Annotated in this window: 56 protein-coding genes, 4 tRNA genes and 1 pseudogene (1 of these 61 running past the window's edge); 31 read left to right on the forward strand and 30 right to left on the reverse strand. The window is 68.2% G+C overall.

What is annotated here, in order from left to right; translation table 11 throughout:
• Positions 1-71: 71 nt before the first annotated feature.
• The 11 genes from N800_RS10680 to N800_RS10730 all read right to left on the reverse strand — a co-directional run bounded on the left by N800_RS10680 (position 72) and on the right by N800_RS10730 (position 7,595).
• A tRNA-Thr gene (locus tag N800_RS10680) sits at positions 72-147 on the reverse strand.
• Positions 148-188: 41 nt separating this feature from the next.
• Positions 189-262: transfer RNA gene (locus N800_RS10685), tRNA-Gly, on the reverse strand.
• Positions 263-353: 91 nt separating this feature from the next.
• A tRNA-Tyr gene (locus tag N800_RS10690) sits at positions 354-439 on the reverse strand.
• A 137-nt stretch (positions 440-576) separates the two neighbouring features.
• Positions 577-1,668 carry a redox-regulated ATPase YchF gene (gene ychF / locus N800_RS10695; RefSeq protein WP_036138214.1) on the reverse strand — a complete coding sequence of 364 codons (1,092 nt, stop codon included), beginning with the start codon at positions 1,666-1,668 and terminating at the stop codon, positions 577-579.
• A 142-nt stretch (positions 1,669-1,810) separates the two neighbouring features.
• Entirely contained in the window at positions 1,811-2,392 is a 582-nt protein-coding gene (pth, locus tag N800_RS10700) for an aminoacyl-tRNA hydrolase (protein WP_036138216.1), read from the reverse strand.
• A 54-nt stretch (positions 2,393-2,446) separates the two neighbouring features.
• On the reverse strand, positions 2,447-3,064 hold the full coding sequence (locus tag N800_RS10705) for a 50S ribosomal protein L25/general stress protein Ctc (protein ID WP_036138221.1): 618 nt from the start codon (positions 3,062-3,064) through the stop codon (positions 2,447-2,449).
• 126 nt (positions 3,065-3,190) lie between these two features.
• Positions 3,191-4,150: a ribose-phosphate diphosphokinase gene (locus N800_RS10710; RefSeq protein ID WP_036138223.1), complete on the reverse strand. Its 960-nt coding sequence runs from the start codon at positions 4,148-4,150 to the stop codon at positions 3,191-3,193.
• Between the two features lie 39 nt (positions 4,151-4,189).
• Positions 4,190-4,267, reverse strand: a tRNA-Gln gene (locus tag N800_RS10715).
• Between the two features lie 12 nt (positions 4,268-4,279).
• Positions 4,280-5,257, reverse strand: coding sequence for a 4-(cytidine 5'-diphospho)-2-C-methyl-D-erythritol kinase (gene ispE, locus N800_RS10720; RefSeq protein WP_232227608.1), 978 nt, complete (start codon positions 5,255-5,257; stop codon positions 4,280-4,282).
• Positions 5,254-5,916 carry a lipoprotein insertase outer membrane protein LolB gene (lolB, locus tag N800_RS10725; RefSeq protein WP_036138225.1) on the reverse strand — a complete coding sequence of 221 codons (663 nt, stop codon included), beginning with the start codon at positions 5,914-5,916 and terminating at the stop codon, positions 5,254-5,256. The genes ispE and lolB overlap by 4 nt, the downstream gene beginning before the upstream one ends.
• The gene (locus tag N800_RS10730; RefSeq protein ID WP_036138228.1) at positions 5,913-7,595 is read right to left on the reverse strand and encodes a tetratricopeptide repeat protein; all 1,683 of its coding nucleotides are present in this window, start codon (positions 7,593-7,595) and stop codon (positions 5,913-5,915) included. Before N800_RS10730 ends, lolB begins: the two co-directional genes overlap by 4 nt.
• Before the next feature lie 83 nt (positions 7,596-7,678).
• Between N800_RS10730 and hemA the strand changes: the two genes are divergently transcribed.
• From hemA to ppk2, 5 genes are all read left to right on the forward strand, one after another.
• Entirely contained in the window at positions 7,679-8,965 is a 1,287-nt protein-coding gene (gene hemA, locus N800_RS10735) for a glutamyl-tRNA reductase (protein WP_036138230.1), read from the forward strand.
• Positions 8,943-10,046, forward strand: coding sequence for a peptide chain release factor 1 (gene prfA, locus N800_RS10740; protein WP_036138233.1), 1,104 nt, complete (start codon positions 8,943-8,945; stop codon positions 10,044-10,046). The genes hemA and prfA overlap by 23 nt, the downstream gene beginning before the upstream one ends.
• The gene (locus N800_RS10745; protein ID WP_052108162.1) at positions 10,043-11,773 is read left to right on the forward strand and encodes an O-linked N-acetylglucosamine transferase, SPINDLY family protein; all 1,731 of its coding nucleotides are present in this window, start codon (positions 10,043-10,045) and stop codon (positions 11,771-11,773) included. Before prfA ends, N800_RS10745 begins: the two co-directional genes overlap by 4 nt.
• A gap of 73 nt (positions 11,774-11,846) precedes the next feature.
• The gene (locus N800_RS10750; RefSeq protein WP_232227609.1) at positions 11,847-12,275 is read left to right on the forward strand and encodes a helix-turn-helix domain-containing protein; all 429 of its coding nucleotides are present in this window, start codon (positions 11,847-11,849) and stop codon (positions 12,273-12,275) included.
• Positions 12,272-13,051 (forward strand): polyphosphate kinase 2, encoded by a 780-nt coding sequence (gene ppk2, locus N800_RS10755; protein WP_036138235.1) that lies wholly within the window; start codon positions 12,272-12,274, stop codon positions 13,049-13,051. Before N800_RS10750 ends, ppk2 begins: the two co-directional genes overlap by 4 nt.
• A 6-nt stretch (positions 13,052-13,057) precedes the next feature.
• Here the strand turns inward: ppk2 and N800_RS10760 are convergent, their stop codons facing one another.
• Together N800_RS10760 and N800_RS10765 are read right to left on the reverse strand one after the other, a co-directional pair.
• Entirely contained in the window at positions 13,058-13,690 is a 633-nt protein-coding gene (locus N800_RS10760) for a TlpA family protein disulfide reductase (RefSeq protein WP_425476511.1), read from the reverse strand.
• A gap of 3 nt (positions 13,691-13,693) precedes the next feature.
• Positions 13,694-14,962 carry a YihY family inner membrane protein gene (locus N800_RS10765; protein ID WP_036138237.1) on the reverse strand — a complete coding sequence of 423 codons (1,269 nt, stop codon included), beginning with the start codon at positions 14,960-14,962 and terminating at the stop codon, positions 13,694-13,696.
• A 52-nt stretch (positions 14,963-15,014) separates the two neighbouring features.
• Between N800_RS10765 and wrbA the strand changes: the two genes are divergently transcribed.
• From wrbA to N800_RS10780, 3 genes are all read left to right on the forward strand, one after another.
• Positions 15,015-15,638 (forward strand): NAD(P)H:quinone oxidoreductase, encoded by a 624-nt coding sequence (gene wrbA / locus N800_RS10770; RefSeq protein WP_198032526.1) that lies wholly within the window; start codon positions 15,015-15,017, stop codon positions 15,636-15,638.
• The gene (locus tag N800_RS10775; RefSeq protein ID WP_198032524.1) at positions 15,635-15,994 is read left to right on the forward strand and encodes a DUF2069 domain-containing protein; all 360 of its coding nucleotides are present in this window, start codon (positions 15,635-15,637) and stop codon (positions 15,992-15,994) included. Before wrbA ends, N800_RS10775 begins: the two co-directional genes overlap by 4 nt.
• Before the next feature lie 129 nt (positions 15,995-16,123).
• A complete protein-coding gene (locus N800_RS10780) occupies positions 16,124-16,612 on the forward strand; it encodes an asparaginase domain-containing protein (RefSeq protein WP_036138239.1) in 489 nt (162 codons plus the stop codon).
• A gap of 170 nt (positions 16,613-16,782) precedes the next feature.
• Here N800_RS10780 and N800_RS16325 read toward each other — a convergent pair whose 3' ends face one another.
• From N800_RS16325 to sufT, 3 genes and pseudogenes are all read right to left on the reverse strand, one after another.
• The gene (locus N800_RS16325; RefSeq protein ID WP_232227613.1) at positions 16,783-17,166 is read right to left on the reverse strand and encodes a proprotein convertase P-domain-containing protein; all 384 of its coding nucleotides are present in this window, start codon (positions 17,164-17,166) and stop codon (positions 16,783-16,785) included.
• Positions 17,146-18,858 (reverse strand): annotated as a pseudogene (locus N800_RS10785) (S8 family peptidase); the annotation flags it as partial. The gene N800_RS16325 and the pseudogene N800_RS10785, both read right to left, overlap by 21 nt.
• A 455-nt stretch (positions 18,859-19,313) precedes the next feature.
• Entirely contained in the window at positions 19,314-19,865 is a 552-nt protein-coding gene (gene sufT / locus N800_RS10790) for a putative Fe-S cluster assembly protein SufT (protein ID WP_036138241.1), read from the reverse strand.
• 99 nt (positions 19,866-19,964) lie between these two features.
• On the opposite strand from sufT, the gene N800_RS10795 reads away from it, so the two are divergent.
• Entirely contained in the window at positions 19,965-20,375 is a 411-nt protein-coding gene (locus tag N800_RS10795; RefSeq protein ID WP_036138244.1) for a hypothetical protein, read from the forward strand.
• A gap of 54 nt (positions 20,376-20,429) precedes the next feature.
• On the opposite strand, the gene pdxR is transcribed toward N800_RS10795, so the two are convergent.
• On the reverse strand, positions 20,430-21,869 hold the full coding sequence (pdxR, locus tag N800_RS10800; RefSeq protein WP_036138247.1) for a MocR-like pyridoxine biosynthesis transcription factor PdxR: 1,440 nt from the start codon (positions 21,867-21,869) through the stop codon (positions 20,430-20,432).
• Between the two features lie 137 nt (positions 21,870-22,006).
• Between pdxR and N800_RS10805 the strand changes: the two genes are divergently transcribed.
• Both N800_RS10805 and N800_RS10810 read left to right on the forward strand, forming a co-directional pair.
• Positions 22,007-22,528 carry a hypothetical protein gene (locus N800_RS10805; RefSeq protein WP_036138250.1) on the forward strand — a complete coding sequence of 174 codons (522 nt, stop codon included), beginning with the start codon at positions 22,007-22,009 and terminating at the stop codon, positions 22,526-22,528.
• 276 nt (positions 22,529-22,804) lie between these two features.
• Positions 22,805-23,263, forward strand: a complete 459-nt coding sequence (locus N800_RS10810) for a hypothetical protein (protein ID WP_036138252.1) — start codon at positions 22,805-22,807, stop codon at positions 23,261-23,263.
• A gap of 39 nt (positions 23,264-23,302) precedes the next feature.
• On the opposite strand, the gene N800_RS10815 is transcribed toward N800_RS10810, so the two are convergent.
• The 3 genes from N800_RS10815 to N800_RS10825 are packed head-to-tail and all read right to left on the reverse strand — an operon-like array spanning position 23,303 to position 25,499.
• Positions 23,303-24,694 carry an NAD(P)(+) transhydrogenase (Re/Si-specific) subunit beta gene (locus tag N800_RS10815; RefSeq protein ID WP_036138255.1) on the reverse strand — a complete coding sequence of 464 codons (1,392 nt, stop codon included), beginning with the start codon at positions 24,692-24,694 and terminating at the stop codon, positions 23,303-23,305.
• Positions 24,691-25,182 carry a hypothetical protein gene (locus tag N800_RS10820; RefSeq protein ID WP_156962967.1) on the reverse strand — a complete coding sequence of 164 codons (492 nt, stop codon included), beginning with the start codon at positions 25,180-25,182 and terminating at the stop codon, positions 24,691-24,693. The genes N800_RS10815 and N800_RS10820 overlap by 4 nt, the downstream gene beginning before the upstream one ends.
• 17 nt (positions 25,183-25,199) lie before the next feature.
• Entirely contained in the window at positions 25,200-25,499 is a 300-nt protein-coding gene (locus tag N800_RS10825; RefSeq protein WP_036138258.1) for an NAD(P) transhydrogenase subunit alpha part 2, read from the reverse strand.
• 201 nt (positions 25,500-25,700) lie between these two features.
• Here N800_RS10825 and N800_RS10830 point away from each other — a divergent pair, with 201 nt between their 5' ends.
• From N800_RS10830 to N800_RS10840, 3 genes are read left to right on the forward strand one after another with little or no spacing between them, the layout of a single operon-like run.
• Positions 25,701-26,297: an RNA polymerase sigma factor gene (locus tag N800_RS10830; protein WP_052108165.1), complete on the forward strand. Its 597-nt coding sequence runs from the start codon at positions 25,701-25,703 to the stop codon at positions 26,295-26,297.
• Positions 26,294-26,722 (forward strand): hypothetical protein, encoded by a 429-nt coding sequence (locus tag N800_RS10835; RefSeq protein WP_156962968.1) that lies wholly within the window; start codon positions 26,294-26,296, stop codon positions 26,720-26,722. Before N800_RS10830 ends, N800_RS10835 begins: the two co-directional genes overlap by 4 nt.
• 1 nt (position 26,723) lies before the next feature.
• A complete protein-coding gene (locus N800_RS10840; protein WP_036138260.1) occupies positions 26,724-27,179 on the forward strand; it encodes a DUF3106 domain-containing protein in 456 nt (151 codons plus the stop codon).
• 15 nt (positions 27,180-27,194) lie between these two features.
• Here N800_RS10840 and N800_RS10845 read toward each other — a convergent pair whose 3' ends face one another.
• Positions 27,195-28,307 carry an NAD(P) transhydrogenase subunit alpha gene (locus N800_RS10845; protein WP_036138262.1) on the reverse strand — a complete coding sequence of 371 codons (1,113 nt, stop codon included), beginning with the start codon at positions 28,305-28,307 and terminating at the stop codon, positions 27,195-27,197.
• Between the two features lie 75 nt (positions 28,308-28,382).
• Positions 28,383-30,533 carry a DUF1631 family protein gene (locus N800_RS10850; protein WP_036138265.1) on the reverse strand — a complete coding sequence of 717 codons (2,151 nt, stop codon included), beginning with the start codon at positions 30,531-30,533 and terminating at the stop codon, positions 28,383-28,385.
• A 109-nt stretch (positions 30,534-30,642) separates the two neighbouring features.
• On the opposite strand from N800_RS10850, the gene N800_RS10855 reads away from it, so the two are divergent.
• The 3 genes from N800_RS10855 to N800_RS10865 all read left to right on the forward strand — a co-directional run bounded on the left by N800_RS10855 (position 30,643) and on the right by N800_RS10865 (position 32,888).
• Entirely contained in the window at positions 30,643-31,230 is a 588-nt protein-coding gene (locus N800_RS10855; RefSeq protein WP_036138268.1) for a nitroreductase family protein, read from the forward strand.
• Positions 31,215-32,162, forward strand: coding sequence for a 5'-3' exonuclease (locus tag N800_RS10860; RefSeq protein WP_052108167.1), 948 nt, complete (start codon positions 31,215-31,217; stop codon positions 32,160-32,162). The genes N800_RS10855 and N800_RS10860 overlap by 16 nt, the downstream gene beginning before the upstream one ends.
• Positions 32,163-32,393: 231 nt before the next feature.
• The gene (locus N800_RS10865; protein ID WP_052108173.1) at positions 32,394-32,888 is read left to right on the forward strand and encodes an NUDIX hydrolase; all 495 of its coding nucleotides are present in this window, start codon (positions 32,394-32,396) and stop codon (positions 32,886-32,888) included.
• A gap of 226 nt (positions 32,889-33,114) precedes the next feature.
• On the opposite strand, the gene pip is transcribed toward N800_RS10865, so the two are convergent.
• Together pip and prmC are read right to left on the reverse strand one after the other, a co-directional pair.
• A complete protein-coding gene (pip, locus tag N800_RS10870; protein WP_036138271.1) occupies positions 33,115-34,056 on the reverse strand; it encodes a prolyl aminopeptidase in 942 nt (313 codons plus the stop codon).
• A 63-nt stretch (positions 34,057-34,119) separates the two neighbouring features.
• A complete protein-coding gene (gene prmC / locus N800_RS10875) occupies positions 34,120-34,950 on the reverse strand; it encodes a peptide chain release factor N(5)-glutamine methyltransferase (protein ID WP_036138272.1) in 831 nt (276 codons plus the stop codon).
• 218 nt (positions 34,951-35,168) lie between these two features.
• On the opposite strand from prmC, the gene ahpC reads away from it, so the two are divergent.
• The 4 genes from ahpC (at position 35,169) to katG (ending at position 40,928) form a co-directional block, all read left to right on the forward strand.
• A complete protein-coding gene (gene ahpC, locus N800_RS10880; protein ID WP_036138274.1) occupies positions 35,169-35,732 on the forward strand; it encodes an alkyl hydroperoxide reductase subunit C in 564 nt (187 codons plus the stop codon).
• 272 nt (positions 35,733-36,004) lie between these two features.
• Entirely contained in the window at positions 36,005-37,588 is a 1,584-nt protein-coding gene (gene ahpF / locus N800_RS10885; RefSeq protein WP_036138277.1) for an alkyl hydroperoxide reductase subunit F, read from the forward strand.
• Between the two features lie 48 nt (positions 37,589-37,636).
• Positions 37,637-38,581, forward strand: coding sequence for a DNA-binding transcriptional regulator OxyR (gene oxyR, locus N800_RS10890; RefSeq protein WP_036138280.1), 945 nt, complete (start codon positions 37,637-37,639; stop codon positions 38,579-38,581).
• Positions 38,582-38,732: 151 nt separating this feature from the next.
• Entirely contained in the window at positions 38,733-40,928 is a 2,196-nt protein-coding gene (gene katG / locus N800_RS10895; protein WP_036138282.1) for a catalase/peroxidase HPI, read from the forward strand.
• 160 nt (positions 40,929-41,088) lie between these two features.
• On the opposite strand, the gene msrA is transcribed toward katG, so the two are convergent.
• Genes msrA through N800_RS10910 form a run of 3 tightly spaced genes read right to left on the reverse strand, consistent with a single transcriptional unit; the run spans position 41,089 to position 42,611 of the window.
• Complete coding sequence (msrA, locus tag N800_RS10900) at positions 41,089-41,730, reverse strand: peptide-methionine (S)-S-oxide reductase MsrA (RefSeq protein WP_036138351.1); 642 nt, start codon at positions 41,728-41,730, stop codon at positions 41,089-41,091.
• A gap of 60 nt (positions 41,731-41,790) precedes the next feature.
• Entirely contained in the window at positions 41,791-42,324 is a 534-nt protein-coding gene (locus tag N800_RS10905) for an adenine phosphoribosyltransferase (protein ID WP_198032525.1), read from the reverse strand.
• A 20-nt stretch (positions 42,325-42,344) separates the two neighbouring features.
• On the reverse strand, positions 42,345-42,611 hold the full coding sequence (locus N800_RS10910; protein ID WP_036138284.1) for a putative signal transducing protein: 267 nt from the start codon (positions 42,609-42,611) through the stop codon (positions 42,345-42,347).
• A gap of 144 nt (positions 42,612-42,755) precedes the next feature.
• Here N800_RS10910 and N800_RS10915 point away from each other — a divergent pair, with 144 nt between their 5' ends.
• From N800_RS10915 to N800_RS16335, 5 genes are all read left to right on the forward strand, one after another.
• Positions 42,756-44,516, forward strand: coding sequence for a glutamine--tRNA ligase/YqeY domain fusion protein (locus N800_RS10915; protein ID WP_036138287.1), 1,761 nt, complete (start codon positions 42,756-42,758; stop codon positions 44,514-44,516).
• Between the two features lie 237 nt (positions 44,517-44,753).
• Entirely contained in the window at positions 44,754-45,026 is a 273-nt protein-coding gene (locus N800_RS16540) for a hypothetical protein (protein WP_052108168.1), read from the forward strand.
• Positions 45,026-45,601 (forward strand): nucleoside deaminase, encoded by a 576-nt coding sequence (locus N800_RS10925; protein ID WP_036138290.1) that lies wholly within the window; start codon positions 45,026-45,028, stop codon positions 45,599-45,601. Before N800_RS16540 ends, N800_RS10925 begins: the two co-directional genes overlap by 1 nt.
• Before the next feature lie 16 nt (positions 45,602-45,617).
• Positions 45,618-46,685: a 23S rRNA (cytidine(2498)-2'-O)-methyltransferase RlmM gene (rlmM, locus tag N800_RS10930; protein ID WP_036138293.1), complete on the forward strand. Its 1,068-nt coding sequence runs from the start codon at positions 45,618-45,620 to the stop codon at positions 46,683-46,685.
• Between the two features lie 94 nt (positions 46,686-46,779).
• Positions 46,780-47,529, forward strand: a complete 750-nt coding sequence (locus tag N800_RS16335) for an EF-hand domain-containing protein (RefSeq protein ID WP_052108169.1) — start codon at positions 46,780-46,782, stop codon at positions 47,527-47,529.
• Positions 47,530-47,608: 79 nt separating this feature from the next.
• Here N800_RS16335 and N800_RS10945 read toward each other — a convergent pair whose 3' ends face one another.
• Complete coding sequence (locus N800_RS10945; protein ID WP_036138361.1) at positions 47,609-48,808, reverse strand: FAD-dependent oxidoreductase; 1,200 nt, start codon at positions 48,806-48,808, stop codon at positions 47,609-47,611.
• A complete protein-coding gene (gene ubiH, locus N800_RS10950) occupies positions 48,805-50,082 on the reverse strand; it encodes a 2-octaprenyl-6-methoxyphenyl hydroxylase (RefSeq protein ID WP_052108170.1) in 1,278 nt (425 codons plus the stop codon). Before ubiH ends, N800_RS10945 begins: the two co-directional genes overlap by 4 nt.
• A 43-nt stretch (positions 50,083-50,125) precedes the next feature.
• Here ubiH and N800_RS10955 point away from each other — a divergent pair, with 43 nt between their 5' ends.
• Genes N800_RS10955 through N800_RS10965 form a run of 3 tightly spaced genes read left to right on the forward strand, consistent with a single transcriptional unit; the run spans position 50,126 to position 52,207 of the window.
• Positions 50,126-50,716, forward strand: a complete 591-nt coding sequence (locus N800_RS10955) for a DUF6580 family putative transport protein (RefSeq protein ID WP_052108171.1) — start codon at positions 50,126-50,128, stop codon at positions 50,714-50,716.
• A 12-nt stretch (positions 50,717-50,728) separates the two neighbouring features.
• Complete coding sequence (locus N800_RS10960) at positions 50,729-51,283, forward strand: cob(I)yrinic acid a,c-diamide adenosyltransferase (protein WP_036138298.1); 555 nt, start codon at positions 50,729-50,731, stop codon at positions 51,281-51,283.
• A gap of 3 nt (positions 51,284-51,286) precedes the next feature.
• Positions 51,287-52,207, forward strand: coding sequence for a histone deacetylase family protein (locus tag N800_RS10965; RefSeq protein WP_036138301.1), 921 nt, complete (start codon positions 51,287-51,289; stop codon positions 52,205-52,207).
• Here the strand turns inward: N800_RS10965 and msrB are convergent.
• Positions 52,188-52,601 (reverse strand): peptide-methionine (R)-S-oxide reductase MsrB, encoded by a 414-nt coding sequence (gene msrB / locus N800_RS10970; protein ID WP_036138303.1) that lies wholly within the window; start codon positions 52,599-52,601, stop codon positions 52,188-52,190. The two genes, N800_RS10965 and msrB, sit on opposite strands and share 20 nt — an antisense overlap.
• A 117-nt stretch (positions 52,602-52,718) precedes the next feature.
• On the opposite strand from msrB, the gene lptD reads away from it, so the two are divergent.
• Together lptD and N800_RS10980 are read left to right on the forward strand one after the other, a co-directional pair.
• Complete coding sequence (gene lptD, locus N800_RS10975; protein WP_425476512.1) at positions 52,719-55,112, forward strand: LPS assembly protein LptD; 2,394 nt, start codon at positions 52,719-52,721, stop codon at positions 55,110-55,112.
• Positions 55,109-55,547: the start of a peptidylprolyl isomerase gene (locus N800_RS10980; RefSeq protein ID WP_036138305.1), read on the forward strand. 884 nt of this gene lie beyond the right edge of the window; the window shows 439 of its 1,323 coding nt (coding positions 1-439); it begins with the start codon at positions 55,109-55,111; its stop codon lies beyond the right edge, outside the window. Before lptD ends, N800_RS10980 begins: the two co-directional genes overlap by 4 nt.

Genomic DNA, 55,547 nt, shown 5'->3' on the forward strand with positions numbered 1-55,547 from the left:
CGGCTTGGTGCGCTCGAACTTACCCTTGGCCATGGCTGCTTCTCAATGGTTGTGCGGATGCGTTTGAAAGATGGTGCTCACGAATGGAATCGAACCATCGACCTCCTCCTTACCAAGGAGGTGCTCTACCGACTGAGCTACGTGAGCACGTTGTACAAGCAAGCCAAAACTGTCGCGGCAATCAATGGTGGAGCGGGAGACGGGAATCGAACCCGCGCTAGTAGCTTGGAAGGCTACAGTTCTACCATTGAACTACTCCCGCGCCGGACTGACCTGCTTGGGTACTGCGCCGACGACTGGTAAGGCCATCGGTTTACTGCTTTCTCCGCCAAGCCCAATGGACCGGGTGAAGCTGGTGGAGGGAGGTGGATTCGAACCACCGAAGGCGTAAGCCAGCAGATTTACAGTCTGCCCCCGTTGGCCGCTTGGGTATCCCTCCGAAGAGCCCGCAATTCTGGCGGTGTTGATCGTGGAAGTCAACGCCTGAATGGCGAAAATTTTCGTCGTGTTCCCGGGCGGCGGGACAGGTCGTTGATTCTAGCGCGAATCCCCTGCCCCTGCCGACCCGGACGGGCCTCAGACGTTGAAACGGAAGTGCAGGACGTCGCCTTCCTGCACGCGATATTCCTTGCCTTCCAGACGCATGCGCCCGGCTTCGCGCGCGCCGGTCTCACCCTTGTACTTGAGGTAGTCGTCGTAGCCGATGGTCTCGGCGCGGATGAAGCCCTTCTCGAAGTCGGTATGGATCACGGCGGCGGCCTGCGGCGCGGTCGCGCCAGCCTTGACGGTCCACGCGCGCACTTCCTTGACGCCCGCGGTGAAGTAGGTCTGCAGGCCGAGCAGCTTGTAGGCGGCGCGGATGACGCGGTTCAGGCCCGGCTCCTCGAGGCCGAGGTCGGTGAGGAACGCGTCGCGGTCCTCATCCTCCAGCTGGCTCAGCTCTTCCTCGATGGCGGCACACACGGCCACGACCTCGGCACCTTCGGTGACGGCGCGGGCGCGCACGGCATCCAGGTGCGGGTTGTTGTCGAAGCCGTCTTCGAGCACGTTGGCGATGTACAGCACCGGCTTGAGGGTCAGCAGGAACAGGTCGCGCAGGAGCGCCTTGTCCTCGTCGGACAGGCCCAGCGAGCGGGCCGCCTTGCCGGCGTCGAGGCCAGCGCGGACGCGGCCGAGCACTTCGGCGCGGGCCTTGGCGTCCTTGTCGCCGGTCTTGGCCGAGCGCTCGGCGCGCTGCAGGGCCTTCTCCACCGAATCGAGGTCGGCCAGGGCCAGCTCGGTGTCGATGGTGTCGATGTCGGCGATCGGGTCGACCTTGTTGTTGACGTGGATGACGTCGTCGTTCTCGAAGCAGCGCACGACGTGGGTGATGGCATCCACTTCGCGGATGTGCGCCAGGAACTTGTTGCCCAGACCCTCACCGCTGGCGGCGCCGGCGACCAGTCCGGCGATGTCGACGAACTCCACGGCGGTGGGGATCACGCGCTCGGGCTTGACGATCTCGGCCAGCGCGTTGAGGCGCGGGTCCGGCACCGGTACGACGCCGACGTTGGGTTCGATGGTGCAGAACGGGAAGTTGGCCGCGGCGATGCCGGCCTTGGTCAGGGCATTGAAGAGGGTCGACTTGCCGACGTTGGGCAGACCGACGATGCCGCACTTGATACCCATGACGCGTGTTCTCGCTCTGTTGTGGGCCGGCGGAACCAGGCCCGGGAAATTACGCCTGCACGGTGGCAGGCCCGGTGTTGCAGGCGGCCGCTTCCGGCGGCCGGGTGGCGGGATGGCGCAGTGGCGCCCGGCCCCGCCGCGGTCATGTCCGGGCGGTGTGCAGCCGTTTCATGGCCTCGTTGATGTCGCCGGCCACGGCCAGCGGCATGACATCAATGGCGTCGTCGATGGCGCGCAGGATCGCGGCCTCGTCGCCCTGGCCCGGACGGCCGAGCACCCAGGGGGTGACCTTGTCCTTGTGGCCCGGATGCCCGATGCCCACGCGCAGGCGATGGAACTTGCCGTGCCCGAGCAGCCGGACGGTGTCGCGCAGGCCGTTCTGGCCGCCGTGGCCGCCGTCGAACTTGAGACGGGCTGTACCGGGCGGCAGGTCGAGCTCATCGTGCGCCAACAGCGCTTCTTCCGGCTCGATCTTCCAGTAACGCAGCGCGGCGGTGACCGACTTGCCGGACAGGTTCATGAAGGTCGCGGGCTTGAGCAGCCACACGTTCTGGCCGGCGATCTCGACCTTGGCGGTCTCGCCAAACAGCTTTGACTCCAGGCCGAAGCGCCCGCCGAATTTCTCGGCGAGGGCGTCCACAAACCAGAACCCGGCGTTGTGCCGGGTCCGGGTGTGTTCGGGTCCGGGATTGCCCAGCCCGACGATGAGGCGCAAACCGGCCATCGGTCATTCGCACGCGACCCCGACCGGACTGCCGGCCGGGGTGCGGGAGTGCGATTACTCCGCGGCTTCGCCTTCGGCGGCGCCTTCGGCCTCAACGCGGCCCGGCTTGGCGATCACGACGGCAACGTCGTGTTCCTTGCCCAGCTTCAGTTCCGGCAGCTCGACGCCCTTCGGCAGCTTGATCTGCGACAGGTGGATCACGTCGCCCGACTTCAGCGCGCCCAGGTCAACCTCAATGAACTCCGGCAGGTCCTTCGGCAGGCAGCTGACGGTGACTTCGTTGAGCTCGTGGGTGATGACCACGTCGGCGGCCTTGCCGGCCGGCGAGCTGTCCTGGTTCAGGAAGTGCAGCGGCACCGCGGCCTTCAGGGCCTGGTTGGCGTCCACGCGCTGGAAGTCCAGGTGCATGATGATCTGCTTGAACGGGTGGCGCTGCATGTCACGCAGCAGCACGCTCTCGACCTTGCCGTCGATGTCCAGGTTCAGGATCGAGGAGTAGAACCACTCGTTCTGCTGGGCGAGCCAGATCTTCTCGTGGTCCAGTTGGATGGCCTGCGGCGCGGACTTGCCGCCGTAGACGATGGCCGGGATCGAAGCAGCGTGGCGCAGGCGGCGGCTCGCACCCTTCCCCTCGACAGCGCGGCTCGTGGCCTTGATGGTGTGTTCGGACATTTCAGTGTCTCACTTTGCTTGCAATGGCCCCGCCTTGCGGCGGGAAGGAACGCTCACCCGCGACCAGGTGAGCGGTTTGCGGACCCGGCCGAAGCCGTGACCGCGGGTTCTGTTCTGCCGCCGGCGTCAGTCGACGTACAGCGAGCTGACCGATTCGCCGAAGGCGACGCGGCGGATGGTTTCGGCCAGCAGCTCGGCGACGCTGAGCTGGCGGATCTTGCCGCAGGCCTTGGCCGCGTCGGACAACTTGATGGTGTCGGTAACCACCAGCTCGTCCAGCTGTGACTTGGTGACGTTGTCCAGGGCCGCGCCCGACAGCACGGGGTGGGTGCAGTAGGCGGCGACCTTGCGCGCGCCACGCTCCTTGAGGGCGTTGGCGGCGGCGCACAGGGTGCCGGCGGTGTCGACGATGTCGTCCACCAGCACGCAGGTCTTGCCCTCGACATCACCGATGATGTTCATCACCGTGGCGACGTTGGCGCGCGGACGGCGCTTGTCGATGATGGCCAGGTCGGCGTCGTCCAGGCGCTTGGCGATGGCGCGGGCGCGGACCACGCCGCCCACGTCCGGCGAGACCACCACCATGTTGTCGGTGCCGTGCGCGCGCCAGATGTCGGCCAGCAGCAGTGGCGAGGCATAGACGTTGTCGACCGGCATGTCGAAGAAGCCCTGGATCTGGTCGGCGTGCAGGTCGACGGTCAGCACGCGGTCGGTACCAACGGCGCCGAACATCTTGGCGGCCACCTTGGCGGTGATCGGCACGCGAGAGGAGCGCGGACGACGATCCTGACGGGCATAGCCGAAGTACGGCACCACCGCGGTCACACTGGCGGCGGAGGCGCGCTTGAGCGCGTCCACCAGCACCAGCAGTTCCATGAAGTTCTCGGCAGTCGGCGCGTTGGTCGGCTGGATGACGAACACTTCCTGCCGGCGCACGTTCTCCTCGATCTCCACCTGGACTTCGCCGTCGGAGAACCGGCTGACCAGGGCCTTGCCCGGACGCACGCCCAGCTCCTTGCACACGGCGTCGGCAAGCGGGCGGTTGGCGTTGCCGCTGAACACCAGCAGGTTGCGATCGGTCTGCACGGGAAAAACTCCAGCGGTTGGGGGCGTGGAATGGCGAAATGGCAGGGGCGGTAGGATTCGAACCTACGAAATGCCGGGATCAAAACCCGGTGCCTTAGGCCTCTTGGCGACGCCCCTGCGGTAACTTGTCTAGCGGTTGGCTTCGAGCGTGGCGTGCAGCGGCGAACGCGCAGCGCCCGCGGCCACCCAGGCCTGCAGGCCCGAGGGCAGCGCCGCCAGCGCCGCCTCGGCCGATTCGCGTGAGGCGAATTCGACGAAGACCACGCTGCCGGACCCGGTCAGGCGCGGCGTGCCGACGTGCAACAGGGCCCGGAACACGGCATCGACTGCCGGTTCGCGCCCGCGCAGCACCGGCTCGAACGCATTGCCGAGCGGTACACCCGAAACGAAGTCCGATATTGTCGCGGGCGCAGCATTGCGCGTCAAATCAGGGGACTGGAAAAGTGCCGCGGTGGGCGCGTGTACGCCCGGGGCCACCAGCAGGTACCACGCTGGCGGCAGGCCGATGGGGCTGAGTTCCTCCCCCACCCCTTCGGCCCAGGCATTGTCACCCCGCACGAAGACCGGCACGTCGGCGCCCAAGGCCAGCCCCAGGGCGGCAAGTCGGCCGATGTCGAATCCCACACCCCAGAGGTGATTCAGCGCGACCAGCACCGTTGCCGCATCGGACGATCCACCGCCCAGGCCACCACCCGCCGGAATGCGCTTTTCGATGACAATGTCGACGCCTTGCTGACATTTGGCTTCGTTTTTAAGCAATTTCGCGGCACGAACCGTGAGATCGTCCGCCTCCGCCACGCCTTCGACCGAGCCACCGTGGCGCACGATCCGACCATCGTCGCGCACCCTCAGGCGCAGGGTGTCGCCCCAGTCGAGGATGCGGAACACGCTCTGCAGCAGGTGGTAGCCGTCGGCGCGGCGGCCGACGATGCGCAGGAACAGGTTGAGCTTGGCCGGGGCGGGCCAGATCGTCCAGTCCTCGTGCAGGCCACGCGCAGCCTCGTAGTCAAGCGACCGGATTTGCCCGCCCAATGGGGCGTCGGCCGGAGAGCCGGTCACGGGCTTGGCGTGGCCGCCGCCGGCAGCGTTTGGCGGCATCGAGATCACCGGCTGCCCAGGTCGCTTGTGTCCGCGCCACCCCACTGGTCGACGATCAGGCGCACGCGGGCGTCGCCGCGGCGGGCATCGATGCGGGTCGGCAGGGCGTTGGCGGACGTGTCTTCCGGCCAGGTGTAAGCGATGTCCCAGCCGGCCTGGGCGATACGGGCCGGGCGCAGGTTCGGGTCAAACTGGATCACCGCACCTCCGGACGCGGGCGCACGCAGGCCACGCACCCAGTCTCCCAGGGCGGTGACCGGGATGTCCCAACCCGTCGCCTCGCGCAACAGCAGCGCGGCGTCCGGTCCGGTGCGGGGACCACCATCGAGGCCTTCCAGCCGCGCGAAGCCACTGGCGCCGTCGACGCTGAGCTGCCAACTCTGGCGCGTGACGGGGGCGCTGAGCGCGACACGGTAGCCGGCGCGGTCCTGCAGCCAGTCGATGCGGCCGCTGCCGCCATTGCTGCCGTTGGACACGGCGATACGCCCTGCCAGTGACCAGTCGACCTGGCGACGCAGTTCCGCCTCGCGCGCCAACTGCTGGCGCTCCGCGGCGGCCTGCTGCTCCGGTGAAAGCACGCTGGCGGGCGGCACGGTGGCGCAGCCTGCCAAGGCCGCCAGGGTGACCAGCGCTGCCACGCGCCAGGCGGAAGTCGAGCCGAAAATCATGCGCCAACGTTCTCCAGCGCGCGCTTGAGCGAGCGGTTGTCGGGGTCAAGCTTGCGCGCCTCGTCGAAGTACTTGCGTGCCTCGTCGGTCTTGCCCAGCTTCCACAGCACCTCGCCCAGGTGGGCGGCGATCTCGGGATCCTTCTGCAGGGTGAACGCGCGGCGCAGCTCCGTCAGCGCGTCCTGCAGGCGGCCCAGGCGATAGAGCACCCAGCCGTAGCTGTCGATGATGGCGGCGTTGTCCGGCTCGGCAGTGCGGGCACGGTCGATCAGCTCCAGCGCTTCCTGGTAGCGGTCGGTGCGATCGGCCAGCGTGTAGCCCAATGCGTTGAGCGCGGCGACGCTGTCGGGCTCGACGACCAGGATCTTGCGGAAGTCCGCCTCGGCGCGCGCGATGTCGTCGCGCCGTTCCCAGCCCAGCGCACGGGCGTAGAGGATCTCGAGATCGTCGGGGAAGGCGGCCAGGCCACGGGCGAACGCATCCAGTTCACCGGCGTCATTGCGGTCCTTGGCGAGCAACGAAGCTTCGAGCAGGTAGGCATCGCGGCGCGCATCATCGGGGGCGGCGCCATCGGCCTGCAGGTCACGCAACGCCTTGTAGGCCTCCGGGCCGCGGCCGATTTCGTGCAGCACGTTGGCGGTACGCAGCCGCGCGAGCCAACGCAGCGGGCCACTGGGCACGCCGGCATACCAGTCAATGGCCTGGGCGTGGCGGTCGAGGAATTCGGCGATCTGCCCCAGCAACAGGCGTCGCTGCGGATCGGGTTTGGAGGCGCCGCGCGCCAGCTCCTCGTAAAGCCGCCCGAGGGCCGCCTTGTCCTCCGCACGGGCCAGCAAGGCGGCACGGTGCGCGTAGCTTTCGTCGTCCTGCGGGCCGGCCGCCAGGATGGCTTCCGCACGGCGCGGGTCACCCAACTGGGCGTATTCCTGGGCCAGGGCGAGACGCAGGCTGGCGTCGGAGGCGGCACGGTCAACGACGGCGTCAAGCGCGGCCTTGGCCTCGTCGTTCTTGCCCGCTTCACGCAGCTGGCTGGCGCGCAACAGAGCCACGCGCGGCTCGCCGGGGAAACGGTTCACCACTTCGGCGACGATGCGTTCGGCAAGCTTGGGCTGGTCGAGGCGCTGCGCCAGGCCACCGAAGGCCAGCCAGGCCTGCAATTCATTGGGCAGCAGCTTGCGGTCGAGGATGTGGGTCAGCAATCGCGTGGCAATGGCCGGCTCGCCCGCGCCGCCGCCGAGCACGGACAAGGCCTGGCGCCAGCCTTCCTGGTCGCCGCTACGCAGCAACGTTGTCAGATGCCTGCGGGCGACGCGCTCCTGCCCTTTGCGCAATGCGAGGGTGGCTTCGGCGGCGGTCAGCCCATGGCCTGAGCCGCCCAATCGCCGCCACAGGGCGAGGGACTCGGTGGCGCGGGCGTCGTCCTTGGCCAGCAGCGCGATGCGCGTGGCGCGCTCGGCCAGCGCCTTGTCCTGCGCGGTCCGGGCAGCTTCCAGGTACCAGCGTGCGGCCTCATCCAGCTTGCCGGACTGCAACGCGAACTCGCCAGCGAGCAGCGGCTCGATGGCCTCGCCGACGGGGTCGGTTGCGGGCGCCGTCGCGGGCGGCGCGGCTTGGACGGCCCCGGCCAGACTGAGCGCGACGAGAACGGCGACGGCAGTGGAACGCACGGTAACGGGCATGGGACGGGTTCAGGCCGGTAGAATGGCGGCCCACGGTAGCCAGCAGCTTATCGCAAGCACCTGAACGGAAGTCCGACCGATCCATGAGCCTGTTCGTCCTCGGCCTCAATCACCAGACCGCGCCGGTAAGCCTGCGCGAGCGGGTGTCGTTTTCCGGCGACGGGGTGACCTCGGCGCTGGAGGCGCTGCGCGAGTTGCCCACGGTGCGCGAGGTGGCCTTGCTGTCCACCTGCAACCGCACGGAGTTGTATGCGGTGACCGACGATGACGGCGTGGCGTTGGCCGACTGGCTGTCGACCCATGGCACCGGCAATGCCGACCTGGACGCCTACCTGTACCGGCACCGCGACTCCGACGCCGTGCGCCACCTGTTCCGCGTGGCCACGGGGCTGGACTCGCTGGTGCTGGGCGAGCCGCAGATCCTGGGCCAGGTGAAGGACGCCTGGGCCGCCGCGCGCGAAGCCGGCAGCCTGGGGACGCAGTTGGACCGGTTGTTCCAGCAGGCCTTCTCCACCGCCAAGCGCGCACGCACCGACACCCGCATCGGCGCGAACCCCGTGTCGGTGGCGTCGGCGGCGGTGCGCCTGGCGCAGGAATCGTTCGCGCGGATCGAGGAGTCCACCGTGCTGCTGATCGGCGCCGGAGAGACCATCGAGCTGGCGGCACGCCACCTGGCACAGGCACGGCCCAAGCGCCTGCTGGTGGCCAACCGTACCCTCGCCCACGCGCAGGAGCTGGCCAGCCGACACGGCGGCGTGGCGTTGCCGCTGACCGAACTGGAGCGACACCTGGCCGAGGCTGACGTGGTGTTTTCCGCCACGGCGGCGCGCGACCCGATCCTGCACAAGCCGCACGTCGCGTCAGCGCTGGCGGCACGCAAGCATCGGCCGATGCTGCTGCTCGACCTGGCGGTACCGCGCGACATCGCGCCCGACGTGGCCGACCTGCGCGACGTGTTCCTGTACACCGTCGACGACCTGGAACGCGCGATCGAGGACAACCGTCGCGGCCGCCGTGAGGCCGCCGCCGAAGCGGAAGCCATCGTCGACCTGCAGGTGGCGCGCTTCGTCGAGACCATGGTGGCGAGCACGCGCACCGCGCCGCTCAAGCGCCTGCGCGCGCACGGTGAGGCCGCCAAGGCCGAGGCATTGGCGAAGGCGCGGCAGCAACTCGCCTCTGGCCAGGACCCGTCGGAAGTACTCGACTTCCTCGCCCACACGCTGACCAACCGGCTGCTGCATGCGCCGACCATCGCGTTGCGCGAAGCGGCGCTGACCGGCAACCACGACCTGGCCCGCGCCGCGGACCGCATGTTTCCCGCCCCCGACTCCGGATCGACCCCGCCCGATGACGCCGACCCTGCGCCGTAAGCTCGAAGCACTCGCCGAGCGGCGCGAGGAACTGGAACGCATGCTGGCCGATCCCGCGGTGATCGGCGATGCGGCGCAGTTCCGCCGGTATTCGCGCGAGTTCGCCCAGCTGGAACCGGTGGCAACCGCGCTGGCCGCCGAGGCGCAGGCCAAGTGCGACCTGGAGGCGGCGCAGGCCATGCGCAACGATCCTGCGTTGCGCGACGACGCCGCGATGCGCGAACTGGCCGACGACGAGATCGCCAGCGCCACCGCGCGACTGGAGATGCTGGAGGCGGAGCTGATGGCGCACCTGATCCCGCGCGATCCGCGCGACGACGGCGACATCTACCTCGAGGTACGCGCGGGCACCGGAGGCGACGAGGCGGCGATCTTCGCCGGCGACCTGTTCCGCATGTACGCGCGATACGCCGAACGCCAGGGCTGGCGTGTCGAAGTCGAATCGGCCAACCCCGGCGAACACGGCGGCTTCAAGGAAGTGATCGCCCTGGTGCAGGGCGCGGGCGCGTATTCGAAGCTCAAGTTCGAATCGGGCACCCACCGCGTGCAGCGCGTGCCGGAGACCGAGTCGCAGGGCCGCATCCACACCTCGGCGGCGACGGTGGCGATCATTCCGGTGGAACCGGAGGGCGAGCCGATCGAGCTCAACCCTGCCGACCTGAAGGTGGATACGTTCCGCTCCTCCGGCGCGGGCGGCCAGCACGTCAACAAGACCGACTCGGCCATCCGCATCACCCACCTGCCCAGCGGCGTGGTGGTGGAAAGCCAGACCGAACGCAGCCAACATGCCAACCGCGACAAGGCGATGAAGCGCTTGGCCGCGATGCTGGCCGAAGCGCAGGCCGCCAAGGCCGCCGCAGCCGTGGCCGAGACGCGCAAGCTGCAGGTGGGCAGCGGCGACCGCAGCCAGCGCATCCGCACCTACAACTTCCCGCAGGGCCGGATCACCGACCACCGCGTGGAGGGCCTGACCCTGTATGACCTGCCCAACGTGCTGACCGGCGATCTCGATGCATTGATCAGCCGGCTGCAGCAGGAACACCAGGCCGACGAGCTGGCACGACTGACGGCAAACGCATGAGCGTAATGGGCCGCGATCCACTGGGTGCTGCACGACAAGCGGTGGAGCGCGAGCCGGGCAATCCGATCGCTTGGGTCGTGCTGGCCGAGGAGGCGTTGGATGCCGGCGACGCGGGCACCGGCGAATCCGCGGCACGCCGCGCGCTGGCGTTGGCGCCCGGCCATCCAGAGGCATTGGCGCGGCTGGGGCGCGCGCAGTGGATGCAGCGCCGTTTCGAAGAAGCCGCACGGAGCTTGCGGGCGGCCGCGACGGCCGCGCCCGGGCATCCCGGCATCGCCCTCTGGTTGGGGCACGTACTGGAAGACACCGGCGAAGCCGAGGCGGCCGCCGAAGCCTATGCCCACGCCCATGCATTGGCGCCGGAGCAGCCGCAACTGGCCGCTTATCGCCTGGCGTGGCAGCGCAAGCTCTGCGACTGGCGCGACCTCGATGCGCTCTCCCGGCAGGTGCGTAACGCCGTGCGTGTCGGTTCCGCGGCGGTGGAGCCCTTCGCGTTTCTCAGCGAGGACGCCGGACCTGATGAGCAATTGCGCTGCGCCCAACTGCGAGCGGCGCCGCTGGCCCGCGCGACCGTGGCCTTTCCACCTTTGCCGCCGACAGCGAAGGACGCCCCGGTGCGATTGGGCCTGCTGTCCAACGGGTTTGGCGCGCACCCGACCGGGCTGCTGACGGTGGCGATGCTGGAAGCGCTTCGGGAAGTGGCCGGCATCGAAGTCCACCTGTTTGCGCTGAACGCTGACGACGGCAGCGCCGTGCGCTCCCGCTTGAAGGCGGCCGCGCACCAGTGGCATGAGGTTCACGCGCTGGCACACGCGCGCGTGGCCTCGCGGATCCGCGCGGCTGGCATCGAGGTACTGGCGGACCTGCGCGGCTGGGGCGGCGGCGGCGCGCCGGAAGTACTGGCGATGCGCCCCGCCCCCTTGCAGGTGAACTGGCTGGCTTACCCCGGCACCAGCGGCGCCCCGTGGATCGACTATGTCATCGCCGACCGGTTCGTCCTGCCGTCGTCGCTGGCCTCGCATTTCAGCGAGAAGGTGGTGCGGCTGCCACGCTGCTTCCAGCCCTCGGACAGCCAGCGGCCGATTCCAACCCCGCCGTCGCGCGAGGCCTGCGGACTGCCGGCCCAAGGCGTGGTGTTCTGCTGTTTCAACAACAGCTACAAGCTCAATCCCCGCAGTTTCGGACGCGCGCTGCAGGTGCTGGAAGGCGTACCCGGCAGCGTGCTTTGGCTGCTGTCGGGACCGGGGAGCGCCGACGCCCGGCTGCGCGCCTTCGCCGCCGAGCGCGGCGTCGCGCCGGAGCGGCTGGTATTCATGCGCAAGCAGCCGCATCCTGAGTATCTGGCGCGCCTGCAGCACGCGGACCTGTTCCTCGACACGCATCCCTACAACGCGCACACCACGGCGTCCGATGCGTTGTGGGCGGGCTGTCCGGTACTCACGTGCCCGGGCGATACCTTCGCGTCCCGCGTGGCCGGCAGCCTCAACCACCACCTCGGCATGGCGTCGATGAACGTGGAGGACGATGCGGCCTTCATTCGCACCGCGGTAGCCTTGGGCAACGCGCCGGAGCAGCTGGCGGCGCTGCGCGCCACGCTCACGGATCGGCGGGCGGCATCGGGCCTGTTCGACATGCCCGGTTTCGCTGCCGACTTTGCGGCGGCCGTCCGCTGGATGGCGCACCGGCAGCGGCAGGGATCGCCGCCGGAACCGCACGACTTCACCTGAGCCGACACTCAAGGCTGGACGCCCCCCGCCCCCGTCGGGTTAGGCTGCACGCGTGCCAGGAAGGAGTCCGCCGATGCCCCTCGCCACCACCCTGCGCCTGCTGGCGCTTGCACGCGGCCTCAATGCCGCCGACATCGCCACGGCGATCCCGCGGGCGGGCGTGGAAACGGTCAGCGCGTGGTTGCGCGGCGAGAAAAGCCCCGGCCGCGACCAACTGGATGCGCTGGCCCGCACGTTCGGTGTGCCGGTGGGCGCCCTGCTGTCGGAATTGGCCAGTACCTTCGATCCGGCGCGCACGGCGGGCGAGCACGAACTCCTGGCGGCGTACCGCGCGCTGGACACGCGCCAGCAGGGTGCGTTGCTGGAAGTAGCCTGCGCGATGGCAGGCAATGCACGACGCCGACCGCGCGCCGACGAAGCGCCCCGCCCCGCCGCGGCTCCGCGCCAGTCCGCGAGGCGTGCCGCCTCTCCCAAGCCACCCAAGCCGGCCACGCGTGCATGAGCGGCCTCAAGCGCAAGGATTACGAGGCCGCCCTCGAGCCGATGAAACTGGCGCTGGTGGCGATGGCGCACTGGGTGCAGCACACCGGCCAACGGCTGGTGGTGCTGTTCGAGGGCCGCGACACCGCGGGCAAGGGCGGTGCCATCAACGCCATCGCCGATACGCTCAACCCGCGCCAATGCCGGATCGCGGCGTTGCCCAGGCCCAGCGAACGCGAGGCGACGCAGTGGTACTTCCAGCGCTATGCGGCGCACCTGCCTGCCGCTGGCGAGATCACCCTGTTCGACCGGAGCTGGTACAACCGCGCCGGCGTGGAACAGGTGATGGGCTTCGCCACGCCGGCGCAGGTCAAGGCCTTCCTGCAGCAGGCACCGGTGTTCGAGAAGCTACTGGTGGATGACGGCATCCTGCTGTTCAAGTACTGGCTGTCCTGCAACCAGGCCGAGCAGGAGGAGCGGTTTTCCGAGCGATCGCAGGATCCGCTGAAACGCTGGAAGCTGTCGCCGATCGACGTCCAGGCGCGCGAGCGCTACGCCGAGTACACCCGTGCCCGCGAGGCCATGCTGAAGGCCACGCATACCGCGCATGCACCCTGGACCCTGGTGGATTTCAACGACCAGCGCCGCGGCAGGTTGACCTTGATCCGCAACCTGCTCGACCGCCTTCCCGATACCCGCGTGCCCCCGAATGGCATCGAGCTGCCGCCCCTTCAGGGCAAGCCGCGCAAGGAGCGGTATGGCGTGCTGAAGCCGATTCCGGATTACCCGGTCGACTGACTCGGGTCAGCCCGCTTTGGGGCCGCCCGCCTTGGCGATGGCCGCCTCGATGCTCTTGGCGGTGACCGGCCCCAGCACCTTGTCCACCACCTTGCCATCGGGCCCGATCAGGTACGTCATCGGCAGACCGCGCGGCGTGTCGAAATCCCTGGGCGGGTCGAAGGTGTCGACGATGGCGATCGGATAGACCACCGGGTGTTCCTTGAGGAAGGCCTGCATCGCCTCGGCATCGATCTCCTCATAGGCCAGGCCAATCACCTCGATGTGGTCGCGCATGGCGTCCAGCGCGGACAGCTCGGGCATTTCCTTCAGGCATGGGCCGCACCACGTGGCCCAGAAATTGACCACGACCCATTTGCCGCGGTGGGCGGCCAGGTCGTAAGGCGTGCCGTCAACCAGGGGCAGCTTGAGTTGGGGCATGGCGGGGGAAGCCGCCGCATCCGGAGAAGCGGGTGTCGCTGCATCTGAAGCAGGTGTCGCTGCATCGCCAGCAGCCTGCGGCGCGGCGGGTGCCTGTTCTGGCGCGGACACCACGGTCTCGGGCTTGGCCGCGGCCTGCTCAGGCGCTTGCTGACGCTGCCCGCAAGCCGCCAGCAGGCAAAGGGATGCGGTCATTGCCGCCACGCGCAGATGCAACATCGGTTACTCCTTGGATTCGGCGTGGATGGAAGCCACCCGCCGCTTCAACAGTTCGCGCAGAGGGATGCGCAGTTCGTCCATCGCCGCCACGGCCGAATGGCCCAGTGCATCGTCGCGGCACGGCAGGTGCGCTTCGGCAATGGGAATGCGCAGTTGGCAGGCCTCGTAAAGTTCGGCCAGAGTCAGTTCGTCCAGGTCCCTCGACAGCAACCATTCGCCGTCCTCGGCGCGGCGCACCACCCGGATGTCGTTGAGCTGGCCCAGCATCTCCTGCACCAGGCTGTCGGTGAGGATCGGTTCCAGTTGCTGGATGGTATCGCTATGCAGGCCATGCCCCTGGGCGCGCGCTTCCTGGAACCGCGACAGCAGGCGCAGCAGGCCGTACATCTCGTACCCCAGCGGCAGCCGCATCGCCGCCGGCTGGTAGCGGAACGCGGACACGGACGACGCGAGCGAAGCGCCGAGCAGGATCGATACCCAGCCCACGTAGATCCACAACAGGAAGATCGGGACAAAGGCCAGCGTGCCGTAGATCTTGGAGTAGGTGGTGAAGCTGCCCAGGTACAGACTCATCACCGACTTCACCGTCTCCAGCAGCAGCGTCGCCAGCAATGCGCCGGCGAGGGCGTGCCGCCACTTCACGGTGCGGTGCGGCACGACCCGGTAGATGGCGGCGAAGGCCAGCAGTTCGATGGCCATGGGCGCCAGCCGCAGCAGCGCACTCTCCAGCAAGTGTCCCGCATCGGTCTCGAACACGGCCATCGCGAAGAAACGCGCCGACAACGCCAGGCTGGCGGCGGCCATCAACGCACCCAGCGTCAACACCGTCCAGTACACCAGGAAGCGCCCCAGCTGCGGCCGCGCGGCATGCACCCGCCAGATGCGGTTGAAGGTGGCCTCGACCCCGTTGAGGGTGATCAGCAGCGAGATGACCAAAGCGATCACGCCGGCGGTGGTGAGCTGGCCGATGTTGCTGGACAACTGCTTGAGGTAGGCCTCGACCGAACGCGCCGACGAAGGCACGAAGTTCGAGAACACGTAGTCGCTGAGTTTGTCGCTCCACTCGGAAAACACCGGGAACGCGGACAGCACGCCAAACACGACCATCGACAGCGGCACCAGCGCGAACACCGTGGTGAACGACAGCGCGCCCGCGGCCTGGAACAGGTTGTCGTCGAGGAAGCGCCGGGCCAGGAAACGAAAGAAGGTGCTCACGCGCGCCCGGTCGCGCGCACGCTCGCTCCAGCGATAGAGGGTGTTCAATGGCTCCATTGCCGGCAGGGTAACCGATGGGCACCATCGTCGGCATCGCCTATGCTTCACGCTGGCGCTGCCCGGCAGCGATGAGGACGCGACCCTGGAAATCCTGGTGCTCTATTACAGCCGCGGCGGCTCGGTGGCGAAGCTCGCGCGGCAGATCGCGCGCGGTATCGGCGAAGTCGAAGGCGTCAGCGCACGCCTGCGTACCGTCCCGCCGGTGGCGGCGGTGACCCAGGCGGCGGCCCCGCCCGTACCCGAGGAAGGCGCCCCCTACGTGGAGCCGCGCGACCTGGTGGAATGCGCGGGCCTCGCGCTCGGCAGCCCCACCCGTTTCGGCAACATGGCCGCACCGCTGAAGTACTGGATGGATGGCCTGGGCAGTGAATGGGCCAGTGGCACGCTGGTCGGCAAGCCGGCAGCGGTGTTCACCTCCACCTCCACCCAGCACGGCGGACAGGAAAGCACGTTGCTTTCGATGATGCTGCCATTGCTGCACCACGGCTGCCTGATCACGGGCATTCCTTTTACCGAGCCGGTGCTCAGCACCACGCGCGGTGGTGGCACGCCGTATGGCGCCAGCCACGTGGCCGGCGTGGAGGACGACCCGCGCACCACCGACGACGAGGCCGTGCTGGCACGCGCCTTGGGCCGGCGGCTGGCGCAAATCGCGGCGAGGCTCAACCAATGAACGAGCTGACCCCGTTGCGGGCGCGCGCACGCGTCGTACTGCTGATGTCCCTCGTCGCGCTGGCCGCCTTGTATGTCGCCTGGTTCAGTCACGACGCCAATCCGTGGGCCGAGTGGCTGGTGTTCGCCCTGCCGCCGGCGCTGCTGGCACTGGGCGTCTGGCGCCGCCGGCGCACAGCCGGATTCTGGGCGGCGGTGCTGGCACTGTTCTGGTTCAGCCACGGGGTGATGGTCGCCTGGAGCCGCCCACCCGAGCGTGGCTTCGCGCTGGCGGTGCTGGCCTTGGCGGTGGTGGTGGTTTTTGCGGCCAGCCTGCCGGGATTGCAGTCGCGGTTTGCCGGCAAGCGCAAGGGCTGACTCGCCTAGGCTTTCGGAATGGATGCCCCCGCGTTGGGGCGCGCGACGCCAGGTCAAGGCCGGGGCGCCCTCGGGACGATGCCCCAAGGGGACTATAATTACGCCCCCGAACCTGAAAGACCCTGCGCGATGGACCAGCTCTGCATCGTCACCACCGGCGGCACGATCGACAAGATCTACTTCGACGACAAGTCGGATTACCAGGTCGGCGAGCCGCAGATCGGCCACATCCTCGACGAGTTGGGCGTGGCGTTCCGCTACAACGTGATCCCGATCATCCGCAAGGACTCGTTGCACATCACCGATGAGGACCGCGAATTGGTCCGCGCCGCCATCGCCGCGCAGGAGGCCCGTCACGTGCTGGTGACGCACGGCACCGACAGCATGGTCGCCACGGCCAAGGTCCTGTCCAGCATCAAGGACAAGACCATCGTGCTGACCGGCGCACTCAACCCGGCCCGCTTCCGTGGTTCGGATGCGGAGTTCAACATCGGCACCGCGGTGGGCGCGGTGCAGTCGCTGCCGCCGGGTGTCTACATCGCCATGAACGGACGCATCTGGGACCCGGCGAAGGTGCGCAAGAACGTCGAGGCCAACCGGTTCGAATCGGCGGATTGAGCACCTGCTGGCGGTTGCGGCAAGGCAAACGCCGGATGCGTGCTGGCGAGACCTGAGACTGCGGACATCCTCGTCGCGTTTGCGCCGACGGCCTGCCATCCGCTCGCTCGGAAAGAAAAGCCCCGGGGATGACCCGGGGCTTTTTGCTTACTTCGATCCTTCGACCGCGATCAGAAGTTGATGCTCCAGCTGTTGATGTAGCCGGTGTCGCCGGCCGCATTGTCGTTGACGCGCAGCTTCCAGGTGCCGTTGAGGACTTCGCTGGTCAGGTTGAACGTCACGGTCTTGATGACGTTGTCCGTGCTGCTACCGGTGCGGTTGTGAATGTTGTACAGGGTGCCGTCCGGAGCCACCAGGTCCACCTTCAGGTCGCCCTGGTAGGTGTGGCGGACATCGACCGACACCGAGGCATCGGACGGGCCATTGCCGCTGCGGCCGGACACCGTGATCGGGCTGTCCACGGTGGTGTTGTCGGCGATGGCGTAGTCGGCGGTGTTGCTGTAGGTCTGGCGGCTGCCGCCACCACCGGTGGCGTAGTCACCCAGCAGGCTCACACCCGAGAACGTCGAGTACGCCTTGATGTTGACGTAGTACTTGCCGGCCGACGGCGCGGCAAAGGTGCAGGTCTCGGCGTTGCCGGTCTTGTACGGACGGCAGTCGTACACGGTGTCGGTCGGCTCGGCACCGAACTTGACGTACATGTCTGCGTCACCGGTGCCGCCAGACAGGGTGAAGGTCAGGTTGGTCGCGCCGGCCGGCACGTCCATCGTGTACTTCACGTACGCGCCGGTCGAGGCCGATAGACCGGTCGCCGCAACGCCCTTCGTCAGGGTGTTGCCGGTGGGCGGCGGCGTGGTGCCATTGACGGCGTCAACCACGGCCTTGGCGTTGAGGATGCCCGGGCCGATCGGCTGCGACGGGGTGGACGGGAACGCGGTGACGTTGCCCTTGATCAGCGCCTCGACTTCCGCCGGGGTCTTCGGCGTGGTCGCCACCGACTGCAACAGCGCCACGACACCGGCCACGTGCGGGGTCGCCATCGAGGTGCCGTTGTACGAGGCGTACGACTCGGTCGACGGCGTCGTGGTACCGGAGTTCAGCGTCGACATGATGCTGGAACCCGGCGCGGCGATGTCGATCAGCGAACCGTAGTTGGAGAAGCTCGAACGCGCGCCGGTGCTCGTGATCGAAGCCACCGCGATGACGTTGTTGCAGTTGGCCGGCGAGGCGTTGGACACGTTGACGTTGTCGTTGCCTGCGGCAATGACCAGCGTGGTGCCACGGCTGACCGCGCTGTTGATCGCGTTCTGGGTGGTGGTGCCGCACGCGCCCGAGCCGCCGAGGCTCAGGTTGATGACTTCGGCCGGGTTGGCGTTGGCCGGCACGCCGCTCACGGTGCCGCCCGAGGCCCAGATGATGGCGTCGGCGATGTCGGAGTCGTAGCCACCGCAGGTGCCCAGCACGCGGGCCGGGACGATCTTGGCGCCGTAGGCGGTACCGGCAACACCCTTGGCGTTGTTGGTGATGGCGGCGATGGTGCCGGCCACGTGGGTACCGTGCCAGCTGGAGTTCTGCGCCGAGTGGGTGCCACCGCACTGGTTGGCGGTCACCCAGTCGCCCGGGTCGCTCGGGTCGCTGTCACGGCCGTTGCCATCGTTGGACACCGCGGTGTCGCCGATGAAGTCATAACCCGGCAGGACGTTGGCGTTGAGGTCGCTGTGGTTGGTGATGCCGGTGTCGAGCACCGCGACGACCGCACCGGTACCGCTGGTCACGTCCCAAGCCTGCGGGGCCTTGATGCCGTAGGTGCCGTTGAAGCCCCACTGCTGGGAGTAGTTGGTGTCATTGGGCACGAAGATCGGCTTGTTGATCTTGTCGACCTCGACGTATTCGACATTCGGGTCGGCGGCGATCTGGCGCATCAGCGATTCGGCCTCCGCGCGGTCCAGCTTGCGGCTGGCGCGCACGACCTCGGCACCGGTGGCGATGCGACGCACGTGGCTCAGGCCCAGGCCCTTGCCCGCGCCGGCTGCGGCGGCCTGCAGCGAGCGCTGCATGCCCGAGGCGCTGGTGCTGCCGTCGCGGTACTTCACGATAAAGCGATCATTCGGCTGGCCGGCCTGCAGGCCGCTCAGGTCCATGCGGCCGGCGGCGTGCGTCGGCGCCAGAATGGACGTGGACAGAACGAGCGCCGTGGCTGCAGCAAGCACATGCACGCGGACAGGACGCGAAACTGACTTGGTCATTGCGATAAACCCCGAAATGGTTTGGATACACCGCGCATCCCGCGCGGTGGCGGTAGTGGCGTCGCGGCCACCGGACGACATCGAGGCACTGGGCCTCGGGTCAATCCTGTGAACGGACGGGAGCGGCCAACTCCCCCCCGGGGTTGACCGCATTGGGACGCTACACACGTTTAAGGGCCGGCTCACGCTGCGCCCGCAGCAATTTTCACGGCGGACTCCACAGTTGGCAGGCATGCGCGGAACCCCCGCGTGCTGCCCAACGCATGCCCCCGATGGCAAGCCCCCGGCCGAAGCCGGGGACCCAAGGACCGTCCTGACCCGGCAGGACTCGAGCGACCGGGAAGGTGAGGGTCATCCGGATCCGCGCGCACGGAAAGCCACACAGCAAAAATCGTTGGCTCCGGCGGTTCAGCCTCGCCGAGAAACCGGCCACCAATGCGGGCAGCAGATGGCCCTTAGAGCATGCCGGTTTCGAGCCGGGCGATCTCCGACATCATGTTGCGATTCCACGGCGGATCAAACACCAGTTCGACGTCCGCCTCGGCCACGGTCGGGATCATTTCCACCTTGTCGCGCACGTCGGCGACCAGGATGTCGCCCATGCCACAGGCCGGCGCGGTCAGCGTCATGCGGATGGCGATGTCGCGCTGGCCATCCTCGCGCGACTTCACCGACGCCTCGTACACCAGCCCGAGGTCGACGATGTTGATCGGGATTTCCGGGTCGAAACACGTGCGCAGTTGGCTCCACACCATCTGCTCGACGGCCTCGTCGTCGGCACCCTCCGGCAGTTCCAGCGGCGGCACCGGCTCCTTGCCGATGGCATCGGCGTCGCCGCCGGCCACGCGGAACAGGTTGCCTTCCACGAAGACGGTGTAACTGCCACCCAGGGCCTGGGTGATGTAGCCGACGCTGCCGGCCGGCAGGGTGACCTTGTCACCCTGCGGGACCATCACGACGTCGCAATCGCGCTCGAATCGGACGGGCTCGCTGCTGCGGGAATACATGGAGGAATGGGGGCTGAATTCGAATGGGACCATTCTAGTCCAAATTGACCCCTCCCGGGTCCCCGCTATGCTGTGCGGCCTGCTCGACCATTCGTCCCCATGCCCCCGTCCTCCCAACGCATTCCCTGGCTGTCACCCCTGCTGCTGGCCCTGGCCGTACTCGGGTTTGCCGCGATCTGGAGCCTGGTGGCGCTCTACACCAACCGGCAGGTGAGCTGGCTGGCGGTGATCGGTGCGCTGGACGTGGCGTGGATGTTGCGCCTGAGCGGCTGGCCCGCACGCCCCAGCCGGGTGCTGGCCGCGGTGGGTGGCACGGCGGCGATGGCCGTGATCGCCAACTGGGCGATCATCGCCGGGCAACTTGGCGGGATGATGGGCCTCAAGCCGTGGGAGTCGATTACCCGGCTGGGCAGCGATCACGCCCTGACGCTGGCGCGACTGGCCAACGGACCACTCGATGTGGCATGGATCGCGGCAGCGCTGGTCGCCGCATTTTGGGTGGCGCGCTGACCCACGGCGAGCGCGGGGCGGCCCCCTTGACCTTTGCGCGTCTTTCGCGCGCCGCTAACGCCACATCTCGTCGAGGCAGGCCGCAAACCGCTCCACCGCCGCGTCGATTTCCGCCACCGAGAGTCCGCAGTAGCCCAGCAGCAACCCGGCCCGATCAGGGGGCGCCAGGTAATACGGCGCGATCGAGTACAGCCCCAGGCCCAGGCTGCGCGCGCGCGCGATGAACGCCTCGCCTTCCTCGCGCGAGCGCTCCCTGAGCCACACCACCAGATGCATGCCGGCGTGCGAATCGTTGATCTGCAACCGGCCCGCACTACAGCGCAGCAAGCCGCCAAGGAGCGCGGTCCGGCGTTCCTTGAGCGTCTTCCAGGTGCGCCGGAGGTGCCGCTCGAAACCACCTTCGGCCATGAACCGCGCCAGCGCCGCCTGTTCGATGCCGGGCGAGCCGAAATCGTCCTGCCACTTGGCGTTCACGAAATCGCCACGCAACCCGGCCGGCACCACCACGTAGCCCAGCCGCAGCGAAGGAAACATCACCTTGGAAAAGGTGCCGACGTAGATCACGCGACCGTGTTCGTCCAGCGAGCGCAGTGCCGCCAACGGCTGCGCGTCGTAACGGAACTCGCCGTCGTAGTCGTCCTCCAGGATCCAGCCACCGTGGCGCTGGGCGTAGTCGAGCAGCTCCAGCCGACGCGGCAACGACATGACCACGCCACTGGGAAACTGATGCGATGGCGTGACGCAGACCAGCTTGGCGCCCTCGCTTGGCAAAGCGTCGCAGCGCAGGCCCTGCCCGTCCACGGCGATCGATTGCAGCCGGGCACCGTGGATCTGCAACACTTCGCGGATCGCGGCGTAATGCGGTTCCTCAAGCACCGCGGTGTCGCCCGGGTCCAGCAGTACACGCGCGGTCAGCGCTACAGCCTGCTGGGTGCCGTCGACGATCACCACATCCTCAGGGCGCGCCTGCACGCCACGGCGCCGGGCGAGGTAGTCGCACACGGCCTCCCGCAGGGCCGGCAACCCCTGGCTCATCGGGTAGCTGGGCGCGGTGTACGCCGCCGCGTGTGCCAGTTCTCGGGCCCACGCGCTGGTCAAGGCTGGATTGGTGACCGGCATGCCGTACTGGAAGGAGTAGCGTACGCCGTCGATCCGCCGGCCCGGCATCCGCGCGTGGTCGTGGTACTGCCGGCCACGGCGGGCGAACTCGGACTGTGGCGCCAACATCGCCGGCAGCGCGCGCACCGGGCGAAGGGTCTGCAACGGCGGGGTCACGTAGCTGCCCGAACCCACCCGGCCGTCGACGAAGCCCTCCGCGTGCAGTTGTTCGTAGGCGGCCAGCACCGTGTTGCGGGAGACACCCAGTTCGTGTGCCAGTTGGCGGGTGGCCGGCAGGCGCGCCCCCTGGTGGAGGCGGCCGGCAAACACTGCCGCCTTCAGCGCCCGGGTCAACTGGGCGTGCAATGGGCCACGACCGTCGAGTTGGAGGTGCATGCCGGCTCCAGAGGCGGATGGCCCATCCATCGGATTGGCCCTATTCGAACCGGATCAATTGGATCTTGCCAGTGCCAATTCCGAAGCCTTTGATGGTGCCACTCCCGCAAGCCCCTCCTCCGCCGACGGAGTTCCCGATGAATGCGATGCGCAGCACGACCCTTGCCTTCCGACCCTCGCTGCACATGCCGCTGTGGTGCTGGCTTGCCGCCTGCGGCGTGCTGCTCGGCGGCCTCGATTTGGCCTTTGCCGCGGGGTTCTGGTGGCTGCGCTCCGGCGTCGACCCCATCCGCATCCCGCAATCGATTGCGGCGTGGATGCTCGGCCGCGACGCCGCCCTCTCCGGCGGCCCTGCCACGGCACTGCTGGGGCTGGCCCTGTACGCCCACCTGACCACTGCCGTGGTGGCCGCCTACTACCGGCTGGCCGAGCGCCATGTCCGCCTGCGCGAACGTCCGGTGCGGATGGGCGCACTGTTCGGCGTGACGGTTTACGTGGTGTTGTTCGAAGTCATTGTGCCGCTGGCATCCGCCGCCGCGTCGCGGTCGCATCCGATCGAATGGACACTGGCCTGCATTGCCGCCTACCCCTTGCTGGTCGGCATCCCAGCCGCGCTACTCACGCGGCATCGGCTCGGCGAATCCCCCCGGGCGTCTTGAGGTGCACTCACCTGTCTGAGGCTTTCCGGCAGGGCATGGCTCCGCACCTGTTCGCGGATTGGCTCCGCCGGACATGGCTGGATTGGTTCTCCACGTTTCCCGAACGGGTCGCTAGTTTCTGGCCCATCACCCCTTCGCGAATCGCCCGCCACGGCGACACGCTCACCGGAAGGGGCGCCGGAAATCTGCATTGGAGATCCATGCCTCGCGCGCACGCCAGGGGGCATTGCCTGGTACCAGGTCGCGCACTGGTGCCATCCAGCCAAGGAGAACGCCATGAAAGCCGTTACCTGCCTGATCACCGTCCTCGCCGCCGCAGTTGGACCGGTACAGGCCAGCGAATGCAAGAAGATCCATGCCGACCTCGTGGAAGTGAGTGCAACCGAAGGCTGCAATGCCGGCCTGGCCTCGTGCTTCCTCGGCGAAGTGGACGGAAACCACGGCCTGCGCGGCACGACGCATTTCGCCGCCGACAGCGCGCGCCTCGGGCCGGCAACCTCGCCTTCCTTCATTTCCTACAGCGGCCCATTCGAATACCGCACCGCCTACGGCAACCTGGCGATGCGCGAGACCGGCGTGACCACCAGTGGCGCCACGGGGGTGGTGACTGCCTACCAGGAAATCGTCGGGGCGACGGGGCAATACGAGGGAGCCAGCGGGCACTTCTTCGTCAGTGGCAAGAAGGGCGGGGGCATGATCACGACCTTCATCGTAGGCGAGATCTGTTACCCCTGATCCGGGCACGAACGGCCCGGATCACGGCGGCGGCGGGCTTCAGTGCCCGCCACCGTCCAGCGCCTTCAGTTCGCTGACCAGCGCGGCCACCATGCTGGCCGCATCGCCATAGAGCATGCGCGTGTTGTCGGCATAGAACAGCGCATTCTCGATGCCGGCAAAACCCGTGCCCTTGCCGCGCTTGATCACGATGGTGTTCTTCGACGCCACCACGTCCAGGATCGGCATGCCGAAGATCGGACTGGCGGGGTCGGTCTTGGCGACCGGGTTGACCACGTCGTTCGCGCCGATCACCAGCGACACGTCGGTGGTCGGGAACTCGGGGTTAATGTCGTCCATGTCGGCAATCAGGTCGTAAGGCACGCCGGCCTCGGCCAGCAGTACGTTCATGTGGCCCGGCATGCGGCCCGCCACCGGGTGGATGGCGAACTTCACCTTCACCCCGCGCTCCATCAGCTTCTGCGTGAGTTCCCACACCTTGTGCTGCGCCTGCGCCACGGCCAGGCCGTAACCGGGCACGATCACCACGCGCTCGGCGTAGGCCATCATCGCGGCGACATCACCGGCCTCGATCGGCTTCATCGAGCCGCCGATCTCCTGCATGGACGCGCCGCCGCCACCGAAGTTGGAGAACAGCACGTTCTTGATGCTGCGGTTCATCGCCTTGGCCATCAGCCGGGTCAGCAGCATGCCGGCCGCGCCGACCATGGTGCCGGCGATGATCAACGCCTCGTTGCCCAGCACGTAGCCTTCAAACGCCACGGCCAAGCCGGTGAAGGCGTTGTAGAGCGAAATGACCACGGGCATGTCCGCGCCACCGATCGGCAGCGTCATCAGCACGCCCAACGCCAGCGCCAGCGCGAAGAAGGCGATGATCCACGGCATCGCCAGCGTCTGCAGCGCCATCACGCCGCACAGCACCGCAGCCAACGCCACCAGCGCGTTGAACCATTGCTGCCCGCGGAACGTGTAGCGCTTGTCCATGCGCCCGTCGAGCTTGGCCCATGCGATCACGGAACCGGTCAGCGACACCGCGCCGATCAAGGCACCGGTGACCGCCAACGACAGCGTGAACGTGGACGGCGGTGGCTCGCCCGCCGAGAAGCGAACCAGTTCCACAGCGCCAATCGCCGCCGCCGAACCGCCGCCCATGCCATTGAACAGCGCCACCATCTGCGGCATGTCGGTGATGGCCACCTTCTTGCCCCACGCCCAGTTCAACGCCACGCCGATGACAATGGCCACGATCATCAGCCCGACGTTGTGCAGGCCCGGCAGGAAGAAGGTGGCCACGGTGGCGATCAGCATGCCCACGCCGGCCCACTGGATGCCGCTGCGCGCCGTCTTGGGGCTGGCCATGCGCTGCAAGCCCAGCAGGAACAGCGTGGCCGCAACGAAATAACTCAGCTTCACCAGGGTCAGCGCACTCATGCTTGGCTCCTATCCGAAGTCGTCGTGGGCTGCTTGTCCAGCCGATGGTGTTCGCGCATCTCGATCGCGGTCTTGAGCAGCCCCACAAAGCCCAGGCCGAGCGCGACCAGGCCCAGGGACAGTTGGTTGACCACGGTGGTATCGGCCATGTAGGCGCCCACCAGGCCGATCACCATCGCGCCAAGCGTGTAGGTACTCAGCAGGATCAGCATCCAGCGGCCCTTGCCCGGATCCTGCCAGACCCGGCGCGATATCTCGTTCTGGGTCTTTGTCGGGTCCTGCAGCGAGGCCAGGCCAACACCAATGCCCGCGTACAGCAGGACGTAGTTGAGGTCGTCGAAGACCGGCGACCAACCGGTGGACTTGACGAGCGACGACGACCAGCCCGATTTGGCCGCATAGGCGGTCGCCACCAGAAGCGCCGGGTACTGCAGGTAGTTCAGCCGCTGGAATACGCCGCGGGCCGAATTGCCTGGGCGCGCCATCATGGCGGACGTGCCGCCGCTCACTTGCCACCTTCGGACGGCTTGCTGCTCTTGAACATGTCGAGCATGCGCTCGGTGACCACGTAACCACCCGCGGCGTTGCCGGCACCCAGCAGTACCGCCAGGAACCCGATTACCTTCTCCAGCGTGGTGTCGGCATGGCCCAGCACCACCATTGCGCCGATCAGCACGATGCCGTGGATGAAGTTGGAACCCGACATCAGTGGGGTATGCAGGATCACCGGCACCCGCGAAATGATGACGTGGCCGGCGATCGCGGCCAGCATGAAGATGTACAGCGCGACGAATCCATCACCCATCGGTCCAGCTCCCCTTCCGGCCTGTCTCGGCGTCCCTGAATCGGATCATAACCGTCCCGGAAGGCGCTTTCGCGTCGTCTCCGGGTCCTGTCAACCCGGGACACGCCCGGGCGTTATCGCTTGCATCCACGGCACTGTGCCACCCGGCGAGGGTTGCCGCTGGAACCGTCTGCCGCGTCCGCCCCGATGGACCCATGCCCTATGCTGCTGCGCGTGACCCGTGAAGCCGAAAACGCCACTGCACCCGACGCCGCCGGCAGCGCCGCGTCGACCGGCGCGGCAGAACCGCCGCAGAGCCTGGACGCTTTCCTGGCCGGGGTCGGTCCGCGCGCGTTCCGCTTCGCCGAGTTGGGCCTGCGCGACCGTGAGGATGCACTGGATGCGGTGCAGGACGCGATGACCAAGCTGTTGGGTTACGCCGACCGACCAGCGACGGAATGGACACCGCTGTTCTGGAGCATCCTGCGCCGTCGCGTGGTGGACCTGCAGCGCCGCCGCGCCTTCCGCCTGCGCTGGCTGCTGCCGGGGCAATCCAACGACGACGATGCGATGCCCGACTGGACCGACACTGGCCCCGACCCCGCGCGCACCCACGATGGCAGGGAAGCCTACGCGCGCTTCGCCGAGGCCATGGCGTCGCTGCCCCGGCGACAGCGCGAGGCATTCCACCTGCGCATATTGGAAGAGCTGGACGTGGCGACCACTGCGCAAGCAATGGGTTGCAGCGAAGGCTCGGTCAAGACCCATCTTTCCCGCGCGCGCGAGGCGCTGCAGCGACACCTGGAGGACTGGCGATGAATGCCGACCGCACCCAACCCATGAACGACCCCAACCGCCCGGTGGCGCGTGGCACCGCAGACGCGGCTTTCGACGACCGCTTTGACGCCATCGCACGTGCGCGCCACGTCGATTCGCTGGAGCGCCTGTCCGCCCGGACGCAGGCGCGACTCGCGCAGGCACGACGACCCACGGCACGACCGGGCTTGAGGCTGCGGCCTGCATGGGCCCTGCCAACGGTGCTGGCCGCCATGGCGGTGCTGGCCATTGCGGTCCAGTTGCGTCCCGAGCCGGCCACCGTGCCCGCCGCGACATCAGCCGACACCGCGCTGGTGGCCGCCGGAACCACCTCCACCGATCCCGCCGCCGTGCTGGACGAGAACCCCGACCTTTACCTGTGGCTGGCGTCCACCGACGACGTCATGCCGACCTCGCCGGAGTACTGAGATGCAACGTCGCCTTCCCGCCCTCCTGCTGGCGTTGGCCTGCCTCGCGGCCACGCTTTCCCCGGCGCTGGCCACCGACCAGGCCGCCGCGCCGCCATTGCCCAGTTGGGACAAGCTGACGCCCGCGCAGCGCGAGACCCTCATCGCCCCCGTGCGCGAGCGCTGGAACGCCGAGCCCGAGAGCCGCCAGCGCATGCTCAACCACGCCACGCGCTGGCAGGCAATGACGCCCGAGCAGCGCAAACGTGCGCGCCACGGCATGCACCGTTGGCAGGAGATGCGTCCGGAGCAGCGCGAGGAGATGCGGGCGTTGTACGCCAAGATGCGCGCACTGGACCCGGAAGGCCGCCAGGCACTGAAGGCGAAGTGGCGGCAGATGACGCCGGAGCAGCGCGCCGAATGGGTCAAGGACAACCCGGCGCCCGCGCACGAGCCGATACCGCCGCATCACCCCTGATTGCGGGAGGCGGCGTCAGCCGACTGCCCGCTCCGGCCAGACGGTGCGGGCCAGCAACTCGTCGTCCCAGTCGAACTGGAGCTGGCCGTCCTTGAGCAGCAGGCTGGCGAAGTTGAAGACGTTGCGCGCATACATCTCACTGGCGTGCACCGCGCCACTGCTGGCGAGGTTGAGCGGACCGGCCACGACCACGCCCCCGCTCTCGATGGTTTCACCCGGCTGGGTCAGCTCGCAGTTGCCGCCGGTTTCCGCGGCCAGGTCGACGATCACACTGCCCGGCTTCATGCCCGCGACCATCGCCGCGCTGATGATCTTCGGCGCCGGCCGTCCGGGCACCGCGGCGGTGCACACCACCACATCCACGCCCTTGAGGTGTTCGCCCAGCCGTCGCTGCTGCTCGGCGCGCTCTTCTTCGGTGAGCTGGCGGGCATAACCGCCCTCGCCCGCCGCGCTGACGCCAAGGTCGAGGAACTTGCCGCCGAGCGATTCGATCTGTTCGCGTGTCTCCGGACGCACGTCGAAGCCTTCGACCTGCGCACCCAGCCGCTTGGCCGTGGCGACGGCCTGCAAGCCCGCCACGCCCGCGCCCACGATCAGCACCTTGGAGGGGCGGATCGTGCCAGCGGCGGTGGTCAGCATCGGGAAGAACCGCGGCGCGAGCTGCGCTGCGATCAACACGGCCTTGTAACCGGCCATGCCCGCCTGCGAACTGAGTACGTCCATGGCCTGGGCACGCGTGGTGCGCGGCAGGCGCTCCAGCGGGAAGGCCTGCAGCTTGCGTGTGGTAATGGCCGCGCCGCGCTCAGCATCGGCTTGCGGCGCCAGCAGGCCGACGACGGCCGCGCCCTCGCGCAACGCCGTCAATGCAGCGGCGGAAGGAGCCTGCACGCAAAGCACCACGTCGGCGTCGTTGAGGGCCGCCGCGGCGTCGGCCACCACCTGCCCGCCCGCTTGGCGATAGGCCTCGTCCGTCATGCCTGCACCGACACCAGCCCCTGCTTCAATGCGGACCTCGGCCCCGGCCGCGACCAGCTTCTTGCATGTTTCCGGAGTCAACGCAACGCGGCGTTCGCCGGGCGCCCGCTCCCGCGCCACACCCACCCTCACTCCCTGGCCCGCTGCAGACATGCCATCGCTCCGGATCTATGTCGCCGCATCCTAACCAAACGCGGCGTGGAGGGTGAACTGTTGCAGACGATAATGTCAGGCCGTCGCGCGACGCAGGCGTTCGCCCACCTGCGCCAGCGCCTCGCTGAAGGCACGCGGCGCGGCGGCGGCGGCGAGGCGACCTTGTGCCACCAGGGCCGCCAGCTCATCCACCGATGCGACGAGCACGCGGGAACCGCGCTCATTGACCAACATGCGACGCGAGGTCAGCGGGCTGATCCAGCCCACCTTGGCCTTGATGGTCTTGCCCTCGGCATCCGTGAGATGCAGCCATTCGCCCACCGTCAGGGCGCGAAGCGACTGGACCACGGCAGGGTCCTGCGGCGGCAGGGTATCGGTGCCACCAGCCAGCCACAGCTTGCGATCCTCGCCGTCATCCTCGGCGTCAGCCCGTGGCGGTAGCGGATGCACGGCGCGCGCGGCGTCCGGCCACGCAAGCCCACGCACCAGCGCCACCAAGCCATGCTGCGCCGCCGTATCGTCCTGGCCAGAACTGCCCAGGCAATCACCGATCGCCCGCTCCAGCGCGACCAGGCGCGTGGCCAACGCACGGCCTTCGGCACGCGCAGCCAGCCCGTCGGCTTCCACCAGCGCGTCGCCCAGCGCCACCGCCTCGGCAAAACGGGCGCTGTCCACGCCGTCGCGCAGCAGCACCTGCAACAGATGGTGGCGCCACGAGGTGCCGAGGAAACTGGCGGTGGCCTCGCACAACGGTTGCGCGGACAGTCGGCGGCCCACCACCGCGTCGGCGTGTTCGCGCGCGTGCTGCAGGCGCTCACGCCCGTGCACGGCCTGCGCGGCGCGCTCTTCCTGCAGGAACACGCGCTGCCGCTGCTGCAGCAGCAACGCGTCAAGTTCAGCGAAGGCCTGCTCGAACACCGCCATGTTCTCGCGGTACTCGATGGCTACGCGCTGGGCCACCAGGGCCGCGCGCTCGAACAGCTCGCGCTCGAACTGGGTTTCAGCGTTGTTGCCGGCACACGCTTCGGTGATCGCATCCAACAGCTTGCGTGCCGGGTGCTCGGGCTGGTCGAACAGCGCCCGGTCACCGAGGGCGACCTTCACATAAGGCAGCACCAGCCGGGCGTAGAGGCGACGGCAGCGCTCGTGCAGCTCCTGGCTGGCGAACAGCGATTCGAACACCATCGCCACCAGGTCGATCGCGTCCTCGCTGTCGCGGCCGATGGTGGTGTGGTCGGGGCTCAGGCCAAGGCGACGAGCGCCTTCGCCCAGGCGCTCGCGAATCGCCGCGCGCAGTTCACCGCTGCCGGCCAACGCTCGTGCGAACGCGTCTGTGGGCTCGGACTGCAACAAGGACGCGACGCTTACCACCTCCTCCACTCGCAGGTCGCGGCGACCCTGCAGGGTGCGTTGTGGGGCGTGGGGAGCGGAAAAAAGCTCGGGCCGGATGGCACCTTCGCGCCACGCGTGCAGCAGGCCACGCAACTCCTCCAGGGTGACGCTGGGTGCTGCGCCCAGCCCGGACGCGCCGGCATTGGCACCCGAGGCCGCTTCCGACGCCGCGCTGACGCGTTCAGCCGATTCGCGCTCGATGCCATAGCCGGCCTGCGCCAGGAGGTGGCTTGTCTGCCCGTACAAATCGTCCAGCACGCGGGCCAGGGCACTTTCGTAGAAGCCGAACAAATGGCCCCGCAGTTGCGCGGGAATGCGAACGCCGTCAAACGCCTCCACGAAGGCCGTGGCCAGCCGTCCCGGCCCAACCGGGTTGACCATGTTCTGGAGACCCAGCGTGCCAGCCAGCGTGTGCAGGCGCGCCTCGACCATCTCCAGGGATTTCTGGTAGCGCTGCGTCAGCGCCTCGCCCACGCGCTCACCGGCGATGTGCAGGTCCAGCTGCGACTCGTCCAACAGCCCCATCGTCAGGTAATTGCGCCCCGGCGCACGCAGCGTGCGGAACTCGTCGAAGCCCCTGGCCAGTTGCTGGCGGTAGCGCATTACCTGCGCCGCCTGCTGGTGCCGCAGGCTCCACAGCGCCGCCTGGTCCTCGTACTGGAAGGCGTCGCGGTCGACATGGGTGGCCGACAGCGCCAGCGCGTCCTCGATCGGGCCGTACAATGTCCCGGGCAGCCCGCCCAGGCGCTCAAGCGTCAGGCGCTTGATTTCCTCAAGTACGCGAAACGGATCCGTTCTGGTGGCGCATGCCGCGCCGAGCGGATGGTTGGACACGTTGGCTCCCCGGCAAAAACTGACGCCCTGCGTCACATTACCCCAGATCGACGCTGGATAGTGGCAGGCTACGTCAGTTTGCACCCTATCACCCAGAATTCCGTGACCCATGCCCGATTCCACCATTGACGCCCGCCTCGCCTGCCTGGACCGCCGCCGCTCCACCCCGGCGCGCCATCTGGCCGAACCCGCGCCCGACCACGCGACGCTATTGCGGATGCTGGCCTCGGCCGTGCGGGTGCCCGACCACGGCAAGCGAGTGCCATTCCGCTTCGTCACCCTGCGCGGGGACGCGCGCCATGCCCTGGGCGAACGCCTGGTGGCACGCAGCCGCGAACGCGACCCCGCAGTCGCCGATGCCGTGGTCGAAAAGGACCGGCAGCGGTTCTCCCTGGCGCCGCTGGTGGTCACCGTGGTGGCCCGCCTGGGTCACGACGAGAAGATTCCCGAGCAGGAGCGCCTGCTGTCGGCGGGCAGCGTGTGTTTCGCGCTGCTGCAGGCGGCGCGGGTGCTGGACTTCGGCGCGGTGTGGCTGACGGGCTGGCCGGCCTACGACCCGCTGGTGCACGACTGGCTGGGATTGGGCGCCGACGAGTGCGTGGTCGGCTTCATCCACATTGGCACGCCAACCCTGGAGGCGCCCGAACGCGAGCGCCCCGACCCTGCCGAACTGCTGACCGAATGGACGCCGGCATGACCGTGACGCCGCGTGCGCGCCCGGCACTGTACCTGGTGGATGCCAGCCTCTACGTATTCCGCGCGTGGCACTCCATGCCCAACGAGTTCCACGACGACGAGGGCTGGCCGACCAACGCGGTGCACGGCTTTGCCCGCTTCCTGCTGGAACTGGTGGAGCGCGAGCGCCCGCAGCACATCGCGATCGCCTTCGACGAAGCCCTGGATTCGTGCTTCCGCAACGCGCTGTATCCCGCCTACAAGGCCAATCGCGAGCCTGCGCCGGAGGAGCTCAAGCGCCAGTTCGCCCACTGCAAGGCGTTGTGCGAGGCACTAGGGCTGAGCGTGCTGGCCCATCGCGAATACGAGGCCGACGACCTGATCGGCAGTGCGCTCGCGACCATGCGCGCCCACGGCTATCGCGGGGTCATCGTGTCCGCGGACAAGGATCTGTCGCAGTTGCTGGTCGGCGATGACCAGCAGTGGGACTTCGCGCGAGGGCAGCGCTGGGGCATGGATGGCGTGCCGGAGCGGCACGGCGTGCAGGCATGCCAGATCGCGGACTACTTGGCGCTGTGCGGCGACGCGGTGGACAACATTCCGGGCGTGCCGGGCATCGGCGCCAAAACGGCAGCCGCGTTGCTGGCGCACTTCGGCACCTTGGACGCGCTGCTGGAACGGGTGGAGGAACTCCCGTTCCTGCGCCTGCGCGGCGCCGCCAGCACGGCCGCCAAGTTGCGCGCCCACCGCGAGCAGGCCCTGCTGTGCCGCCAGCTGACGACCATCGCGCTGGACGCGCCGCTCACCGGCCACGAGGCACACTTCACCCGTGATCGTGCCGACGCGGCCCGGTTGTCGGCGCTGTGCGAAACGCTGCGGTTCGGCCCGATGACCCGGCGCCGGCTCCACCAGGCGGCGGGCGTGGACTTCGCAACGTCATCGCCCGCGCCGTAGCATCGGAAGGCAACGGATCGCTCGACCGACGCGGCCTGCGATCCTGCCGCTGGGCGCCGCGCACCCACTGACCAGCTTTCAAGCAACGGGATGGACATGCACTCCGACGAAAACGCCACAGCGAACAGAGAGACTCACGCCACAGGCGTTCACGGCGAAGCGCCCGCCGCCGGGCAGCCCGCACGAGCGGACGATGCCCCCGAAACCGTTTACGAGGGCAAGTGGCTGCGCATGCTGCGCCGCGGTCGGTGGGAGTACGCCGAACGCACGCACGGCAATGGCATGGCGGTGATCATCATCGCGGTGACACCGGAGGAGCGGATCATCTTCGTCGAGCAGTTCCGCATTCCGCTGCAGGCACGCACCATAGAGATGCCGGCCGGCCTCGTCGGCGACCAGGCCGGCGAAGACACGCTGGAAGACGCCGCACGCCGGGAACTGGAAGAGGAAACCGGCTGGTATCCCGACCAGGTGCAGGTGCTGCTGGTGGGTCCGACCTCTTCAGGCATGAGCAACGAGCGCATTGCCTACGTGCGCGCCACTGGACTGCGCAAGGTCGGCGAAGGTGGTGGCGTGGACGGCGAGGACATCATCGTCCACGAGGTGCCGGTTGCCGAGGCGCCGGCATGGCTGATGCAGAAGCAGCGCGAGGGGTACGAATTGGACCTCAAGCTGTGGGGCGGGCTGTGGATGGTGGATCGCAATCCGGACGGGTCTGCGGTTTGAGCCTTGCGGGCGCGGCAGCAAGGACGCCACAAGTCGCGGCCCGTTACCCGCTTGGTTGTGACGCCCTTGCTGCCGCACTCCAACGCTTGACGAGGGTTTGGAGCTGAAAGCAACAGCGTGTGGCTCCACCCCTGCTTGTACCAGGCGGCATCGGGGCCGCCCGAAACAAAACGGATAACGGGCCGCGACTTTCGGCGGCCCCGACACGACACCCGCCTGCCAGCCGTCAAGCGAAGCGATCGGTCGCAGTCACCAGCGCGTCGATGTTCTCCACCTCGAACGCCGAATGGCCCGAGGCCGGCGTGATCACCAGTTGGCCCTTCGGCCACACCTTGTGCAGATCCCACGCATTGGCGACCGGGCACACCACGTCGTAGCGACCGTGCACGATCACACCCGGGATGTGCGCGATCCTGTGCGCGTCACGCAACAGCTGGTCGTCGACCTCGAAGAAGCCGCTGTTGACGAAGTAGTGGTTCTCGATCCGGGCAAAGGCCAGCGCGAACTGCGGATCCTCGTGGCTGTTGGCGAAGTCCTGGTCCACGTGCAGGAAGCTGGTCGCGCCTTCCCACACGCTCCACGCCTTGGCGGCGGCCAGGCGCACGGCTTCGTTGTCGCTGGTCAGGCGGCGGTGGAAGGCGCTGATCAGGTCATGTCGTTCGACCACCGGGATCGCGGCGAGATAGTGCTCCCACGCGTCGGGGAACAGGCGCGAGGCGCCCTCCTGGTAGAACCACTCCAGCTCCCAGCGGCGCAGCATGAAGATTCCGCGCAGCACCAGTCCAGTGACGCGTTGCGGGTGGGTCTGCGCGTAGGCCAGTGCGAGGGTCGAGCCCCACGAACCGCCGAACACCTGCCAGGTGTCGATACCGAGCGCTTCACGCAACTTCTCGATGTCCGCCACCAGATGCCAGGTGGTGTTGTCGACCAGATCGGCGTGCGGAGTGGAGCGGCCACTGCCGCGCTGGTCGAACAGGATGATCCGGTACTTGGCCGGGTCGTGGAAGCGACGCATCTTGTCGCTGCAGCCGCCGCCCGGGCCACCATGCAGCATCACCACCGGCTTGCCCTGCGGGTTGCCGCACTGCTCGTAGTACAGCGTGTGGCGATCGTCGACCTTGAGCTGGCCGACGTCGTAGGGCTGGATTTCGGGGTAGAGGGTGCGCATGGAGGGCCTCGGTAGCATCAACTGGGGCAGTGTAGCCGCCGCTACTCGACATGTGCGCGCACGTCAGGTCGGACTCCGCCCCACCGTCACCCGGTCGCGTCCTTCCAGGTCGAGCTCGGTCGCCACTTCAACGAACCCGGCCGATGTCAGCAACGCCCGCACCGCTGCACCCTGGTCCCAGCCATGCTCCAGCAGGAGCCAGCCGCCGGGTTCCAGATGCGCGGGCGCGTGGGCAACGATCACCCGGATCGCATCGAGTCCGTCCGGCCCGGAAGCCAGCGCCGACGGCGGCTCGAAGCGAAGGTCGCCCTCGTCCAGATGCGGGTCGCCCGAAGCGATGTAGGGCGGGTTGCTGGCGATCAGCGCAAAGTGGTCCTCCTGCAGGGGCGTGAGCCAGTCGCCCAGGCGGAACTCGATGTTGCGCAGCTGCAGCCTGGCTGCGTTGCCGCGAGCTACCTCCAATGCCCCCGCGCTGGCGTCGGTGGCCACCACCATCGCCTTCGGCCGCTCGACGGCCAACGCAAGTGCGATGGCTCCACTACCGGTGCCCAGGTCGGCGACCCGCAGGGTCCGGTCATCGGGCAGGCGCTCCAGCGCCAACTCCACCAGCCGTTCCGTCTCCGAACGGGGAATCAGCGTCGCCGGCCCGACCTCCAGATCGAACCGCCAGAAGCCACGCTGCCCGATGAGGTAAGCCACCGGTTCGCCCTGCGCACGCCGTTGCACCAGCGCCTCGAACCGCTGGGCGGCATCGACGTCCACCTCGTCCTCGCCGTGGGTGAACAGCCAGGCGCGCGGACGCGCCAGCACGTGGGCCAGCAACAGGTCGGCCTCGCCTGGTTCCAGCCGGGGGCGGGCGGCACGCAGCAGTTCGTCGAGTCGGGGCACGGTCAAGGGCCGGAAACAAGGACGGGCGATGGTACGGGAGGCCGGTTAGGGCCGACCACCTGCCTCTTCATGCGAGAGACCAATGGCTCGAACCTGATCGATAGATAATATCTATTAATTCAATGCCAACAATCGATTTGTTATATCTATCGCCGCTACCTATGATTGCCTCCGTAGCGGACAACCGCTCCCACTCCACCACCCCACCAGAGGATTCCAGCCCGATGTCGCTGATCAACACCGAAGTGCAGCCGTTCAAGGCCACCGCGTTCCACAACGGCGAGTTCGTCGAAGTCACCGAAGCCAGCCTGAAGGGCCAGTGGTCGGTCCTGATCTTCATGCCGGCCGCCTTCACCTTCAACTGCCCGACCGAGGTCGAGGACGCGGCCCAGCACTACGCCGAGTTCCAGAAGGCCGGCGCCGAGGTGTACATCGTCACCACTGACACCCATTTCTCGCACAAGGTGTGGCACGAGACCTCGCCCGCCGTCGGCAAGGCCCAGTTCCCGCTGGTCGGCGACCCGACCCACCAGCTGACCCGCGCCTTCGGCGTGCACATCGATGCGGAAGGCCTGGCCCTGCGCGGCACCTTCGTCATCAACCCGGAAGGCGTGATCAAGACGCTGGAAGTGCATGACAACGCCATCGCCCGTGACGTCAAGGAAACCCTGCGCAAGCTGAAGGCCGCGCAGTTCGTGGCCGCCAACCCGGGCCAGGTCTGCCCGGCCAAGTGGCAGGAAGGCGAGAAGACGCTGAAGCCGTCGCTCGACCTGGTCGGCAAGATCTAAATCGCAACAGGGTCCGGGAGGCGCACCAGCGCCTCCCGTGGCCAACGGTCGGCGGGGCAGTATCTGTCGCTTTCCCACCTGTCCCGCTCGCGGCCACTTGCAGCAGCGGCCTGGGCACCTCCCCGAAGACGTGACGCCGGTGCTTGCCGCTGGCCACGTGCCGCCCAGGCCGCTTCTGCAAGCTCCCGCCTCCTTATTTCCCGGAAACGCGACGCCCCGCGCCATCGCGAAGGCTTGTCTGCGCACGCCCTTCTTCTCCGCGAGGACTCCCCATGCTTGATGCCGACCTGAAAACCCAGCTCAAGGCCTACCTCGAGCACCTCACCCAGCCGATCGAACTGGTGGCCGCGCTCGACGATGGCGACAAGTCACGCGAACTTGACGGGCTGTTGCGCGAGATCACCGCGCTGTCGGACAAGATCAGCCTGCGCCGCGACGACAACGACGCGCGCAAGCCGTCGTTCGCGATCAACCGCGTGGGCAGCGACATTGGCGTGCGCTTCGCCGGCATTCCGATGGGCCACGAGTTCACGTCGCTGGTGCTGGCGCTGCTGCACGTGGGCGGGCACCCGTCCAAGACGGCGCAGGAGGTGATCGAACAGGTGCGCGGGCTGGACGGCGATTACACCTTCGAAACCTATTTTTCGCTGTCATGCCAGAACTGCCCGGACGTGGTGCAGGCGTTGAACCTGATGAGCGTGCTCAACCCGCGCATCCGCCACGTCAGCATCGACGGCGCGCTGTTCCAGGCCGAAGTCGAGGCGCGCGAGGTGATGGCCGTACCGACCGTATTCCTCAACGGCGAGGTGTTCGGCGCCGGGCGCATGGGCCTGGAGGAGATCGTCGCCAAGCTGGATACCGGCGCCAGCGCGCGCGAGGCCGCCAAGCTGGCAGCGAAGGCTCCCTACGACGTGCTGGTGGTCGGCGGCGGCCCGGCCGGTGCAGCCGCGGCGATCTATGCCGCGCGCAAGGGCATCCGCACCGGCGTGGTGGCCGAGCGCTTCGGCGGCCAGGTGCTGGACACCATGGCCATCGAGAACTTCATCTCGGTCGAGCACACCGAAGGACCCAAGCTGGCCGCAGCGCTGGAGCAGCACGTGCGTCATTACGACGTGGACGTGATGAACCTCCAGCGCGCCGACGCGCTGGTGCCGGCCAGTACGCCCGAAGGCCTGGTCGAAGTGAAGCTGGCCAACGGCGCTTCGCTGAAGTCGAAGTCGGTGATCCTGTCCACCGGCGCGCGCTGGCGGCAGATGAACGTGCCCGGCGAGGAGCAGTACCGCAACAAGGGCGTGGCCTACTGCCCGCACTGCGACGGCCCGCTGTTCAAGGGCAAGCGCGTGGCGGTGGTCGGCGGCGGCAACTCCGGCGCGGAAGCGGCCATCGACCTGGCCGGCATCGTCAGCCACGTCACGTTGCTGGAATTCGACGGCAAGCTGCGCGCCGACGAGGTACTGCAGCGCAAGCTGCGCAGCCTGCCCAACGTCACCGTGCACGTGAACGCGCAGACCACCGAAGTGACCGGCGACGGCAACAAGGTCACCGGGCTGGTCTACAAGGACCGCGTGGGCGGCGATTCGCATCGGGTCGAACTGGAAGGCATCTTCGTGCAGATCGGCCTGCTGCCCAACACCGAATGGCTCAAGGGCACCGTGGCGCTCACGCCGCGCGGCGAGATCGTCATCGACGACCGCGGCCAGACCTCGGTGCCTGGCGTGTTCGCCGCGGGCGACGCGACCACCGTGCCGTACAAGCAGATCGTGATCGCGATGGGTGCGGGCTCGACCGCCGCGCTGGGGGCGTTCGACCACCTGATCCGGACGTCGGCGCCAGCGGACGAGCCAGTGACGGCCTGACCGCAGGGCGGCCGGCACACGCGCCCCGCGCGCCCTACACTCGACCCCATGAACCTGCGCGACCTCACCTACCTCGTCGCCCTGGCCGACCACAAGCATTTCGGCCGGGCGGCCGAGGCGTGCTTCGTCAGCCAGCCCACCCTGTCCACCCAGATCAAGAAGCTGGAGGACGAGTTGGGCGTGGCGCTGGTCGAGCGCGCGCCACGCAAGGTCATGCTCACCCCCGCCGGCCGCGAGATCGCCAGCCGCGCACGCCAGATCGTGGCCGAGGTCGAACAGATGAAGGAGGTCGCGCGTCGCAGCCGCGACCCGGAGGCCGGCACGGTGCGGCTGGGCCTGTTCCCGACGCTGGGACCGTATCTGCTGCCACACGTGGTGCCGCGCATCCGCGCGCGCTTTCCACGGTTGGAACTGCTGCTGGTGGAGGAAAAAAGCAGCGAGATCCTCGCCGACCTGCGCAATGGCAAGCTCGACGTCGGCCTGCTGGCCCTGCCGGTGCACGACGACCAGCTGCACACCGAATTCCTGTTCGACGAACCGTTCCTGTTGGCGGTGCCCGAGTCGCACCCCCTGGCCCGGCGCGAGAACCTCTCGCTGGACGACCTGGCGCGCGAGCGCCTGCTGCTGCTGGAGGATGGCCACTGCCTGCGCGACCAGGCGCTGGACGTTTGCCAGCTGGCCGGCGCATCCGAGATGAGTGGCTTCCAGGCCACCAGTCTGGAGACGCTGCGGCAGATGGTGGCGGCCAACGTGGGCGTCACCCTGTTGCCGGCGCTGGCCGTCAAACCGCCGGTGGCGCGTTCCAGTGACATACACCTGATCGGCTTTCGCGACCCGCAGCCCAGCCGGCAGATCGCGATGGTCTGGCGGCGGAGTTCGGCCATGCAGGACTTCCTGTTGCAGCTCACGCGCGTGTTTCGTGAGCTGCCGACCGAGCTGTTCACCGCTTCACCCGACCTGAAGCTGCCGGACCGAAGCACCGTCCAGGGGTAACGCCACGTGACGCCGGCGCGGCGGCTGCCTGCGCGGTCCGCCAGTCGATACGCCACCCCTATTGTTGCAATCGGAACAAACGATTTCACCTATCAAGCGCACGGCGCGAGACTGGAGAGACCGAGAGATCCACTCTTCATGGGAGGAAGTCATGTCAGACGAATCGAAGTGCCCGTTCAGCGGCGACGCAAGCAAGGCCAGGAAAGCGAGGCGCACGACCAACCTGGACTGGTGGCCCGAGCAGCTCAACCTCGGCATCCTGCGCCAGCACTCCGCCAAGTCCAATCCGATGGAAGCGGATTTCAACTACGCCGCCGAGTTCAAGACCCTTGACCTGGATGCGGTGACGCGCGACCTGCATGCGCTGATGACCGATTCACAGGACTGGTGGCCGGCCGATTACGGCCACTACGGCCCGTTCTTCATCCGCATGGCGTGGCACGCCGCAGGCACCTATCGCATCGGCGACGGCCGCGGCGGTGCTGGCAATGGCGCGCAGCGCTTCGCGCCGGAGAACAGCTGGCCTGACAACGGCAACCTCGACAAGGCGCGCCGCCTGCTGTGGCCGATCAAGCAGAAGTACGGCCGCAAGCTGTCGTGGGCCGACCTGTTCATCCTCACCGGCAACGTCGCGCTGGAGTCGATGGGCTTCAAGACCTTCGGCTTCGGCGGCGGACGCGCCGACACCTGGGAGCCGCAGGACGACGTCAACTGGGGCTCCGAGCACACCTGGCTGGGCGACGAGCGCTACAGCGGCGATCGCGAACTGGCCAACCCGCTCGCCGCCGTGCAGATGGGCCTGATCTACGTGAATCCCGAAGGCCCCAACGGCAATCCTGACCCGCTGGGCTCGGCCCGCGACATCCGCGAGACCTTCGCGCGCATGGCGATGAACGACGAGGAGACCGTGGCGCTGACCGCCGGCGGCCACACGTTCGGCAAGGCCCATGGCGCGGGCGATGCAGCCCTTGTCGGCGTCAGCCCCGAAGGCTGCGAGATCGAATCGCAGGGCCTGGGCTGGGCCAGCAAGTTCGGCAGCGGTGTCGGTGGCGACGCCATCACCAGCGGCATTGAAGGCGCATGGACACCGACGCCGACCAAGTGGGACAACAGCTACTTCGAAACCCTGTTCGGCTACGAATGGGAGTTGACCAAGAGCCCGGCGGGCGCCCACCAATGGAAGCCCAAAGGCGACACCGGTGCCAACACCGTGCCCGACGCCCACGATCCCAACAAGCGCCATGCGCCGATGATGACCACGGCCGACATGGCCATGCGCATGGATCCGGCCTACGAGAAGATCTCGCGCCGCTACATGGCCAACCCGCAGGAATTCGCCGACGCCTTCGCGCGCGCCTGGTTCAAGCTGACCCACCGCGACATGGGCCCGCGTGCCCGTTACCTGGGCAAGCTGGTGCCGCAGGAGGAGCTGATCTGGCAGGACCCGGTGCCCCCGGTGGACCACCCGCTGGTCGACGCCAACGACATCGCGGCGTTGAAGGACAAGGTGCTGGCTTCTGGGTTGAGCGTGCCGCAACTGGTGCGCACCGCCTGGGCGTCGGCCTCGACCTTCCGCGGCAGCGACAAGCGCGGCGGCGCCAATGGCGCACGCATTCGCCTCGCGCCGCAGAAGGACTGGGAGGTCAACCAGCCGGCCGAGCTGGCCAAGGTGCTGTCCACGCTGGAAGGCATCCAGCAGGCGTTCAATGCCTCGGCCACCGGTGGCAGGAAGATCTCGCTGGCCGACCTCATCGTGCTGGCCGGCAATGCGGCGGTGGAAGCGGCGGCCAAGCAGGCGGGCTTCGACATCCAGGTGCCATTCTCGCCCGGGCGCACGGATGCCATGCCGGCGCAGACCGACGTGCAGTCGTTCGCCGTGCTCGAGCCGAAGGCGGACGGTTTCCGCAACTACGTCGCCAAGGGCTATGAGGGCGACGTGGCCGAGATGCTGGTCGACAAGGCGCAGCTGCTGACCCTGACCGCGCCGGAGATGACGGTGCTGATCGGCGGCTTGCGCGCGATGGCTGCCAACTTCGGTGACAGCCGGCACGGCGTGTTCACCCAGCGTCCGGGCACGTTGAGCAACGACGTCTTCGTCAACCTGCTCGACATGCGCACGCGCTGGCAGCGCTCGGAAGCCGACCCCAACGTGCTGGAGGGCCGCGACCGCAAGAGCGGCGAACTCAAATGGACCGGCACGATGGTCGATCTGGTGTTCGGCTCCAACTCGCAGTTGCGGGCACTGGCCGAGGTCTACGCCACCAATGACGCACAGGCGAAGTTCGTCAACGACTTCGCCGCCGCATGGGCGAAGGTGATGAACCTGGATCGCTTCGACCTGAGGTAATGCCGAGTCTGGCGGGCGTACCCACGCGGGCGACAATGCCCGCGTGGGGCCTGCCGAGGGCCTTCCAGCCCCTTGATTGCGTCGCTGCTCCGCGATGGCACGCCCTCGCGCAGGGGGGCGTGGATCCAGTTACCCACAGGGGCGGCGCTGGCCCCATGGCTTACGCCACCGCGCAACTCACTCCCGTGCCCCCCAGCCCGCAGTACCCATCCGGGTGCTTGGACAGGTATTGCTGGTGCTCGTCTTCGGCATAGTAAAAGGCCGGCGCCGGAAAACGGATCTCCGTCGTGATGTCGCCATAGCGCGCCGCATGCAGGCGTTGCTGGAACGTCGCGTAACTGGCCAGCGCCGCCGCGTGCTGCGCCTCGTCGTAGCAGTAGATCGCCGAGCGGTATTGCGTGCCCACGTCATTGCCCTGACGCATGCCCTGCGTGGGATCGTGCGCCTCCCAGAAGGTGCGCAGCAGTTCGGCGAAGGGGATCAGCGCGGGGTCGTACACGACCAGCACGGTTTCCGCGTGGCCGGTCAGGCCGCTGCAGACCTCGCGGTAGGTCGGGTTCGGCGTAAAGCCACCCGAATAGCCCGCCGCGGTGGTGAACACCCCGGGCAACGACCAGAACTTCCGCTCGGCGCCCCAGAAGCAGCCCATGCCGAACTGCACCTGCGCGAGACCGTCGAAGTCGTCGCGCAACGGCCTTCCGTGCACGTGGTGGTGATTGCTCAGCGGCATAGGGTGCAGGCGCCCTGGCAAGGCGTCCTCCGGCCGTGGCAGGCGTTGTTTCCAGGCTCCGATTCCCAGCATCGTCGCGTCCTCCTGCCTTTCAACATGCGGCCACGGGCGCGCCATTCAATGCCGCGCGGCTCAGTAATGCAGGGAGGCCTCAAGCGGGGTCGCAGCATCCCAGCGCGCACGGCCGCCCAGCGCCTCAAGTTCGACCAGCACCGTCGCGCCCACCAGGACCGCACCCGCGCGTTCCAGCAGGGCACGGGCCGCCAGCAGCGTTCCGCCCGTGGCGAGCACGTCGTCCACCAGCAGCACGCGCGAGCCCGGTTTGACGGCATCCGCATGGATTTCCAGCCGATCGCTGCCGTATTCCAAGGCATATTCCTGCGCGATGACCTTCGCGGGCAGTTTGCCCGGCTTGCGCACCGGCACGAAGCCCGCGCCCAACGCCGGCGCCAGCGCGGCACCCAAGATGAAGCCACGCGCTTCGATACCGGCCACGCAGTCCACGCCGCGGCCGAGCCACGGGCCGGCCATGGTCCCCACCACCCAGCCGAACCCGGCGGGATCGGCCAGCAACGGCGTGATGTCCTTGAAGCGGACCCCCGGCTTGGGGAAGTCGGGCACGTCGCGGATCAGCGCAGGGAAGTCGCGCAGGGGCGTGTCATTCATCGGAGGCCCTCCAGATTGCCTCAGGCAGGGTCGGGCAGCATACCCGCGTCGTCCAGTTCCGCGGCCGGATCGCCGGGATTGTTCAGCGGCAATGCGTCCACGATCTCCTTGGCTTCCGGCCAAGCCACGTCCGGCACGCAAACCGCCACCACGCCGAACAGCGGCAACTCGCCCATCCCGCCCAACAGTTGTTCGCCGCGGAGGAACACCGGAATGCCCTCCGCCTCCAGCGCGTGGCGCACCAGATGGGCGTCGATCAGGTTGGCGGCTTCGTACACGACTTTCACGGTGCACCTCCGCTGAAGCGGGGAATGGCGGGCCGCATGGGGCCTGGCCCGGGACTTCCTGCCAACCCAGCATACCCCTGCAGACGGCAGCACGACCCGCCAAAGGCTAAACTGCACGGTCTCCCACGCCCCGCCCGATCCCGCATGTCCAACACTCCTGCCCCGAACGCCGCCCCCGAGACCGCCGCCGAGGCGCCGGTCAAGAACGACTTCATCCGGCAGATCGTTCGCGAGGACCTGGCCAGCGGCAAGCATCAGGCCATCAAGACCCGCTTCCCGCCCGAGCCCAACGGCTACCTGCACATCGGCCACGCCAAGGCCATCTGCCTGGACTTCGGCATCGCCCAGGAATTCGGCGGCGAGTGCAACCTGCGCCTGGACGACACCAACCCGGCCAAGGAAGACCCCGAGTACGTGCGCGCCATCCAGGACGACGTGCAGTGGCTGGGCTTCCATTGGCACGACCTGCGCCACGCCTCGGACTACTTCGAGGTGCTGTACCTGGCCGCCGAGAAGCTGATCCAGCAGGGCGACGCGTTCGTCTGCGACCTCAGCGCCGATGAAGTGCGTGCCTACCGCGGCAGCCTGACCGAACCTGGCCGCAACTCGCCGTACCGCGACCGCAGCGTGGAGGAGAACCTCGACCTGTTCCGCCGCATGCGCGCCGGAGAGTTTCCCGATGGCGCCCGCACCCTGCGCGCCAAGATCGACATGGCCAGCGGCAACATCAACCTGCGCGACCCGGCCCTGTACCGCATCAAGCACGTCGAGCACCAGAACACCGGCAACGCCTGGCCGATCTACCCGATGTACGACTACGCGCACTCGCTGAGCGATGCGGTGGAAGGCATCACCCACTCGCTGTGCACGCTGGAGTTCGAGGACCACCGTCCACTGTACGACTGGTGCGTGGACAAGGTGGGCCTGACGCAGTCGCCGGAACTGGTGAAGCCGCTGACCGACAAGGGCCTGCCCTTCGAGGCCGCCAAGCCTCGCCAGATCGAGTTCTCGCGCCTGAACTTCAACTACCTGGTCATGAGCAAGCGCAAGCTGATGGCGCTGGTACAGGAGGGCCTGGTCGACGGTTGGGACGATCCGCGCATGCCGACCCTGCAGGGCATCCGCCGCCGCGGCTACACACCCAGCGCGCTGCGCCTGATGGTCGACCGCGTGGGCATCAGCAAGCAGAACTCGCTGCTGGACCTGTCCATCCTCGAAGGCGCGCTGCGCGACGACCTCGATGCCGCGGCGCCGCGCCGCATGGCGGTCATCGACCCGATCAAGCTGGTGCTGACCAACCTGCCCGAGTCTCACGAAGAGCAGCTGACTTTCAGCAACCACCCCAAAAACGAGTCCTTCGGTGAACGCCGCGTGCCGTTCGCGCGCGAGCTGTGGATCGAGCGCGAGGACTTCGAGGAAGTGCCGCCCAAGGGCTTCAAGCGCCTCACGCTGGGCGGCGACGTGCGCCTGCGCGGCGCCGGCATCATCCGCTGCGACGAGGTGGTGAAGGATGCCGACGGCACCGTGGTCGAGTTGCGTTGCACCCTCGATCCGGAATCGCGCCCGGGCATGGAAGGCGCCAACCGCAAGGTCAAGGGCACCATCCATTGGGTCAGCGCGAAGCACGGCGTGAAGGCCGAAATCCGCCTGTACGACCGTCTGTTCACCGTGGCGGACCCGGACAACGACGAAGGCGGCAAGACCTACAAGGACTACCTGAACCCGGAGTCGCGCCGCGTCGCGACCGGCTATGTCGAACCGGCCGCCGCCACCGCCGCCGCGGAGCAGTCGTTCCAGTTCGAGCGCATGGGCTATTTCGTCGCCGACCGCTACGACCACCGCGCCGACGCACCGGTGTTCAACCGCAGCGTGACCCTGCGCGACACTTGGGCCACCAAGGCCTGAGGCCCCCCGATGATCCTGCTTGCCGCCCTCCAACGACGACTTCGCCACACTGTACGTGGCGCTACTGCAGCACTGCTCGTGGGGGGAATGCTGACGGCCTGCGCCGCGCCCGTAGACACTCCCAAGGGCAGCGAAGCCACCGCACCGACCGCCCCCACGCCTGCCCAGGGTGCAGCGAAAACAGCGGCACCCGCCCCGGCAGTCCCAGTCACGGCGCCTGTCACACCAGCGCCTGAGGTGGCTCCCGGCACCGGAACAGTGCCGGCCTCGCCAGTCAAGGTCGACACAAGCTGCCGCACCAACGCCGACTGCGCGGTGAAGAACGTCGGCAACTGCTGCGGCTACGCGCCGGCATGCGTCAACGTCAACAGTCCCACCGACCCGCAGGGCGTGCAGGCCGAATGCGCCCGCAGTGGACGGATGTCGGTCTGCGGTTTCCGCGAGATCAGCGCTTGCCAATGCGTGAAGGGGCAATGCGAGCCCGCCGCCAGCGATCTGGACGTGCAGTAGTGCTGTACGCGCAGATCCACCTCACCCTGCCCGCCTGGGTGCACGAGCGCGTCGACACCGCACGCGCCTATCCCGGTGATGAAGCCAAGGTCGCACTCGCCGTCGAGCTGTCGCGCCTCAATGTCGAAGCCGCCACTGGCGGCCCGTTCGGTGCAGCGGTTTTCGATGCGCAGGACCGCATCATCGCCGTGGGCGTCAACCGGGTATTGCCGCACGCCTGCTCGCTGGCCCACGCGGAAACGATGGCCTACATGCTGGCGCAGGCGCGCACCCAACGCCCGCGCCTCAACCAGACCCTCGAAGGCGCACCCTGCGGCCCGATCACCTTGGCCACCTCGTCGCAGCCCTGCTGCCAGTGCTACGGCGCGACCGTCTGGGCCGGCATCGACCGGCTTCTGATCGGCGCGCGCAGCGAGGACGTGGAAACACTCACCGAGTTCGACGAAGGCCCGCTGCCGGCGGACTGGATCGGCGAACTCGAACGCCGCGGCATCAACGTGGTCCGCGATCTGCAACGCGACGCAGCGCGGGCGGTACTGCGCGCCTACGGCGAGCAGGGCGGCTTGAAGTACTGATGACCGGCCCACGCCCATGACCGCTGACGCCCTGCTGTGCTTGTGCCGCGCCGGCTTCGAGCCCGAGTTGGCCGCCGAACTCACCGAGCGCGCCGCCGAGGCCGGATTTGCCGGCTATGCGCGCACCCAGCGCGCCAGCGGCTTCGTGGAGTTCGTTTGCCACGACGCGGCGGCCCTGGATCGTGCCCTTCCGTTCCACCAGCTGATCTTCGCCCGGCAGAAGTTGCTGCGCCTAGCCGATCTGCGCGAGCTCGACCCCACCGACCGCATCGCGCCGATTCTCGCCGCGCTTGAGGCCACGACCGCCGAAGGCCCGCGAAGCACCTTCGGTGAACTCTGGGTCGAGCACCCCGACTCCGACGAGGGCAAGCCACTGGCCGGCTTGGCACGTGCGTTCGCCAATGCGCTGCGCCCGGCCCTGCGCGAGGCCGGATGGCTGAGCCGCCAGGACGATGCCAGCCGGCCTCGCCTGCACGTAGTGTTCGTCAGCGGCCAGCATGCAATGCTCACGCGCAGCGACACCCGCGACGCCGCACCGTGGCCGCTCGGCATTCCGCGCCTGCGCATGCACCCCGACGCCCCCAGCCGCTCCGCATTGAAACTGGAGGAGGCCCTGCTGACCCTGCTCGACGATGGCGAGCGCAAGCGTCTGCTGCGCGACGGCATGCGCGGTGCGGACCTCGGTGCCGCCCCGGGGGGCTGGAGTTGGGTGCTGGTCCGCAATGGCCTGCATGTCACTTCAGTGGACAACGGCCCGCTGCGCCCGCACCTGCTGGACAGCGGCAAGGTCGAGCACGTGCGCGCCGATGGCTTCCACTGGCAACCCAAGGCGCCGCTGGACTGGATGGTGTGCGACATGGTCGAACAGCCGCGGCGCGTGGCCGAACGCATGGCCACATGGATGCGCGAAGGCTGGTGCCGCCACACCATCTTCAACCTCAAGTTGCCGATGAAGAAGCGCTGGGACGAGACCCGACTCTGCCTGGACCTGTTCACGGCGCAGGCCGCGCGGCCGATGACCGTCCGCGCACGCCAGCTGTTCCACGACCGGGAAGAAATCACGGTCTTCGCCACACTGCGCTGACGAGACTGCCCATTCAGCTGCGGTTTCGGGCCTTTACGCGGGGTTGATGCCAGGAGGACTACGGTCCTCGCGTTCCCCACTGTGAGGCTCCCCCATGAAATACCCCCGTGCTCCGCTGTTCCTCGCGCTGGCCCTGAGCCTTGGCGTGGCCGTTCCCGCCATCGCGCAGACCCAGTCCAAGATCGAGGCCAAGGTTCAGGCCGAAGCCGAGGCCGAAATGGCCTCTGACGATGCTCAGGTCGCTCGCCAGCAGGCGGAAGTGGCCCAGGAAGCCGCTCAGGCGGCCAAGCAGACCCGTGATGCCGGCGCAGCAACTGCCGAAGGCGCTGCGAGCGCTGCCCATAGCGCCCACGCAGCCCATCAGGCTTCAGTGCAGGCCAATGCCGCCGCCAACCAGGCGGTGAATGCCGCCGACAAGGCGCAGTCCGCCCGCACTGCGGCAGAACGCGGCGCCAACCCGGTAGCCGCGGCTGCCGAGGCCAGTGCCGCCGCCACCGAAGCCCGTGGCGCCGCCTACCAGGCCATGGACGCCACCGAATCGGCCCAGGCCGCGGCCGTAAACGCTGAAATCGCCGTCCAGACCCCACCGGCACCGCCCGCCACGCCGCCGGCCGCCCCCTCGGCCCAGGGCGTCGCGAATGCGCAGGTGACCTTCACCAACAGCCCGTCCAATTCGGTCGTGGGCGACTACAAGATCGACTTCGACGCGCTGGACGCCAATCGCAATGGCACGTTGAGCCGTGGCGAAGTGCGCTCCAACGCGACACTCACTGCGGAATTCGGCGCGGTCGACGTCAACCACGACGGCCGCCTCAGCAAGGACGAGCTGAAGGGCTGGATGTAAGCGTCGGCGACGCGCGCCACGCGCTTACCTCGCTCGACGAAGTCGTGCGGACGCCCCGGCAACCCCGGGGCGTCCGCATTCACAGACCGGCCGCCCTGCGCCAGAACAGATGGGTCAGTGCGGGCACGCGTCCCACCACTCCCATCAAGGGTCCCCGGATGAGGGTTGGCAGCATCGCGTCATTCGAGAACAGCCGGTTGATGCCATCAAACGAGTAGGCGGCCATGGCGTTTTCACTGCGCCGCTGCCGCGCCCAACGCTCCAAGCGTTCCGGCGCACCTACATCGCCACCTCGGGCCTGGCGCAGGGTGCCGCGCAGCGCGGTGACATCGCGCAGGCCCAGGTTCACGCCCTGCCCGGCCAAGGGGTGCACGGCATGCGCGGCGTCACCGATGATCGCCACCCGGCCCGCCACGGCCTGCTTGGCCAATTGCAGCTTCAGCGGAAACGCCGCACGCCGGGACACTGCCTGCATCGCGCCCAGCGGGCCGTCGAAGGCGCGCCCGAGCGCTTGCAGGAAGCCCGCGTCATCCAGCGCCAACATGCGTTCCGCCTCGGCGTCCGGCAGTGTCCAGACGATGGAACTGCGGCGGCCGTCGGCTCCGCGGCCACCACTGCCGTCGACAAACGGCAGGAAAGCCAGGGGTCCCGTCGGCAGGAACCGCTGCCAGCACGTGGCCTGGTGCGGATGCTCGGTGTCGACGAACGCCACCACGCCACGCTGGTGGTAGGCATGACCGCCCACCGCCACGCCTGCCAGTTCGCGCAGGCGCGAGGCCGCGCCGTCAGCCGCAACCACCAGCCGCGCGCGCAGGCGGCGACCGCTGTCCAGCTCCACCGTCGCCGACGCCTCGTCCTGTTCCAGCGCGACCACGTGGTCCGGGCACTGCACGCGCACGCCCGCGGCCGCTTGCGGCGCCCACAGCCGGTCCACCAGCAGGCCGTTTTCAACGATCCAGCCCAGTTCACGGCGGGCGAAGGCGTCCGCATCGAACTCGATGGGCGCGCCACCCGCGGCATCCCAGACGCGCATGTGCCGATACGGCTGCGCCCGCGCCTGCAGCACCGAATCCCACACGCCCACGCTGTCCAGCAGTGCGGCGTTGTCCGGGGCGAAGGCATAGACCCGCAGGTCGGGCTCGTCGGCACGCCACGGCGTCGGCTCGCGCGCTTCCACCAGCGCCACCTGCAGGCCATCGCGGGCGAAGGCCAAGGCCGCCGCCGAGCCCACCACGCCTGCGCCCACCACCACCACATCCAACATGTCACGACGGCTCACGGGCGTGCGCTCCGGCATAGCGCCGGGACATCGCCCCGGTAGCCCAACGCCCCGCCCACCAGCGCGGACTGCACCGACGGCAGGCGGCCGATCGCGAACAGCCCGAGGCTGCGCAGCGGGCGCAGCAACGGCGCCGGGTTGCTGGTCAGCCGTGCCAGTCCGTCGGAGAACGTCAAGGTCCGTTCGCGGTCCTCGCGACGCCGGGCCACGTAGGCATCCAGCACGTCAGGTGCACCGCAGTCCGCGCCCGCATGCGCCACGCGCGCAACTTCGATCAGCTCCGCCAGCGTCAGGGCATCACGCAACCCCAGGTTGAAACCCTGCGCACCGATCGGGTGGATGGTCTGTGCGGCATTGCCCATCAACACCGCGCGCGGCGCGACCAACCGATCGGCCAGCACGCGCACGGCCGGGTACACCGATGGCGCGCCCGCCACGATGAAACGCCCCGCACGCCAGCCAAACACCGACTGCACGCGCTGCAGGAAGGCGTCAGGTGCCAGCGCCTTTACCGCCTCAACCTCGTCGTTGGCCACGCCGTGGATCAAGCCATAGTGACGGTCGCCACGCGGCAGCAACGCGGTTGGGCCCGCGTCGGTCAGCCGCTCGAATGCGCTGCCGTCCACGGCGCGATCCGTGCGCAGGCGGGTGACGAACAGGTGGTGGCCGTAGTCGTGCTCCACCGTGCCGATCCCCAGCGCCTCGCGAACGCCGCTGCGGGTGCCATCGGCGGCGACCAGCAGACGGGCACGCAGGATCCGCTCACCGCTTTCGTCGATCACGCGCACGCTGCGGAAGGACCCATCCACGCCGTCATCAACCAGCCCGGCGAAGCGCGCCGGCCGATAGCGCACCAAACGTGCCAGCTCGGCCAGACGCGCCTCCAGGGCCTCGCCAAAATCGCGCGCGACGACCACTTGGCCAAACGCCTCGCGCTGATACTGCCGGGCGTCCAGCAGCACCCGGCCGAAGTCGCCTTGGCGGCTGACGTGGATGCGCTGGATCGCGCCGGTGGGCGTGCGCAGCTTCTGCATCACGCCCAGCGCGGTCAGCGCGTTGACGGTGGCCTCGGCGAAGGACAGGTTGCGCTCGTCGAACACCGGCGGCAGGCCGCCGGGCGGCGACGCCTCCACCAGGCCCACGTCCAGACCAAGCCGGTCGAGGGCGATGGCCAGGCTGGAGCCGACCAGGCCGCCACCGACGATCAGCACGTCATGCAGCGGGGTATCGCGGGTGTCGGGGGAATGCCCCGGCGGGGAAGAGGTCTCGGGCATTGCGTTATGCTAACGGTTCCTGCCCCACCGCACCGCCAAGACCATGAACGCCACCGCCCCCAATGCCTCGTCCGCCCACCGCACGTTCGCCCCGGGCCCGCTGTTGTTGGCGACGCTGATCTTCGTGGCCGCGCTGACCCGCCTGCTGCCGCATCCCCCCAACTTCTCGCCGGTGGCGGCCATCGCCCTGTTCGGTGGCGCCTACTTCGCCGCCCGTCACTGGGCGTTGATCGTGCCGCTGGTCGCGCTGCTGGTGTCCGACATCGCCTTGGCCGCGATCAACGGCGGTGATTACGCCTCCTGGTTCGGCGGCCTGTCGATGTGGCTGGTCTACGCCTGCACCGCGCTGACCACCGTGCTCGGCTTCGGCCTGCGCGGCAAGGTGGGCGGCGGACGCGTGCTGGGCTACTCGCTGCTGGGCACCGCGATCTTCTTCCTGGTCACCAACTTCGGCGCCTGGCTGGGCTACCCGACCTACCCGCAGACGCTGGGCGGCCTGGGCATGGCCTATGTGGCCGGCATCCCGTTCCTGAAGTGGAGCGTAGCCAGCACCCTGTTCTACGCCGCGGTCCTGTTCGGCGGTTTCTCGCTGCTGCGCCAGTGGGCACCGTCGCTGCGCGCCCAGACCGCCTGATCGCCGGGCGCCATGGGCAACCGTCTCTCGAAGATCTACACCCGCACCGGCGATGACGGCAGCACCGGCCTTGGCGATGGCAGCCGCACCGGCAAGGACTCGGCGCGCGTCAATGCCTACGGCACGGTGGACGAGGCCAACTCCTGCATCGGCCTGGTGCTGGCCAGCGAACTGTCGGATGACATTCGCAGCCTGCTGACCGCGATCCAGCACCAGCTGTTCGATCTCGGCGGCGAACTGTGCATCCCCGGTCACGCCGCCATCTTCGACGCCGACATCGAGCGCCTCGAAGCACACATGGACGCGCTCAACGAAACCCTGCCGCCGCTCAAGGAGTTCATCCTGCCCGGCGGCGGCGAGGCGGCCGCGCGCTGCCACATTGCCCGCACCGTGGTCCGCCGCGCCGAGCGCGAAGCGGTCGCGCTGGCCCGTGTCGAGGCGGTGCGGCCGGAGGCGGTGCGCTACCTCAATCGCCTGTCCGACCTGCTGTTCGTGCTGGCGCGCGTGCTGGCCCGGGCCAGCGGCCATGGCGAAGTGCTGTGGAACCACGAACGGCGCAAAGCCTGAGCCGTGCGCGTCTACAGCCACCCCGCCTGTCTGCTCCATGACCCCGGCGATGGCCATGCCGAACGCCCCGCTCGCCTGACCGCCGTTACCGAGGCCCTGCGCCAGGCACTGCCGGCGCTGGATTGGCATGAGGCGCCCCGCGCCAGCCGCGGGCAACTGCTGCGCGTGCACAGCGACGACCTGCTGGCGCTGGTGCTGGATACCGACCTGCAACTGCTGATGGATCCGATCGCGCTCGACCCGGACACCTTCCTGTCGTCCGGCTCGGCCGAGGCGGCATTGCGTGCCGCCGGTGCCGGCGTTGCCGCGGTGGATGCGGTGATGTCCGCCAAGATCCGCCGCGCGTTCTGCGCGGTACGCCCGCCAGGGCATCACGCCACCGACTCGGTGGCGATGGGCTTCTGCCTGTTCAACAACGTCGCGGTCGCGGCCGCGCACGCCTGCGACAAGCATGGACTGGGGCGGGTGGCCATCGTCGACTTCGACGTGCACCACGGCAACGGCACACAGGCCATCTTCGACACCGACCCGCGGGTGATGTACCTGAGCAGCCACCAATTGCCGCTTTACCCGGACTCGGGGCATGCGAACGAGCGCGGCGTAGGCAATATCGTCAACGTGCCGCTGCCTCCAGGCACCGGCAGCGCGGAGTTCCGCCGGCATTGGAGCGAGCAACTGCTGCCCGCGCTGGACGCCTTCCGCCCGCAACTGCTGCTGATCTCCGCCGGCTTCGACGCCCATCGCCTGGATCCGCTGGCCCAGCTCGAGTTGGACACCGAGGACTTCGGTTGGGTCACCGGGCAGCTGGTCGGCGTCGCCCTGCGCCACGCACAGGGTCGCGTGGTGTCCATGCTGGAAGGCGGCTACGACCTCACCGCATTGCGGGAGGCCGCAGTGGCCCACGTCACGGCGCTGCAGGAATAGCCGGCTCGAAACCCAAGGCCGCCGAATTGATGCAGTACCGCAGACCCGTCGGCGGCGGCCCATCCGGGAATACGTGCCCCAGGTGGGAGCCGCAGCGGGCGCACTTCACCTCCACCCGCTCCATGCCGTGGCTGTCATCGCGGTGTTCGGTGATGACCGTCGGCTCAATCGGCTGCCAATAGCTGGGCCAGCCGCTGCCCGAGTCGTACTTCGCGGTCGAGGCGAAGAGCGGCGCCGAACACGCCGCGCAGGTATAGGTACCCGCTTCCTTGTGGTTCCAGTAGCGTCCGGTGAAGGCACGTTCGGTGGCTGAGCAGCGGCAGACGGCGTACTGCTCAGGCGAGAGCCGGGCCTGCCATTCGGCGTCGGTCATGGGCAAGGGGTCGGTCGACATGGGTTCCTCGAGAGGGGGAGCAAGATGAATGCCGCGGCGCCGCGCCGGACGCCTTCATTGCCCGGCAACGGGCTGATGGGGCAAGCTAGCAGCCGTTTTCGCACAATGGATGAGCGCGTGCGCCCTAGCCTCCGCCTGCTGCCGTTATCGCTGTGTATTGCGATGGCCCTGCCGGCCCATGCCACCGACGACCAGGAAGACTGGGGTCTCTGCCCCATCGAGGACGTCGTCCCACCGTTCGCGGACGCCCCGCCGGCCACCGCCGCCGGCCTGCCGGGTATCCGCATCCAGCAACCCACCGACATCGAGGGCGACGCCCTGGATGCCAGTGAAACCCAGGAGTCGATCTTCTCGGGCAATGTCGCGCTCAACCGCGGCGACCAATTCCTGGGCACCGACAAGCTGACCTACAACAGCGAGACTGGCAATTACGTCGCCGAAGGCAGCGTCCGTTACCAGGACTCGGGGATGCGCATCGTCGCAGAGAGCGCCGAGGGCAACCAGGACGCGGACAGCCACACCATCCACGACCTGCGCTACCAGCTGACGCAGCGGCGGGGCAACGGCGGCGCTGACCGCATCGAGCTCAATGGCGCGCGCGGCGCGCTGGTGGGCTCCACCTACTCCACCTGCCCGCCCTCGCAGCGGGCTTGGGAGTTGCGCGCCCGACGCATCGATGTGGACACCGACGAAGGCATGGCCGTCGCCCGCGGCGCCACGCTGCGCATCGGCAAAGTGCCCGTGCTGCACATGCCATGGTTCATGTTCCCGGTGGACGACCGCCGCCGAACCGGCCTGTTGTACCCTTCGGTGTCGATGTCCGGTCGCAACGGCTTCGACTGGAAGCAACCGATCTACCTGAACCTGGCGCCCAACTACGACGCCACCCTCATCCCGCGCATCATGACCGAACGCGGCGCGACGCTGGGCGGTGAGTTCCGCTGGCTCTATCCGGATGGACGAGGTCAGGTCTCGGGCAACTGGATGCCGGATGATGCGCTGCCGCGCAACGAGCCATCGCGCTATTTGAACGACCTCGCCGGCAACCCCATTCCGGGAGCCACGCTCCCCGACAAGAACCGTGGCCAGTTTGTGCTCTCCTCGCTACACGGCTTCGGTCCCACCTGGCATTCCCGCGCCAACCTGGGCTGGGTCAGCGACACCCACTACCTGGAAGACTTCAGCAGTTCCTCGCTGGGCGTGTCGTCCTATTTCCTGCAGAGCACCGCAGGCCTGTACGGACGCGGCCAGTACTGGGACGCTGAATTCAGCGCCACCCACACGCAACTGGCCGATTACACCCTCACCGAGGGCAACCTGCCCTATAACCGACTGCCACGCGCGGCGCTCAACTGGGCGCAGCCGTTCGGCCGCTGGTTCCAGGCCGGCCTGAGTGCCGAGGCCGTGCGTTTTGACCACGAAGTGTTCGACGCGGGCAGCCGCCTGGACATCAAGCCCTTCATCAGCATGCCGCTGGAGGGCGCCAGCTGGTTCCTCACGCCGAAGGTGGCGTGGCGCTACACCACCTATCAGCTGGACGATGGGCTGGCCGCGACCTTGGGGGACAACTCCCCCAGCCGCAGCCTGCCCATCTATTCGCTCGATGCCGGCCTGTTCTTCGACCGCCACACCGAAATCCAGGGCGACGCATACCTGCACACCCTGGAGCCACGCATCTACTACCTCAACGTCCCTTACCGGGACCAGAGCGGGCTGCCGGCGTTCGACACCAACCCGATGACCTTCAGCTGGGGCCAGCTGTTCCGCGACAACCGCTATACCGGCGCGGATCGCCAGACCGACGCCAACCAGCTGACCGTGGCGCTCACCAGCCGCCTGATTTCGGAAGACGATGGCCGCGAGCGCCTGACCGCGAGCCTCGGCCAGATCCAGTACTTCGACGAGAGCCGGGTCACCACGCAGGGCGAAATCCCGGTCCCGCGCGGCAAATCAGCCTGGGTAGCCGATATCGGTGTCTCCCCGGGCGACCGTTGGAGCATCAACGCCGCATACCAGTGGGACCCCAAGCTGCGTGGCCAAGACCTGGCCAGCCTGCGCGCGCGTTACCTGTTCGGCGACAACGGCGTGGTCAACCTCGGCTACCGCTACCGTCGCAACACCGCCTACCCGGTCAGCGGCGAGAAGGATCTGCTCGAGCAGGCCGACTTCTCCTTCCTGTATCCCGTCACGTCCAATTGGAGCGTGGTGGGCCGCTACTACTACTCGATCCTCGATAAGAAGGAACTCGAGACCATCGCCGGTGTCCAATGGGAAAGCTGCTGCCTGGCCGTGCGCCTGATCGGCCGCCGTTACGTCCGCAACCGCACCGGTGACCTGAACAATTCGTTGATGCTGGAGTTCGAGCTGAAGGGCCTGGGATCGGCCGGCCAGGACACGGAGCGCGTCCTGCGCCGTGGTATCCTCGGCTACGAACGCGACGACCTCTACCTCGTGCCGCCGTCCCAAGCGATCCGCGGCAACGTCGACCCCTCCCCCGACCCGAGCCTATGAAGAAACTACTCGCGCCCGTCCTCGCCGCCGCGCTCCTTGCCGCGTCCGTCCATGCCCAGGAAGTGCTGCCGCTCGACGGCATCGCCGCCGTGGTCGACGAGGACGTCATCCTGCGCAGCGAGCTGCAGCGCGCCGTCGCCAACATCCGCCAGCAATACGCCGGCCGCGAGAACCAGCTCCCGCCGTCGGAAGTGCTGGAGCGGCAGGTGATGGAGCGCCTGGTGCTGATGAAGCTGCAGGTCGCCCGCGCCCAGTCCACCGGCGTGCGCGTCTCCGACCAGGAGATCGACCGGGCCATCGGCGGCATCGCCCAGCAGAACCGCGCCACGCCGGAACAACTGCGGTCACAGCTGGCCCGCGAGGGGATCGCCTACAGCGACTTCCGCAACTCCATCCGCGACGAACTGATCGTGCAGCGCCTGCGCCAGCGTTTCG

The organism is Lysobacter daejeonensis GH1-9 (assembly GCF_000768355.1).
In the GTDB taxonomy this organism is placed as follows: Bacteria; Pseudomonadota; Gammaproteobacteria; order Xanthomonadales; family Xanthomonadaceae; genus Aerolutibacter; species Aerolutibacter daejeonensis.

Excerpts from the sequence above, each read along its gene's own strand:
- N800_RS10955 (WP_052108171.1), top strand. The coding sequence starts at position 50,126 with ATGAACGCCACCGCCCCCAATGCCTCGTCCGCCCACCGCACGTTCGCC.
- N800_RS10775 (WP_198032524.1), top strand. The coding sequence starts at position 15,635 with ATGAACGAGCTGACCCCGTTGCGGGCGCGCGCACGCGTCGTACTGCTG.
- pdxR (WP_036138247.1), bottom strand. The coding sequence starts at position 21,869 with ATGCACCTCCAACTCGACGGTCGTGGCCCATTGCACGCCCAGTTGACC.
- N800_RS16335 (WP_052108169.1), top strand. The coding sequence starts at position 46,780 with ATGAAATACCCCCGTGCTCCGCTGTTCCTCGCGCTGGCCCTGAGCCTT.
- N800_RS10795 (WP_036138244.1), top strand. The coding sequence starts at position 19,965 with ATGCCCCCGTCCTCCCAACGCATTCCCTGGCTGTCACCCCTGCTGCTG.
- pth (WP_036138216.1), bottom strand. The coding sequence starts at position 2,392 with ATGGCCGGTTTGCGCCTCATCGTCGGGCTGGGCAATCCCGGACCCGAA.
- N800_RS10730 (WP_036138228.1), bottom strand. The coding sequence starts at position 7,595 with ATGCCCGTTACCGTGCGTTCCACTGCCGTCGCCGTTCTCGTCGCGCTC.
- N800_RS10810 (WP_036138252.1), top strand. The coding sequence starts at position 22,805 with ATGAAAGCCGTTACCTGCCTGATCACCGTCCTCGCCGCCGCAGTTGGA.
- lolB (WP_036138225.1), bottom strand. The coding sequence starts at position 5,916 with ATGATTTTCGGCTCGACTTCCGCCTGGCGCGTGGCAGCGCTGGTCACC.
- ychF (WP_036138214.1), bottom strand. The coding sequence starts at position 1,668 with ATGGGTATCAAGTGCGGCATCGTCGGTCTGCCCAACGTCGGCAAGTCG.
- N800_RS10745 (WP_052108162.1), top strand. The coding sequence starts at position 10,043 with ATGAGCGTAATGGGCCGCGATCCACTGGGTGCTGCACGACAAGCGGTG.
- ubiH (WP_052108170.1), bottom strand. The coding sequence starts at position 50,082 with ATGCCCGAGACCTCTTCCCCGCCGGGGCATTCCCCCGACACCCGCGAT.
- N800_RS10825 (WP_036138258.1), bottom strand. The coding sequence starts at position 25,499 with ATGGGTGATGGATTCGTCGCGCTGTACATCTTCATGCTGGCCGCGATC.
- prfA (WP_036138233.1), top strand. The coding sequence starts at position 8,943 with ATGACGCCGACCCTGCGCCGTAAGCTCGAAGCACTCGCCGAGCGGCGC.
- msrB (WP_036138303.1), bottom strand. The coding sequence starts at position 52,601 with ATGTCGACCGACCCCTTGCCCATGACCGACGCCGAATGGCAGGCCCGG.
- N800_RS10780 (WP_036138239.1), top strand. The coding sequence starts at position 16,124 with ATGGACCAGCTCTGCATCGTCACCACCGGCGGCACGATCGACAAGATC.
- N800_RS10915 (WP_036138287.1), top strand. The coding sequence starts at position 42,756 with ATGTCCAACACTCCTGCCCCGAACGCCGCCCCCGAGACCGCCGCCGAG.
- ahpC (WP_036138274.1), top strand. The coding sequence starts at position 35,169 with ATGTCGCTGATCAACACCGAAGTGCAGCCGTTCAAGGCCACCGCGTTC.
- N800_RS10860 (WP_052108167.1), top strand. The coding sequence starts at position 31,215 with ATGGACGCCGGCATGACCGTGACGCCGCGTGCGCGCCCGGCACTGTAC.
- N800_RS10705 (WP_036138221.1), bottom strand. The coding sequence starts at position 3,064 with ATGTCCGAACACACCATCAAGGCCACGAGCCGCGCTGTCGAGGGGAAG.
- msrA (WP_036138351.1), bottom strand. The coding sequence starts at position 41,730 with ATGCTGGGAATCGGAGCCTGGAAACAACGCCTGCCACGGCCGGAGGAC.
- N800_RS10835 (WP_156962968.1), top strand. The coding sequence starts at position 26,294 with ATGAATGCCGACCGCACCCAACCCATGAACGACCCCAACCGCCCGGTG.
- N800_RS10845 (WP_036138262.1), bottom strand. The coding sequence starts at position 28,307 with ATGTCTGCAGCGGGCCAGGGAGTGAGGGTGGGTGTGGCGCGGGAGCGG.
- sufT (WP_036138241.1), bottom strand. The coding sequence starts at position 19,865 with ATGTATTCCCGCAGCAGCGAGCCCGTCCGATTCGAGCGCGATTGCGAC.
- N800_RS10865 (WP_052108173.1), top strand. The coding sequence starts at position 32,394 with ATGCTGCGCCGCGGTCGGTGGGAGTACGCCGAACGCACGCACGGCAAT.
- N800_RS10820 (WP_156962967.1), bottom strand. The coding sequence starts at position 25,182 with ATGATGGCGCGCCCAGGCAATTCGGCCCGCGGCGTATTCCAGCGGCTG.
- N800_RS10750 (WP_232227609.1), top strand. The coding sequence starts at position 11,847 with ATGCCCCTCGCCACCACCCTGCGCCTGCTGGCGCTTGCACGCGGCCTC.
- N800_RS10765 (WP_036138237.1), bottom strand. The coding sequence starts at position 14,962 with ATGGAGCCATTGAACACCCTCTATCGCTGGAGCGAGCGTGCGCGCGAC.
- katG (WP_036138282.1), top strand. The coding sequence starts at position 38,733 with ATGTCAGACGAATCGAAGTGCCCGTTCAGCGGCGACGCAAGCAAGGCC.
- N800_RS10760 (WP_425476511.1), bottom strand. The coding sequence starts at position 13,690 with ATGTTGCATCTGCGCGTGGCGGCAATGACCGCATCCCTTTGCCTGCTG.
- N800_RS10855 (WP_036138268.1), top strand. The coding sequence starts at position 30,643 with ATGCCCGATTCCACCATTGACGCCCGCCTCGCCTGCCTGGACCGCCGC.
- N800_RS10805 (WP_036138250.1), top strand. The coding sequence starts at position 22,007 with ATGAATGCGATGCGCAGCACGACCCTTGCCTTCCGACCCTCGCTGCAC.
- N800_RS10960 (WP_036138298.1), top strand. The coding sequence starts at position 50,729 with ATGGGCAACCGTCTCTCGAAGATCTACACCCGCACCGGCGATGACGGC.
- ppk2 (WP_036138235.1), top strand. The coding sequence starts at position 12,272 with ATGAGCGGCCTCAAGCGCAAGGATTACGAGGCCGCCCTCGAGCCGATG.
- rlmM (WP_036138293.1), top strand. The coding sequence starts at position 45,618 with ATGACCGCTGACGCCCTGCTGTGCTTGTGCCGCGCCGGCTTCGAGCCC.
- hemA (WP_036138230.1), top strand. The coding sequence starts at position 7,679 with ATGAGCCTGTTCGTCCTCGGCCTCAATCACCAGACCGCGCCGGTAAGC.
- N800_RS10905 (WP_198032525.1), bottom strand. The coding sequence starts at position 42,324 with ATGAATGACACGCCCCTGCGCGACTTCCCTGCGCTGATCCGCGACGTG.
- pip (WP_036138271.1), bottom strand. The coding sequence starts at position 34,056 with ATGCGCACCCTCTACCCCGAAATCCAGCCCTACGACGTCGGCCAGCTC.
- N800_RS10830 (WP_052108165.1), top strand. The coding sequence starts at position 25,701 with ATGCTGCTGCGCGTGACCCGTGAAGCCGAAAACGCCACTGCACCCGAC.
- N800_RS10815 (WP_036138255.1), bottom strand. The coding sequence starts at position 24,694 with ATGAGTGCGCTGACCCTGGTGAAGCTGAGTTATTTCGTTGCGGCCACG.
- ahpF (WP_036138277.1), top strand. The coding sequence starts at position 36,005 with ATGCTTGATGCCGACCTGAAAACCCAGCTCAAGGCCTACCTCGAGCAC.
- oxyR (WP_036138280.1), top strand. The coding sequence starts at position 37,637 with ATGAACCTGCGCGACCTCACCTACCTCGTCGCCCTGGCCGACCACAAG.
- N800_RS10840 (WP_036138260.1), top strand. The coding sequence starts at position 26,724 with ATGCAACGTCGCCTTCCCGCCCTCCTGCTGGCGTTGGCCTGCCTCGCG.